Origin of the sequence: Paraburkholderia sp. RL18-085-BIA-A (genome assembly GCF_046027075.1) — a bacterium.
Taxonomy (GTDB): Bacteria; Pseudomonadota; Gammaproteobacteria; order Burkholderiales; family Burkholderiaceae; genus Paraburkholderia.
The window spans coordinates 57,672-107,778 of sequence record NZ_JARESU010000024.1; the positions used below are offsets into that span (position 1 = coordinate 57,672).

Annotated in this window: 47 protein-coding genes, 1 tRNA gene and 1 pseudogene (1 of these 49 running past the window's edge); 18 read left to right on the forward strand and 31 right to left on the reverse strand. The window is 62.8% G+C overall.

Annotation, left to right across the window (positions count from 1 at the left end; genetic code table 11):
• Positions 1–107, forward strand: partial view of a hypothetical protein gene (locus P0D89_RS18410; protein ID WP_408376965.1) — the 3' portion only. It extends 73 nt beyond the left edge of the window; the window shows 107 of its 180 coding nt (coding positions 74–180); its start codon lies beyond the left edge, outside the window; its stop codon occupies positions 105–107.
• 15 nt (positions 108–122) lie between these two features.
• Here the strand turns inward: P0D89_RS18410 and P0D89_RS18415 are convergent, their stop codons facing one another.
• Positions 123–254, reverse strand: a complete 132-nt coding sequence (locus P0D89_RS18415) for a hypothetical protein (RefSeq protein ID WP_408365783.1) — start codon at positions 252–254, stop codon at positions 123–125.
• 125 nt (positions 255–379) lie between these two features.
• Here P0D89_RS18415 and P0D89_RS18420 point away from each other — a divergent pair, with 125 nt between their 5' ends.
• Positions 380–604 (forward strand): hypothetical protein, encoded by a 225-nt coding sequence (locus tag P0D89_RS18420; RefSeq protein WP_408376966.1) that lies wholly within the window; start codon positions 380–382, stop codon positions 602–604.
• Positions 605–951: 347 nt separating this feature from the next.
• On the opposite strand, the gene waaC is transcribed toward P0D89_RS18420, so the two are convergent.
• Positions 952–1,956 carry a lipopolysaccharide heptosyltransferase I gene (gene waaC, locus P0D89_RS18425; protein ID WP_408365785.1) on the reverse strand — a complete coding sequence of 335 codons (1,005 nt, stop codon included), beginning with the start codon at positions 1,954–1,956 and terminating at the stop codon, positions 952–954.
• A 215-nt stretch (positions 1,957–2,171) separates the two neighbouring features.
• On the opposite strand from waaC, the gene P0D89_RS18430 reads away from it, so the two are divergent.
• The gene (locus P0D89_RS18430) at positions 2,172–3,614 is read left to right on the forward strand and encodes a chloride channel protein (RefSeq protein ID WP_408365787.1); all 1,443 of its coding nucleotides are present in this window, start codon (positions 2,172–2,174) and stop codon (positions 3,612–3,614) included.
• A 244-nt stretch (positions 3,615–3,858) separates the two neighbouring features.
• Here P0D89_RS18430 and P0D89_RS18435 read toward each other — a convergent pair whose 3' ends face one another.
• The 11 genes from P0D89_RS18435 to P0D89_RS18485 form a co-directional block, all read right to left on the reverse strand.
• Positions 3,859–4,170, reverse strand: coding sequence for a hypothetical protein (locus P0D89_RS18435; protein ID WP_408365789.1), 312 nt, complete (start codon positions 4,168–4,170; stop codon positions 3,859–3,861).
• Positions 4,171–4,545: 375 nt separating this feature from the next.
• Positions 4,546–4,800: a cell division topological specificity factor MinE gene (gene minE, locus P0D89_RS18440; protein WP_008922443.1), complete on the reverse strand. Its 255-nt coding sequence runs from the start codon at positions 4,798–4,800 to the stop codon at positions 4,546–4,548.
• Positions 4,801–4,814: 14 nt separating this feature from the next.
• Positions 4,815–5,630: a septum site-determining protein MinD gene (minD, locus tag P0D89_RS18445; RefSeq protein WP_408365791.1), complete on the reverse strand. Its 816-nt coding sequence runs from the start codon at positions 5,628–5,630 to the stop codon at positions 4,815–4,817.
• A gap of 104 nt (positions 5,631–5,734) precedes the next feature.
• Positions 5,735–6,568, reverse strand: a complete 834-nt coding sequence (minC, locus tag P0D89_RS18450; RefSeq protein WP_408365793.1) for a septum site-determining protein MinC — start codon at positions 6,566–6,568, stop codon at positions 5,735–5,737.
• A gap of 211 nt (positions 6,569–6,779) precedes the next feature.
• Complete coding sequence (locus P0D89_RS18455; protein ID WP_408365795.1) at positions 6,780–7,313, reverse strand: GNAT family N-acetyltransferase; 534 nt, start codon at positions 7,311–7,313, stop codon at positions 6,780–6,782.
• A gap of 173 nt (positions 7,314–7,486) precedes the next feature.
• Complete coding sequence (map, locus tag P0D89_RS18460; RefSeq protein WP_408365797.1) at positions 7,487–8,272, reverse strand: type I methionyl aminopeptidase; 786 nt, start codon at positions 8,270–8,272, stop codon at positions 7,487–7,489.
• Between the two features lie 495 nt (positions 8,273–8,767).
• Positions 8,768–9,013, reverse strand: coding sequence for a ParB N-terminal domain-containing protein (locus P0D89_RS18465; RefSeq protein WP_408365799.1), 246 nt, complete (start codon positions 9,011–9,013; stop codon positions 8,768–8,770).
• Between the two features lie 440 nt (positions 9,014–9,453).
• Positions 9,454–10,653, reverse strand: coding sequence for an MATE family efflux transporter (locus P0D89_RS18470; protein ID WP_408376968.1), 1,200 nt, complete (start codon positions 10,651–10,653; stop codon positions 9,454–9,456).
• Complete coding sequence (locus P0D89_RS18475; protein ID WP_408365807.1) at positions 10,650–11,282, reverse strand: pyridoxal-phosphate dependent enzyme; 633 nt, start codon at positions 11,280–11,282, stop codon at positions 10,650–10,652. The genes P0D89_RS18470 and P0D89_RS18475 overlap by 4 nt, the downstream gene beginning before the upstream one ends.
• Positions 11,283–11,323: 41 nt before the next feature.
• Positions 11,324–11,791 carry a YybH family protein gene (locus tag P0D89_RS18480; RefSeq protein WP_408365803.1) on the reverse strand — a complete coding sequence of 156 codons (468 nt, stop codon included), beginning with the start codon at positions 11,789–11,791 and terminating at the stop codon, positions 11,324–11,326.
• Positions 11,792–13,240: 1,449 nt separating this feature from the next.
• Entirely contained in the window at positions 13,241–13,732 is a 492-nt protein-coding gene (locus tag P0D89_RS18485; RefSeq protein WP_408365518.1) for an Lrp/AsnC family transcriptional regulator, read from the reverse strand.
• A gap of 103 nt (positions 13,733–13,835) precedes the next feature.
• On the opposite strand from P0D89_RS18485, the gene hppD reads away from it, so the two are divergent.
• Complete coding sequence (hppD, locus tag P0D89_RS18490) at positions 13,836–14,876, forward strand: 4-hydroxyphenylpyruvate dioxygenase (RefSeq protein ID WP_408365516.1); 1,041 nt, start codon at positions 13,836–13,838, stop codon at positions 14,874–14,876.
• A gap of 38 nt (positions 14,877–14,914) precedes the next feature.
• Positions 14,915–15,334 carry a RidA family protein gene (locus tag P0D89_RS18495; protein WP_408365514.1) on the forward strand — a complete coding sequence of 140 codons (420 nt, stop codon included), beginning with the start codon at positions 14,915–14,917 and terminating at the stop codon, positions 15,332–15,334.
• Positions 15,335–15,650: 316 nt separating this feature from the next.
• Here P0D89_RS18495 and P0D89_RS18500 read toward each other — a convergent pair whose 3' ends face one another.
• On the reverse strand, positions 15,651–16,097 hold the full coding sequence (locus tag P0D89_RS18500) for an SDR family NAD(P)-dependent oxidoreductase (protein WP_408365512.1): 447 nt from the start codon (positions 16,095–16,097) through the stop codon (positions 15,651–15,653).
• Between P0D89_RS18500 and P0D89_RS18505 the strand changes: the two are divergent.
• Positions 16,072–16,443: pseudogene (locus tag P0D89_RS18505) on the forward strand (LysR substrate-binding domain-containing protein); the annotation flags it as partial. The gene P0D89_RS18500 and the pseudogene P0D89_RS18505 sit on opposite strands and share 26 nt — an antisense overlap.
• Positions 16,444–16,704: 261 nt before the next feature.
• On the opposite strand, the gene P0D89_RS18510 reads toward P0D89_RS18505, so the two are convergent.
• The 3 genes from P0D89_RS18510 to P0D89_RS18520 form a co-directional block, all read right to left on the reverse strand.
• Positions 16,705–16,794 (reverse strand) — tRNA-Ser (locus tag P0D89_RS18510).
• A 184-nt stretch (positions 16,795–16,978) separates the two neighbouring features.
• On the reverse strand, positions 16,979–18,274 hold the full coding sequence (gene serS, locus P0D89_RS18515) for a serine--tRNA ligase (RefSeq protein ID WP_408365510.1): 1,296 nt from the start codon (positions 18,272–18,274) through the stop codon (positions 16,979–16,981).
• Between the two features lie 162 nt (positions 18,275–18,436).
• Entirely contained in the window at positions 18,437–19,750 is a 1,314-nt protein-coding gene (locus P0D89_RS18520; protein ID WP_408365508.1) for a replication-associated recombination protein A, read from the reverse strand.
• A 335-nt stretch (positions 19,751–20,085) separates the two neighbouring features.
• Between P0D89_RS18520 and cytX the strand changes: the two genes are divergently transcribed.
• Positions 20,086–21,402, forward strand: coding sequence for a putative hydroxymethylpyrimidine transporter CytX (gene cytX, locus P0D89_RS18525; RefSeq protein WP_408365506.1), 1,317 nt, complete (start codon positions 20,086–20,088; stop codon positions 21,400–21,402).
• Positions 21,403–21,518: 116 nt separating this feature from the next.
• Here the strand turns inward: cytX and speB are convergent, their stop codons facing one another.
• Positions 21,519–22,508, reverse strand: a complete 990-nt coding sequence (speB, locus tag P0D89_RS18530; protein WP_408365504.1) for an agmatinase — start codon at positions 22,506–22,508, stop codon at positions 21,519–21,521.
• Between the two features lie 170 nt (positions 22,509–22,678).
• On the opposite strand from speB, the gene P0D89_RS18535 reads away from it, so the two are divergent.
• Positions 22,679–23,596 carry a LysR family transcriptional regulator gene (locus tag P0D89_RS18535; protein WP_408365502.1) on the forward strand — a complete coding sequence of 306 codons (918 nt, stop codon included), beginning with the start codon at positions 22,679–22,681 and terminating at the stop codon, positions 23,594–23,596.
• A gap of 72 nt (positions 23,597–23,668) precedes the next feature.
• Here the strand turns inward: P0D89_RS18535 and lolA are convergent, their stop codons facing one another.
• Positions 23,669–24,403 carry an outer membrane lipoprotein chaperone LolA gene (gene lolA / locus P0D89_RS18540; protein WP_408365500.1) on the reverse strand — a complete coding sequence of 245 codons (735 nt, stop codon included), beginning with the start codon at positions 24,401–24,403 and terminating at the stop codon, positions 23,669–23,671.
• 238 nt (positions 24,404–24,641) lie between these two features.
• Entirely contained in the window at positions 24,642–26,960 is a 2,319-nt protein-coding gene (locus tag P0D89_RS18545) for a DNA translocase FtsK (RefSeq protein ID WP_408365498.1), read from the reverse strand.
• Positions 26,961–27,295: 335 nt separating this feature from the next.
• On the opposite strand from P0D89_RS18545, the gene trxB reads away from it, so the two are divergent.
• From trxB to P0D89_RS18570, 5 genes are all read left to right on the forward strand, one after another.
• A complete protein-coding gene (gene trxB / locus P0D89_RS18550; protein ID WP_408365496.1) occupies positions 27,296–28,297 on the forward strand; it encodes a thioredoxin-disulfide reductase in 1,002 nt (333 codons plus the stop codon).
• 335 nt (positions 28,298–28,632) lie between these two features.
• Complete coding sequence (locus P0D89_RS18555; RefSeq protein ID WP_408365494.1) at positions 28,633–29,391, forward strand: Smr/MutS family protein; 759 nt, start codon at positions 28,633–28,635, stop codon at positions 29,389–29,391.
• 13 nt (positions 29,392–29,404) lie between these two features.
• Positions 29,405–30,025, forward strand: a complete 621-nt coding sequence (locus P0D89_RS18560) for a trimeric intracellular cation channel family protein (RefSeq protein ID WP_408365520.1) — start codon at positions 29,405–29,407, stop codon at positions 30,023–30,025.
• Between the two features lie 146 nt (positions 30,026–30,171).
• Positions 30,172–30,831, forward strand: a complete 660-nt coding sequence (locus P0D89_RS18565; protein WP_408376969.1) for a glutathione S-transferase family protein — start codon at positions 30,172–30,174, stop codon at positions 30,829–30,831.
• A 200-nt stretch (positions 30,832–31,031) separates the two neighbouring features.
• The gene (locus tag P0D89_RS18570) at positions 31,032–31,949 is read left to right on the forward strand and encodes a LysR family transcriptional regulator (protein ID WP_408365490.1); all 918 of its coding nucleotides are present in this window, start codon (positions 31,032–31,034) and stop codon (positions 31,947–31,949) included.
• A gap of 102 nt (positions 31,950–32,051) precedes the next feature.
• Here the strand turns inward: P0D89_RS18570 and P0D89_RS18575 are convergent, their stop codons facing one another.
• The 4 genes from P0D89_RS18575 to P0D89_RS18590 form a co-directional block, all read right to left on the reverse strand.
• The gene (locus P0D89_RS18575; RefSeq protein ID WP_408365488.1) at positions 32,052–33,167 is read right to left on the reverse strand and encodes an ABC transporter ATP-binding protein; all 1,116 of its coding nucleotides are present in this window, start codon (positions 33,165–33,167) and stop codon (positions 32,052–32,054) included.
• Positions 33,168–33,271: 104 nt separating this feature from the next.
• Positions 33,272–34,129 carry a carbohydrate ABC transporter permease gene (locus P0D89_RS18580; RefSeq protein WP_408365486.1) on the reverse strand — a complete coding sequence of 286 codons (858 nt, stop codon included), beginning with the start codon at positions 34,127–34,129 and terminating at the stop codon, positions 33,272–33,274.
• Positions 34,119–35,057: a carbohydrate ABC transporter permease gene (locus P0D89_RS18585; protein WP_408365484.1), complete on the reverse strand. Its 939-nt coding sequence runs from the start codon at positions 35,055–35,057 to the stop codon at positions 34,119–34,121. Before P0D89_RS18585 ends, P0D89_RS18580 begins: the two co-directional genes overlap by 11 nt.
• Before the next feature lie 215 nt (positions 35,058–35,272).
• Positions 35,273–36,520, reverse strand: coding sequence for an ABC transporter substrate-binding protein (locus tag P0D89_RS18590; protein WP_408365482.1), 1,248 nt, complete (start codon positions 36,518–36,520; stop codon positions 35,273–35,275).
• Positions 36,521–37,070: 550 nt separating this feature from the next.
• Here P0D89_RS18590 and zwf point away from each other — a divergent pair.
• The 4 genes from zwf (at position 37,071) to P0D89_RS18610 (ending at position 42,442) form a co-directional block, all read left to right on the forward strand.
• A complete protein-coding gene (gene zwf, locus P0D89_RS18595) occupies positions 37,071–38,534 on the forward strand; it encodes a glucose-6-phosphate dehydrogenase (protein WP_408365480.1) in 1,464 nt (487 codons plus the stop codon).
• Between the two features lie 183 nt (positions 38,535–38,717).
• Positions 38,718–39,455: a 6-phosphogluconolactonase gene (gene pgl / locus P0D89_RS18600; RefSeq protein WP_408365478.1), complete on the forward strand. Its 738-nt coding sequence runs from the start codon at positions 38,718–38,720 to the stop codon at positions 39,453–39,455.
• Complete coding sequence (locus P0D89_RS18605) at positions 39,433–41,349, forward strand: bifunctional transcriptional regulator/glucokinase (protein ID WP_408365476.1); 1,917 nt, start codon at positions 39,433–39,435, stop codon at positions 41,347–41,349. Before pgl ends, P0D89_RS18605 begins: the two co-directional genes overlap by 23 nt.
• 607 nt (positions 41,350–41,956) lie before the next feature.
• Positions 41,957–42,442: a hypothetical protein gene (locus tag P0D89_RS18610; protein WP_408365474.1), complete on the forward strand. Its 486-nt coding sequence runs from the start codon at positions 41,957–41,959 to the stop codon at positions 42,440–42,442.
• 108 nt (positions 42,443–42,550) lie between these two features.
• On the opposite strand, the gene P0D89_RS18615 is transcribed toward P0D89_RS18610, so the two are convergent.
• From P0D89_RS18615 to P0D89_RS18625, 3 genes are read right to left on the reverse strand one after another with little or no spacing between them, the layout of a single operon-like run.
• Positions 42,551–42,940 (reverse strand): hypothetical protein, encoded by a 390-nt coding sequence (locus tag P0D89_RS18615; RefSeq protein WP_408376970.1) that lies wholly within the window; start codon positions 42,938–42,940, stop codon positions 42,551–42,553.
• Positions 42,941–42,942: 2 nt separating this feature from the next.
• On the reverse strand, positions 42,943–43,698 hold the full coding sequence (locus P0D89_RS18620) for a hypothetical protein (RefSeq protein WP_408365470.1): 756 nt from the start codon (positions 43,696–43,698) through the stop codon (positions 42,943–42,945).
• Between the two features lie 2 nt (positions 43,699–43,700).
• A complete protein-coding gene (locus P0D89_RS18625; RefSeq protein WP_408365468.1) occupies positions 43,701–44,201 on the reverse strand; it encodes a hypothetical protein in 501 nt (166 codons plus the stop codon).
• A 267-nt stretch (positions 44,202–44,468) separates the two neighbouring features.
• Here P0D89_RS18625 and P0D89_RS18630 point away from each other — a divergent pair, with 267 nt between their 5' ends.
• Complete coding sequence (locus P0D89_RS18630; protein ID WP_408365466.1) at positions 44,469–45,395, forward strand: bestrophin family protein; 927 nt, start codon at positions 44,469–44,471, stop codon at positions 45,393–45,395.
• A gap of 45 nt (positions 45,396–45,440) precedes the next feature.
• On the opposite strand, the gene P0D89_RS18635 is transcribed toward P0D89_RS18630, so the two are convergent.
• The 4 genes from P0D89_RS18635 to P0D89_RS18650 all read right to left on the reverse strand — a co-directional run bounded on the left by P0D89_RS18635 (position 45,441) and on the right by P0D89_RS18650 (position 50,053).
• Positions 45,441–46,166 carry a lysozyme inhibitor LprI family protein gene (locus tag P0D89_RS18635; protein ID WP_408365464.1) on the reverse strand — a complete coding sequence of 242 codons (726 nt, stop codon included), beginning with the start codon at positions 46,164–46,166 and terminating at the stop codon, positions 45,441–45,443.
• Between the two features lie 2 nt (positions 46,167–46,168).
• On the reverse strand, positions 46,169–48,454 hold the full coding sequence (locus tag P0D89_RS18640; RefSeq protein ID WP_408365462.1) for an Orn/Lys/Arg family decarboxylase: 2,286 nt from the start codon (positions 48,452–48,454) through the stop codon (positions 46,169–46,171).
• A 182-nt stretch (positions 48,455–48,636) separates the two neighbouring features.
• Entirely contained in the window at positions 48,637–49,206 is a 570-nt protein-coding gene (gene dcd / locus P0D89_RS18645; protein ID WP_008924193.1) for a dCTP deaminase, read from the reverse strand.
• A 313-nt stretch (positions 49,207–49,519) separates the two neighbouring features.
• Positions 49,520–50,053 carry a superoxide dismutase family protein gene (locus P0D89_RS18650; RefSeq protein ID WP_408365460.1) on the reverse strand — a complete coding sequence of 178 codons (534 nt, stop codon included), beginning with the start codon at positions 50,051–50,053 and terminating at the stop codon, positions 49,520–49,522.
• Positions 50,054–50,107 lie beyond the last annotated feature (54 nt).

The window sequence follows — 50,107 nt, forward strand, 5'->3', positions numbered from 1 at the left end:
CGTTGCGCTTTCGTCCGGCGAGCTGGAAGGGCATCGTGCTGGAAGCGCTGGCTGCGAACGCGGCTGCCTTTGCCGCGGTAGTCGCGTTCGAGATGCTGGTGGCTTGAACGCCTTCAGCGGTCTTAGCGGTAGTAATAGCCGCCGTGATGATAGTAGCCGCCGCCGTAGTAGCCAGGGGCCGGAGCGACGATGCAGCCGCCGAGTGCGGTTGCGAGGAGCGTGCCGGCGGCGAGAGTCAGAAGCAAGCGTTTCATATTGTTCTCCATCGAGTCAGATTCATTCGAGCCAAACCCCGAATGACCCGATTGAACACGACAAGCCCTCGCACGAACGTTGCCATTTGTAAGGGAAGATCACCAAGGTGTTACATCGCCGGTGCATGAAAACCGCCGAATCAAAAGGCTTTGGGCGATGCGTTCACATCAGCGGAAAACACCGCCTATACTGGTTTGAACGCGCCCATGCGGCGCATGCCTTGCTGGCGCGGTGCATAGGGCTCGGGCGTTGCGTGTGGAGAGCGGGTTCGAGCGGCGGCGAGGCCGCGATCCGACTGAAGACGGAGCGTGAATCGAAAAACGTGCTCAACGAAAAGCGACAGATTTAACAGGCGTGTATTGCGCGCAGCAAACCTCGCGCCGGTGCTTCGCGGGGTTAACGGTGCAGCACTAAACGGCGCGATCAGGCATTTGCGCTTCGCACCTGTGGGATGAAGAACCGTTTAATCCGGCGACAAGAAGCGGCCGCTGGCTTTGACACCGAACGGGCATCCGCTTCAGGCCGCTTCGCCGAGCACCGTTCTTCGCACCAAACGATTTCCTCTCCGCCCGCTGTTCCCCGACACGGGCGATTTCGGAGGCGTTACGTGACAGCGCCCATTTGATCGGGCGATCTGCGCGTCACGCCTCTTTTCTTTTTGAGCAAACGATTGCGCGACAGCGCGAAAACCAGCGCTCAGCCGACGGCCGAGTGCTGCTGGACGGCGGACTCCTGCGGCTCGCTGTGCACGTAGTCGATCGCCGCGAGCGTGGCGCTGACCGGCGGCACCGACCGGCCGTCGCCGACCGAGATCGAACGGTAAGGCGATTCGACGCCGCAATGCGACGGCGACGTCGCCACGAAGATCATCACGGTGCGCTTCTGCAACGCGTGGGCAAGGTGGACGAAGCCGGTATCGGTGCCGACCACCAGCGAGCATGCGTCGATCATCTGTGCGATCTCCGTCACGCTCATCTTCGGCAACACGGTCGAGTTCGGCACCTGCGCGGCGATCTGCTCCGCCTCGGCGCGCTCGCCGGCGGAACCCCACGGCAAGACCACGCGAAAGCCCCGCTCGGCCAGCTCGCGACCCACCGCCACCCAATGAGTCAGCGGCCACTTCTTGTCGTCTTTGGAGGTGGCGTGAAAAAGTGCAGCGACCGGCGCGCTCCCGGCCTCGAACGGCTGGCGCACCGGGTTGGGCAGACGCAGGTTGTAAATGGGCGGCCCTTCGACCTCGTAGCCAAGCGCCTCGCCTGCGCTGATCCGCATGCCATGCCACGCATTGCCTTCTGGACGCGGGCCGAACCGCCCGGTGTACGCGAATGCGGCGCCCCGCTCTCCCAAATCCTTGGACTGATAGCCGATACGCCGCGACGAGCGCGCGAGGAACGCGATGATCGCGCTCTTGTAGACGCCGTGGATGTCGATAATGAAGTCGTAGCGATACGCCCGCAGTTCGGCGATGGACGCCCAGATCGCCTTCAGATCGCCCCAGCGGCGCGCCTTCTTGAAGCGCCGCAGCGGCGCGCACAGCACCCGGTCGACGCTTTCGCTCCAATGCACCAGTTCGGCGAATGCTTCGTCGGCCGCCCAATCCACTTCCACGCCCGGAAACGCGCGCTTGATATCGGCGACGACTGGCAGCGCCTGCACGATGTCGCCGAGCGAAGTGACCTTGACGATAAGGACTCGCTTCATTAAAGACCTGTCAGTTGTTCGAAAATCCCACCATTTTAGCCGACGATTGTAATATTCCTTGTTGGATCGGGCAGCGTCCGCATCGGAATCTCAATACGGCGCATTACATACTGCGTCTAATCTCCTCGGATTCCGCGGCATCTCAGAATGCTTGCACACCCTTTAGCCGGCGCGGTGCGCTTTATACTTCACCCTTTGCGCCAGCACACACGCTTATGTCCCGGCCCTTTTCCCAGCGTTCTTCCACGATCACGCGCCGCGCAAGACGCCTTTGGCGGCAATACGGCATTTTCTGGCTCGGCGCGATCGCGGTCGGCCTGATCGCGGTGCTATATGCGCGCTTGATCGACTGGGGCTACGCCGAGTTCCGCACGCTGCAACACCGGTTCGTATGGGCGCCGTTGCTCGTCACGCCCGCGGTCGCGGCGCTCGCCGTGTGGCTCACGCGCACCTTCTTTCGCGGCGCCGAAGGCAGCGGCATTCCGCAGGTGATCGCCACGCTCCATTCGAAGCCAGGCGAATACGGTGCGCGGCTGCTGTCGTTCCGGATTCTGTTCGGCAAGATCGCGGTTTCGTTTCTGGGGATTCTGGGCGGCTTCACCATCGGCCGCGAAGGACCGACCGTGCAGGTCGGCGCGGCGCTGATGTTCAATCTGCGCAGGCTCTATCCACGCTCGAACGCACTGATCGAACGGCAGCTCGTGCTGGCTGGCGCGGCCGCCGGCTTGTCCGCCGCGTTCAATACGCCGCTCGCCGGGATCGTGTTCGCGATCGAAGAACTGACGCGCAGCTTCGAGGCGCGCGCGAGCGGTGTGGTGATCACCGCGATCATCATCGCGGGCGTGATCGCGCTCGGGCTGAACGGCAACTACACCTACTTTGGCACGATCCAGATCGGTGTGCACTTTCCTGACCTGCTCGCGCTCGCGGTGCTGCTCACGGCAGTCGTCACCGGCATCGCGGGCGGCGTGTTCGGCTGGCTGCTGCTGAATACCGCGCGCTGGATTCCGGCGCCGCTGCGTCAACTGCATGGCGAGCGGCCGGTCGTGTTCGCCGCCTTGTGCGGTTTCACGATCGCGGTGGTCGGTCTGATTTCGGGCGGCACGACGTTCGGCAGCGGTTATGCGGAAGCACGCGGACTGCTCGACGGCCATGAGCAGCTGTCGGTGTTCTATCCGTTCCTGAAGATGATCGCGATGGTCGGTTCATACCTGCCCGGCATTCCGGGCGGCATCTTCGCGCCGTCGCTGTCGATCGGCGCGGGCTTCGGCAATCTGCTGCACATGGTGTTCGATTCGATGCAATTGCCGATGCTGATCGCGCTCGCGATGGTCGGCTATCTGGCAGCCGTCACGCAGTCGCCGATCACGTCGTTCGTGATCGTGATGGAGATGATCAACGGCCATGCGCTGGTGATTTCACTGATGGCCACCGCGTTGATCGCGAGCCGCGTGTCGCGCTTCTTCGCGCCGCCGCTGTACGAGTCGCTGGCGCAGCGCTATATGGCGCCGCTGCCGAAACCAGCGCCCGCGCCGGTGCCCGAAGTGCCTGAAGTCGAGGCGCCTGATGTGTCCGACGTCGCGGCATCGGAAGCGGCGGCGCCGCACCTCGACGGCGCAACGCGCGCTGATGACGACGCCGAAGCGCCGCGTCAGTAGACGACCACGCGCGGCACGTGCACATACATCGGCCGCGCCGGCACGACGACGCAGCCGGCAAGCATGACCGCGAGCGCGGCGAGCAGAAGCAGATTCTTTTTCATCGACGTGTTTCCTGAAATACATCGGTAAGCGCTACGCGGCGCGTACGCGTGAAGTTTGTGCTGGAGAACCGGTAGCGGCGATGGCAACGGCGACGCGCAGCGTCGAGCGCACCTGTCACGCGCCGCTGCCGTCTATCGCGTTACGCCCAGTGGCCCTGTACCCAGTGGTAGTTCGGGCCATGCGAGACCCAGTGACCCGGCATCCAGTGATAGCCGACGCGCTCGGCCTGCCAGTGCCCCGCGGCCCACACGTAGCGGCCGTGATCCCAACGCCAGTGACCGTGATCCCACGCATAGCCGACGCGCGGCGCGGGCACCGCTTCGTCACGCACGGGCGGCGGCGCGGACGGCGCGATCACAACCACTTCTGCGGCCGACGCGGATCCCGCAGCGGCGACGCCGGCTGCGATCAATACGATGTTGGCAAGCAGCAAGCGAAAGTTCTTGTTCATGATGCCCTCTCTGGTTGAACACCGAATACGGCGTTCTCCGTTTAATGCGCGAGGGCTGCTAGCGGCTGACTGCGGGCGTGTTACGGCGCACGCTGAAGTGCAACGGATTATTTCGACGAGAGGCTGGGCAGCGCGCGAAGCCGCGTGAGAGCGCACACGGACGCAACGCGGTGAAACGAGGCCGCGAAACGGTGCGGAGAAAACAACGGGGGGAATGAAACCGCGAAGACACCGCGCACGAGACCACGCGGCAAAGACAATCGCCTCGGCGCTCGCGCACCGCACGGCGTCACGTCATCCGAACGCAACGCCGCGCGGCGCACTGCACATCAACATCAACTGAAACCAACCGCAGAACCGAACAGATCCCGAAGATCAAGCCTGCGGTATTTCGATCTTGACCTCGAGCACTTCGAGATCGTCCTGACGCTCGAGGCTCACGCGTATATCGTCATCGGAAATCTTCACGTACTTCGAAATCACGGCTACTAGTTCGCGTTGCAACGCAGGCAGATAATCGGCGGGCGCGTGGCCGCCGGCGCGCTCGTGCGCGATGATCAACTGCAGGCGTTCCTTCGCTACCGACGCGGACTTCTTCTTCTCGCCCAGCAAAAACGAAAGAATCGACATTACGTGCGCTCCCCTTACTTGGTGCCGAAGAGGCGCTGCAGCAGCCCGGGCTTCTGGTAATCGGTAAAGCGAAGCGACTTCTGCTCGCCGAGGAAACGCGACACGACATCCTTATAGGCTTCCGCCACGTCGGTGCCGTCCAGATGCACGGCGGGCAGACCCTGGTTCGACGCGTGCAGCACCGCTTCCGATTCCGGAATCACGCCGATCAGATCGATGCGCAGAATTTCCTGGATGTCGGTGAGCGACAGCATTTCGCCTTCGCTGACGCGCTTCGGGTTGTAGCGGGTGATCAGCAGGTGTTCCTTGATCGGCTCCTTGCCCTCGATCGCGCGCTTGGTCTTCGACGACAGGATGCCGAGAATGCGGTCCGAGTCGCGCACCGACGACACTTCCGGGTTGGTCACGATCAGCGCTTCGTCGGCGAAGTGCATCGCGAGCAGCGCGCCGGACTCGATGCCGGCCGGCGAATCGCACACGATGTATTCGAAGTCCATTGCGATCAGATCGTTGATGACCTTCTCGACGCCTTCCATCGTGAGCGCGTCCTTATCGCGCGTCTGCGACGCCGGCAGGATGAACAGGTTCTCGCACTTCTTGTCCTTGATCAGCGCCTGGTTCAGATTGGCTTCGCCCTGGATCACGTTGATCAGGTCGTACACCACACGACGCTCGCAGCCCATGATGAGGTCGAGGTTCCGCAGGCCGACGTCGAAGTCGATCACGGCGGTTTTGGTGCCACGCAGTGCGAGGGCCGATGCAAAACTCGCGCTCGTGGTCGTCTTGCCCACGCCACCCTTGCCCGAAGTCACCACAATGATTTTTGCCATTACCCTTACCTTGTGTTCGTCAAATTCATCAATTATGTGCGGCCATATTTGCCGTGAAACTCCGCGCGCCAGATTCGTTCAGCGCAGCTCCCGTTTCCCGTCGATCAAGTGAGCCGCAGCGGTTCGATCATCAGCTTTTCTTCTTCGAGCCAGATCTGCACCGGCTTGCCGAGCACGTCGGACGGCAGCGGGTTCTCGGTCGTTCGATAGATGCCCGCGATCGAGATCAGTTCCGGTTCGAGACACGTGCAGAAAATACGCGCGTCGTGATTGCCCTGCACGCCGGCCAAAGCCCGGCCGCGCAGCGGCGCGTAAATATGGATGTTGCCTTCCGCGATCACTTCCGCGCCGTAGCTCACGAGGCCGAGCACGACAAGATCGCCCTTCGCGTAGATGCGCTGGCCCGAGCGCAGCGGCTTGTCGACCACCATCGTTTGCGACGAGGTTGCGAGCCGCACGGGCTCGGCGGCGGGAGCGGGCTCGACCGCGGCGGCCGTAGCCGCGGCGCCGGCCGCTGCAGGTGTTGCGGCGGCTGCCGTGTCCGCGCTCGGGCCTTTGACGGCTTGTGCGTCCGCTGTCGCATCGGCGCTGTCCTCGTCGGCCGGCTTCGAAGCAGCGCCGCGACGATCGCGCGCCTCGAGCAGCGGCAACGCCGATTCAGCCGCCCACGTCTGCTGTGCGTTGGCGACCACGCCGACCGGCCGCATGCGCACGCTGTCGAGCAGTTGCGCGATGTCGACGAGCGGCACGCGCTCGTTTGCGGCAAGGCGGCGCACGTCGATCGCGACGACGTCGTTAGCGAAGAATTCGGGGGTCGCCTCGAAGCGCCGCGTCAGCTCGGCACGCATGGCGTCGATGTCGGTTGTCTTGACCACGAACAGGAGCGTATCGACAGCGCCACTGCGCAGTTCGAAAAAGGGCGATTTCTTGGGCGACATAGCGTTCGGCAAAAAATTTTGCGTATTTTACAGGCGTCCACGCGCGCGGCGAGCTTTTTTGCCGGAACAGTGAGCCACCTCGATTGCGGCGCGGCCACGCGCGCGCCATTCAGGCCGCGCAGCCGCCGATGATCGCGCTCGATCGCTCGAGCAAGATCGCGGGACAGACGCGCAGGGGAATCGAGCGGCACGCTGTGCGCCGCTCGCGAGATCACTGCTGGGACACCTGGGACGTGCCCGGCACGTGGCGCACCAACAGACTTTCGATCTGCTCGGGCGCACGCGCGACACGGCGATGCTCGCCGGTCTGATTGAAACCGAGCGCCTCGTAAAAGCGCATCGCATTGCGGTTGGCGTCGGCGACCCACGCGTAGATTTCCGTGGCGCCTTCGCCGGCGAGCCAGCTGCTGGCCGTGTCGACCAGCAGTTCGCCGCCGCGCAGATGACGCACGGCCGGCGCCACCCACAACTCGCAGACGAACGCGCGGCGCGCCGCGGTGTCTTCGAAGTGCGCTTCGATCAGTCCGGCGGGATGACCTTCGGTGTACAGGATGAAGGTGCTGACGGAAACCGACACCGCGCGATCCGCGGCGGTGGCGTTGAAACTGGCGACATCCGCCGACAACGCGTCCTCGAGTGTCGCGCCGAAGGCATAGGGCGCCTCCCGCAGCGACGCAGTACGGAGTTCGCGAAAAACGGCGCCCTGATCAGCGGCGATACGGCGAACGGTCAATGACGGACTCATGCAGACGAAAACCCCTTGAAACCCTAAGACGTAGCTTTAACCGAACCGGCGTGCGAGTCAAATCATTATTGACACGATTGCACCGCCGCATGAAATGTGGATATGCGACGCGCGCGACCGGGCGGCATGTCTTCGCCGCGCGGCGAGCTTCGCAAGGCGCGCGCTCGATCCGCTCACGGTGCTTCGTAGCGGCCGGTGCCGTCCGGCCACGGCGTCAGCAGTTCATAGCCGTCGTCGGTCACGGCGATCATGTGCTCCCATTGCGCCGACAGCGAGCGGTCCTTGGTGACCACGGTCCAGCCGTCGCGCTGCACGGTGGTGCCCGCGCGGCCCGCGTTGATCATCGGCTCGATCGTGAAGACCATGCCCGGTTTCAGACGCACGCCCTGCCCCGGCTGGCCGTAGTGCAGCACCTGCGGGTCTTCGTGATAGACCTTGCCGATGCCGTGTCCGCAGTAGTCGCGCACGATCGAAAAGCCATCGCGCTGCGCCACTTTCTGAATCGCGTAGCCGACGTCGCCGAGCGTCGCGCCCGGCTTCACCTGGCGGATGCCCGCGAGCATCGCCTCGTAGGTCGTGTCGATCAGCTGGCGCGCCACTGTGCTCGGCTGGCCCACGCAATACATCCGGCTGGTGTCGCCGAAATAGCCATCCTTGATGATCGCGACGTCGATGTTGATGATGTCGCCGTCCTTCAGGACCTCGTTGCGATTCGGAATGCCGTGGCACACCACCTGGTTGACCGACGTGCAGACCGTCTTGGGAAACCCCAGGTAGCCGACATTGGCCGGAATCGACTTTTGCGTGTTGACGATGTAGTCGTTGCACAGCGCGTCGAGCTCTTCGGTGGAGACGCCCGCCTTGACGTGCTCGACGATCATTGCCAGCACGTCGGCAGCGAGGCGGCCGGAAATGCGCAGCCTGGCGATGTCGTCGGGGGACTTGTAGGTAATGGCCATGAATTCAGTCGATGTGGGTCGGATGGGGTTCGATGTTCAGCGCATGCCGGGCCGCCGCGAGCGGCCGGCACATCATGCTCACACCGGCGATGCCCCGGCCAATTGTACAGAGGATCGTCGCCGGACCCGGGCAAACCGGGTCGAACGGAGTCGCAGCGTGATTTTCTTGAGGCGTTGGGCGGCGGTTGGAAAGTGCGACGCGCTGTCTGTCGGGGCGTGTTGCCGGCGTATGGGGAAACCACTTGTGATGGTTTGCAAGCCGGGGCGCCGCCGATTGCGGATTTGCTTCGTTGGTTTCGTGAAGGCGTTGAGCCCCGCGCTTTTTCTTCCCGGATCGCGCGGCTTTTCTCAGAAGAACGTGAGCCCGTTGAAGTCCGCGATTTGCGTAAAGGCACGCGCGAATGCTGGCTGCTCATGCGTCGGCGCCGTGAGCGCGCGCATCTCGGTTGGCTTCTCAGTCGACCTCTCAGTCGGCCTTCGCCGCAACGAATTGCATCACGTCCGGGCGTCCTTCGTCGAAGCCTGCTTCGCAGTAGGCCAGATACAGCCGCGTTTGGCCGCCGCCAGTCGATGATGCCCATCCATCACTGCGAGACTGTCGCTTTCGAGGACGATCGGAGCGGTCCATCGGCCGCTGCGCGCAATGCTATCGATTACTTCGAGCAAACGTGCCTCGACGTGCTGTTCATTCGGCAAGATCAGATCGGTCGGAATCAGTTGAATCGGCCAGTCGCCTTTCATGGTCGTGTCCATTTTCGATAGGTTGACAATGACGCATCGCGCCTGTGCTTCGCATTCCGCCCGATCGAACCAGCGGAACTCAGATGCCCTGCTGCGCGGCCAGCGCGCACGGATCGACCGCTGGAAACGCGCGCGGCTACAGCGCGTGCGCCGCAACCACGGGAACGACGCATCATTGCGAAGCGCTCGTTGAGGTTGTTGCGCTTGTTGTGCCCGTTGCGCCCGTCGCCGTGGCTGCCACGGACCCACTCCCCACCGCTGCCGCGCCTGAAGTCGCGGCCCACCGCGCCGACAACTCTGCAGGTGTTCGATTGCAGCCAGAACATCGGCGTCGGCATTCTGCGTGGACTCGGCGACGTCAAAAGTTCGTTCCGCATCTCGCTGATCGGCTACTGGCTGATCGGGCTGCCGGTCGCATATCTGGCGGGCATCGTGATGGGCTACGGCATCCACGGCATCTGGGTCGGTCTCGCGATCGGTCTTGCGGCGACCGCGTCGCTGCTGCTGCGCACCTTTGAAACGCGGCTCGGCAGGAGCGCGGCGATCGTCAGCAAACCAGCGGCGAGCTTCAGCACCTCGGCGTTGGTTTCGCTGTGCGCGTCGAGAAACGGCCTGATCACCGCGCCGGGAATCGCGAGATACGGCAGCGCGATAAGCACCATCGCCCCGATGCCGAGCGCGAGGCCGGTATAACCGAGCCGGTGCGCGCCGCGATAGTCGTGCTGCGCGCACGCATGACTGATGCTGATCGAAGACGCATGCGACAACCCGACCGAGATCATGAACACGATGTAGATCACCTGGTTCACGATGGTTTGCGCGGCCAGCGCGCTCGCGCCGAGCGACCCGATGATCAGCGTCAGCACGGTGAAGAACGCAGCTTCGGAGCCGTACGTCGCGGCAATCGGCAGGCCCATTTTCCAAGTGCGCGCGAGTGCCGCGAGATCGGTGCGCCAGATCGCCAGCGACAGGTGTTCGGACAGTTCGCGGCGTCTGGCCACCACACCGAGAAACATCAGGAACGACAGCAGATACACACCGCTCGTTGCGTAAGCGATGCCGGTCAGCCCGAGTCGCGGCAGACCGAAGCGGCCGAACATCAACGCGTAGTCGAGCGCGGCGTTCAGCGCGATCGACACGATGGTGATCGCCAACAACGGCCCGGGCTTGCGCAAGCCGACCGTGTATTGCCGCAGTGCCTGAAACCACAGACACGGCAACATGCCGGGCGCGGCGACCGCGAGATACGACGCGGTCTGCCGCGCAACCGACGGGTCCTGCCCGAGCCACACGAGCGGCTTTTCGATCACCAGCATGAGCAGCGCGAACACCACGGCGGCCAGCGTCGTCAGCGCGAAACTCGCGCGCACCAGCCGGCGAATTTGCGCCGGATCGTTCTGACCGTTGGCGAACGCGACCAGATTGCCGGTCCCGGTGACAAGACCGGTGCCCATCGTACGCAACTGGTTGAATAGCGTCAGAGCGAGACCGCCGGCGGCGATCTCGCGCGCGCCGAGCATGCCCATCATCACGATATCCGTGGTGGTGAGCGCGACCTGCGCGAGCTGCGTGAGGATCAGCGGCGCCGCGAGGGCGCCGATATGCGCGGCATCGAGCCGGAACTGTCGAACGGGCTTCATGCTGCTCCGTGCCACAACGTGTCGAGTTCGGCTGCAATGCTCTCTTCGAGCAGATTGCGTTCGCCCATCCACTCGTCGTTGAAGACGGTGTCGAGATACTTCTCTCCGCCGTCGCAAACGAGGATCACGAGGATGGCATCGGCCGGCAGCGTGTCGAGCATATGCAGCGCGTGATAGATCACGCCGCCCGCCGAGCCGCCGACCAGCAGCGCCTTCCTGCGCGCGACGTAGCGCGCCGTATTGAACGCCGCCGCGTCCGACACCGTGACGCCTTCGTCGAGCAGCGAATAGTCGACCAGCGCACCGATCTCCGCGCCCGGCGGCGTGCCGGTGCCCGACTGGTAATACGCGCCGCCCTCTCCGCCAAACGCGATCGAGCCGATCGGCTCGACACCGATCACGCGCGGCGCGGCCACGCCGCCTTGCGCGCCGAGCGCCTTCAACGCGCGCGCGGTGCCGAACAGCGAGCCGCCGGTGCCGACCGAGCCGACCAGGTAATCGATCTTGCCGCCGAGCGCCGCATGCAACTCGTGCGCGAGTTCGTGGTAGTCGGCGTTCGCCCGAAGCGTTCTGTCGCGCCACCGAGCACTAGTGGTTGGCTGCGGCGTCTCGGCATGTGTTTCGCCCAGCTTGCGGGGTGTCTCAGAAGTGAACTGGACCTAAGTTCGTCTTATTGTTGGGGCGCAGGCGTGTTCGTGGTCCAGATGTCGCGATGCATTTTCCAATGACCATTCGTGCTCTTCCATATAATCACGTAATCTCCGGCGTCCAAGACCTTGCCCCCTTCTCCCGGGACCGTGTACTTGCCCACCTCATAGGCGGTGTCGCCATGCGCCTCTACTTCCACTGAGGTCAGCTTTATCGCTTTGAACCCTGAATCTATCGCCCCTTTCCAATACTCCGTGATCGCCTTCTGTCCGCTGACGACTTGACTGTTCGGCGGGAAAAGTTTCGCAGTTCCGGTATAGAGTGAAGCGATGCCAGCCGCATCGCCACGACTGACAGCCTTTTCCCATCGTTTATTGCTGGCTTCGATTGCCGCGCGTACATCCCCCTGTGCTGACACGGCATTCGCAAAGCCAATGAGCACACTAAAGAGAGCAAAAAGAGAAAATGATCTTTTTAGTACGTGAAACATACCGCCTCCTAAGATTAATCGCGATTCGTGTTAAATCCGCCTGTCGCAGTTCGACCCCACACGGCCACCGGGCCAAGCGCCATCTCGACGGCAGCTTATGAGGTCCCAAGGTCATCCGCGAACTCGCGACTAGTATCCGAGGGTCGTTGCCGACGAATTCGGCAGTTTCGGCGTACGCTTCCCCTACCTTTTCAACAGGTTCCGAAGTTTTCTGCGAGCGTCAAGTTGAAGGGCGGCCAAAGCCGCTTTTTGCGTGCGCTCTTGAGGCCGCGAGAATCGGGCGGATGGCGGCACAAGGCGAAGCTTCGAGTTGATGGCCGCATACGTTGTGGAGCGAGCACACTGAGGCGGCCGACGCAGCCTCGATAGGCACATGTGTCGTCGAACGCCTTTCTACGGGTCAGACTTGCTTCCTGTCTCCACAGGGACCCGCGCTTTTGGGGCCGGCATGGAAGGGGCATTCGTTGCCCCACACTGTTCCAGGGCCGCTATGGCTTTTTTAGCGAGCGCAATCGTCTCGTCGCATGCGGCAGGGTCGGCCAATGACTCGCATCCACCTCCCTTATTAACGCGCGCCAATGCGTTGCGAGCTTTTTCAAGGGCCGCTCCCGCAGAACCATTGTCCGAAATAAGCGCCGCCACATTAAATGCGCTCCCGGCCCGGGTAACAACCCAGTCTGGACAAGCAGGTGTCGCGCGGGCGCCGCTGGTAATGAAGATTAGACAAAGACCGACGACCGGCCAATGGCGGAGCCATAGCTTGGGTGAATGAATCATCAGCACCACCAGGTTGGCTTTTACAAATTATTGAATTCAGAGCGCAAATATATCTATTCAGTTAATCCATTTTAAATAGAGCGTCGCTTTCATTTTCTAAATTTAATCATCGCGATGAAAGCTTAACAATAGACAATAGATAGGTAAATGCAAGAAGCCCAAACGAGATGCGATAGGCAGCAGCCGCCAGGACGGAGCGCAAGTGATCGCGCACAACGATAAGATCGAGTAGTAGAGAACCTATACAAAACCAAGCGTCCAGCACGATCTCGCGGCAACTGCGCCGCGTCGGATGTGAACGAACGCTGGAATGTCCTGCTAACGCAACTGAAGGAAGGCAGGCAGTCGTTACATGGAAGAACGACCGCGCGAACCTTTTTGAGGCAATCTATTTGGAGAGCCAGCAGAACGCAGCCTGAGCGGGCACTCGAGAATGTCCGTTGTGTGTGCGAAGTCAACGTTCGAATGTCTTGGCAACCGCGCCGGCGAACACCCGCAGATGGCGCCGCCGATCCTTGCCGACCGCTGTGCGATGATCAACTGCCCATCGCCCCGAGCGGCATTGGCGACCCTCTCCAGCCGCTCAGGCTAGTGCAACGTCAATGGCCGCTTCCAGGGTTCTGTGGACGTCTCGGTTTTTCGCCGGGCTTCGTCGAGTGGCTGTCAACTGGACTACCGTTTGATCACCCGGTAGTCAGCCTGGAGTACCTCGCTTACGCGTTCGGCCGCTGGCACGGGTATGGAGAGCACAAGGGAAGTAGTGATTGTGCCAAAGCTGCCGATCCTGTCGATGACAGCCTCCAGTTCGACGCTTGACCGGGCCAGCACTTGCAGGATGTAGCTGTCCGACCCGGTTACCCGCAGGACCTCCACGACATTTGGCGTCTCGCGAAATGTCTTTAAAAGGCTCGCGCCCCTCTCGGCTGAAGCGCCGATCCGAATCACGGCATTGATAGGGAAGCCAAGGCGCGTCCAGTCCACTTCCGCGCGATACCCCTTTATGACCCCCCGCTCCTTGAGGCGGCGAACCCGCTCCGCACACGCCGGGGCCGTAAGGCCGACCTCGGCCGCAAGCGACTTGTAGGGCGCCCGGCCGTCACGCAACAGAATCTTGACCAGCTTCAGGTCCGTCGCATCGAGAAAGTTTCGGTCCGTGTTTTCCATGAAAACAAAAGTATAAATACGACGTGACTTTCGATTCTAAACGACCGACACAATCGACATGAAGCAAACTTGAGACATTGCTAACTTTATTGCGGACGGCCTTTTGCGTAACGTTACTACGGCGGGATTCGCCTTCGTCGAGTTTGTGGGCTCGGACCTCGAGGCGCTCGTTTCCCTCTTTGAGAAGTTTGGGTTCAGGGTAGTCGGGCAACGGGAAAAGACTGGGTCCGTTCTTCTGCGTCAGAACGAGGCTGTCTTCATCGTGAATCCGGCAAAGAACCCGTTCCGCGAAGTTCACGGTGCTTCAGCGCGTGCGATCGGAATCAAGGTGGATAGCGCGGCGAATGCGTTGGCGCGGGCCATCGACGGCGGAGCGCGATTGGCGACGTCCGCCGATTTTGGCGAATACGTCGTCAACTCACCCGCCATAGTCAATATCGGCGACAGCTTGGTCTATTTCGTCGATCACGACTTTGTGTCCGAGTTTTCGGTTCCCTATCGGCCGGTCCAATCTCCAGCGGTTGTCGGGGCTGCGATCGAAGCGATCGACCACACTTCGAATATCGTGAGGCCGGAAAACCTCGACCGGTGGGCTCACTTCTACAGGGACGCCTTTGCATTTGTCCAGAAGCAGTATCTGGATGTGAGGGGCAAGCAGACCGGCATGCGGGCCAAGTCAATGGTCAGCCCCTGCGGGAAGGTTTCAATCCCGATTGCCGCCGCCGCGCATGACCAGCCCGGCATGTTGAATCAGAACGACGAGTTCATCCGCAACTACAAGGGAGAGGGGATTCAGCACATCGCTCTTCTGTCCTCAAACATCGAGCTGACGATTGAGGCTTTGCAAGCCGCGGGAATCGAGTTTATAGATGCACCCCCGAAGGCCTATTACCGGAACCTCGACGCTCGCGTCCCTGGCCACGGTCAGGATCTGGACAGCATCGAACGCCGGGGGATCCTTCTGGACGGCAAGGGTGATGGAAGGATCTTGCTGCAACGGTTCACGCGTCGCCAGATCGGTCCAATCTTCTTCGAGATTATCGAGCGACGTGGCGAGGACGGCTTCGGCGAGGGCAATTTCAAGGCGCTCTTCGAGTCGCAGGAGCAGGACCAGGTTCGTCGCGGATCACTCAACGCCTTGTAGGTCAGCCAATACTCTTGTTCTTTTCCAAGGTACTCATCATGCAGCCTTCCAGGACCACTACCGTCCTTTTGAATCCCCATCCGGCTCTCGGCAGCACCGACGTTTTCAAGACGTTCAACTACGCACCCGCGGTTGCGGCAGGTGGTCTGCTGTTCGTTGCCGGCCAGATTGGGATCCGGGTTGACGGGACCGTTCCCGCAAGCGTCGAAGAACAGATCGATCTGGCGTTTCAGCGACTTGGCGCGATCCTGCAAGCAGCTGGGCTGGGCTTCGATGATCTCGTCGACTTCGTCAGCTATCACGTAGACATTGACAAGCAGCTTGCGGCGTTTCGGGAAATCAAGAACCGCTACATCAAGGAAAACGCTCCGGCATGGACTATTCTCGGGGTGGCTGCATTGGCCAGGCCGACCCTCTTCGTCGAGATCAAGGCTGTTGCCGCGATGCGCAGCGTGTGAGCGAGCGAGAAAAGCGCACCAGTTGATGATACGACCGCAACTTCCGCGATGGCGTCGGATCTCTTTGCCACAATTCCCGATGTATCGTCGGTCTACCGAAGGGTTGCTTGCCCAGGGCAGAGCAGACGCCCGAACGCCCGGGAGCGGGTACAGACGAACGTCGTTTCCTGGCCGCCCTCTGCCTGTCGGCGATCGGTAGCACGCGATCCGGACCAGCCATTTGTTCTCATACAAAGCGGACGCTGACTCCAAGGCGCGATGAATGCTCGGCTCGAACGAAAAGACAGGCACCCTCTGCGCGATCCCTGATGGGCACCTACGGCGCTTCGTCAAATGCAGTACTTCGTGTCAGCGTCTCCCACGCGTCAATATCCTTGGCCATGGCAGCAAGCTGTTTGCGCGCAAGGTCGAGCGCGTCGGCGCCCAGCAGTAGATGCATTGGTGGCTGCTTCGCCTTTAATGCTTCAATGATTGCAAGCGCGCCTTTCGCCGGATCGTTCTGTTGCTTTCCGTGCGAGTCGAGCAGGGCATCGCGTTGCTTGCCCAATGTCTCGGCAAACTCAGGAAGGCGAATTCTGGATTGCCGCATCGAACGGCCGCGAAAATCGGTCCTGAACGCGCCGGGTTCGACTACCGTCACGCCGATGCCGAACGGTGCCATCTCTTTCGCTAGGGTCTCGGAAAGCCCTTCAAGGGCGTACTTGCTCGCATGGTAGTAGCCGACCGCCTCGCCGGAATATTTGTCGCGGCATCGTGCTCCCAATACGCCGGACGATCTTCAGCGTCACCGATGCATCAATTACCGGATGGAAACGGCAGGCAGCCTTTATTCGTGGGAATTTGAAAACGGCCGTCGAAAATTAAAGGTGGCGCTGTCGGGACCACTGACATTCAATGAGCCGGATCTGATGCTCCAGGCCGCGATCGATGGTCTTGGCGTCGCGTACGTGCTGGAGCATGAGGCAGCGCTCCATATCGGTAAAGGGCGTCTGGTCCAGGTGTTGGAAGACTGGTGTCCCCCGTTCGCGGGGTTCTTCCTCTACTACCCGTCGCGCAAACAGGTTTCCCCTGTGTTGGCAGCGTTGTTGAAGCGCCTACGGGCACAGTGAAACTCGCGAAACGCTTTTGCGACCTGACAGGATTTTCGTTTATGGAGTTTTGATTGAACATGAGTCGAAACGCGTCTGCCGCTTCGCTGAGCGTGAACCACTGCTTGAACGAGCTCAACAACCTCAATGAGGCCATCGCGCTCCCTGCATGCGCTCCCGATGAATAACAGGGCGGCGCTAGCCCGATGATGGGCTTATTTGATGGGCCAGAAAAACAAAACCCCGCAAGTCCTTGGACTTACGGGGTTTCGTACAATATTCTGGCGGAAAGGGTGAGATTCGAACTCACGGTACCCCTAAAGGTACACTGGATTTCGAGTCCAGCGCATTCGACCACTCTGCCACCTTTCCGTGTTTCTGAACTCGCAGCGGTTAAGCTGCTTCGCCAGAACCAAGCGGGTCGTTGCTTGGGAGAGAAAGATTATAGAACAGCCAAATCCGATTTCCAAGTCCCCCATTAAAAAATTTTCAAAGCGACCTGACAACCTGCGGCGGCGCCCGGCCGCATCGACCCGACGACCAACCGGGCGAGCGCTTAGCCCGCCTTCGCTTCCAGCCGTTCCACCCCGCCGAGGTAAGGCCGCAGCGCCGCCGGCACCGTCACCGAACCATCGGCATTCTGGAAGTTTTCCAGCACAGCCACGAGCGTGCGACCAACCGCCAGACCCGAACCGTTCAGCGTGTGCACCAGTTCCGGCTTGCCCTGCGCATTGCGATAGCGCGCCTGCATCCGGCGCGCCTGGAACGACTCGGTGTTCGAGCAACTCGAAATCTCGCGATACGTGTTCTGCGCCGGCACCCACACTTCCAGGTCATAGGTCTTCGCAGCCGAGAAGCCCATGTCGCCCGTGCACAACGTAATCACGCGATACGGCAACTCCAGCTTCTGCAAGATCGCCTCGGCGTGGCCGACCATCTGCTCCAGCGCGTCATACGACGCTTCCGGCGCGACGATCTGCACCATCTCGACCTTGTCGAACTGATGCTGGCGGATCAGACCGCGCGTGTCGCGCCCATACGAGCCCGCTTCCGAGCGGAAGCACGGCGAATGCGCGGTCAGCTTGATCGGCAGTGCGTCGGCTTCGACGATGCTGTCGCGCACCGTGTTGGTCAGCGAAATCTCCGACGTGGAGATCAGATACTGCGTGACCGTGTTCTCGTCACCGCCCTTCTCGACGCGGAACATGTCGTCGGCGAATTTCGGCAGTTGGCCGGTGCCGTACAGAATCTCCGGATTCACGATGTATGGCGTGTAGACCTCGGTATAGCCGTGCTGCTGCGTATGCGTGTCGATCATGAACTGTGCGAGCGCGCGATGCAGCCGCGCGATCTGTCCGCGCAGCAGCGTGAAGCGCGCGCCCGAGAGCTTGGCGCCGGTTTCGAAGTCGAGCCCGAGCGGCGCGCCGACATCGACGTGATCCTTCACCTCGAAGTCGAACTGGCGCGGCGTGCCCCAGCGGCGCACTTCGACATTGCCGGCTTCGTCGTCGCCGACCGGCACGCTTTCATGCGCGAGGTTCGGCACGCCGAGCAGCAGATCCGACAGACGCTTCTGGATATCGTCGAGCTTCGCCGCCGACGCCTTCATCTCGTCGCCGATGCCGCCGACTTCGGCCATCACCGCCGAGGTGTCCTCGCCCCGCCCTTTCATCGCGCCGATCTGCTTCGACAGGCTGTTGCGGCGCGCCTGCATTTCTTCGGTACGGGTTTGGGTGTCGCGGCGTTCCGCTTCGAGCGCGGTGAACGCCGCCGCGTCGAAGGTATAGCCGCGGTCGGCGAGGCGCCTGGCGACGCCGTCGAGGTCTTTGCGCAGCAGCTGAATGTCGAGCATGGGATGGGACGGGTATTCGTTGTATGAAGGGGGGATTTTAGCGCACCGGCGCGCGCGGCCGGTGCGTTAGATGGTCGACGCGTGGCGGATGGCCGGCACTGCGCCGAATACAAAGCAAGGCAAAGCAAGCGCGACTCAACTCAACGCAGCCGGCAGACAAGCTCAGTTCTTCTTCCGCTTGTTCTCGCTGCGCCATTGCGCATCCAGCTCGGCCAGACGCGCCATCTTGTCGCCGATCTTGCCCTCGAGACCGCGCGGCGTCGGCTCGTACCAGTGCGGATCCCGCATGTTGTCCGGCAGATAGGTCTCGCCGGCCGCATAGGCATCGGGCTCGTCGTGCGCGTAGCGGTACTCGTGGCCGTAGCCGAGTTCCTTCATCAGCCTGGTCGGCGCGTTGCGCAGATGCACCGGCACGCCGCGCGACTGGTCCTTGCTGACGAAGCGGCGAGCTTCGTTATATGCGTTGTACCCGGCGTTCGACTTCGGCGCGACCGCCAGATAGAGGATCGCCTGCGCCAGCGCCAGTTCGCCTTCGGGGGTGCCCAGGCGCTCGTAGGTTTCGGCGGCGTCGAGCGCGATGCGCGCGGCGCGCGGGTCGGCGAGGCCGATGTCCTCCCACGCCATCCGCACGATGCGGCGCGCCAGATAACGCGGGTCCGCGCCACCGTCGAGCATCCGGCAGAACCAGTAAAGCGCGCCGTCCGGGCTGCTGCCGCGCACCGATTTATGCAGCGCGCTGATCTGGTCGTAGAATGCGTCGCCGCCTTTGTCGAAGCGGCGCAGATTTTCCGCGAGCGCGCTGCCGAGCAACGCGCCGTCGATCTCCGTGGTCTTTTGCTGCGCGGCCGCGCGCGCGACGATTTCGAGGTTGTTCAGCAGCTTGCGGCCGTCGCCGTCGGCGGAACCGATCAGCGCGTCGCGCGCCTGGTCGGTGAACGTGAGGCCGCCCAGTTCCTGCTGCGCGCGTTCGAGCAGTTCGCGCTGCTCGTCATCGGTCAGGCTTTTCAGCACGTAGACCGCGGCGCGCGAGAGCAAGGCGCTGTTCACCTCGAACGACGGATTCTCGGTCGTCGCGCCGACGAACACGAACAGCCCCGACTCGACGTGCGGCAAGAACGCGTCCTGCTGGCTCTTGTTGAAGCGATGCACTTCGTCGACGAACACCAGCGTCTGATGGCCGTTCGCGCGATGAATCTGCGCGGTCTCGACAGCTTCGCGGATATCCTTCACGCCCGAGAGCACCGCCGACAACGCGATGAACTCGGCGTGAAACGCGTCGGCCATGAGCCGCGCGAGCGTGGTTTTGCCGACGCCGGGCGGGCCCCAGAGGATCATCGAATGGGCTTCGCCGGATTCGAACGCGACCCGCAGCGGCTTGTTCGGGCCGAGCAGATGCGTCTGGCCGATCACTTCGTCGATATTGCGGGGCCGCAGGCGTTCGGCGAGCGGAACATTGGCACGGGTTTCTTCAAACATGACGTTTTGGGGATAATCTCGGCTTTCCGGACGCGGTCTCGTATGGTCCATGTGATCCGCTTGGTCCGTATGAAGGCGGCGTGCAGCCGGATGAGCGCAAAGCCGGCCCGCGAAGGTGCGGGCAACGTCCTGCATTATGACAGTGACGGCGTTCGGACGATGGCCCTGTCTTGCGGTGAACGACCTGGCCGGCATCGCCCCGGAAAAAATTTAGCAATCAACGACGCAGCCGCGCAGGCAAAGGTCAATAACAACCGCCAGCCCGGCTGCGCCAGCAACCTAGCACCCAGACCGTCACGCGGCCTGGCAAGCAACGCCAACAGGGACAAGACCAGATGGCACAAGATCCACTCGCCGGCAACGCCGGTTCCACCTACGCGCCGCTCACGCCGGTGCCCGACGCGCGCCGAGCGTTCCGCACCGGCGACGCGTTCGCGCTCTGGTTCTCGCTCGGCATCGGCCTGCTGGTCGCGCAGGCCGGCGCGCTGCTGGTGCCGGGGCTATCGCTGCCGCACGCGCTGCTGGCGATCGTGATCGGCAGTGTGATCGGCGTGGTGCTGCTGGCGCTGGCCGGCGTGATCGGCACGGACACGGGGCTCGCGGCGATGTCGTCGCTGCGTCCGACGCTCGGCGTGCGCGGCGCGTCGGTGCCGGCGGTGCTGAACGCGGTGCAACTGGTCGGCTGGGGTTCGTTCGAAGTGATCGTGATGCGCGATTCCGCCGACGCCCTCGCCAAACAGGCGTTCGACCTCTCGATGCCGCTGATCTGGACCGTCGTGTTCGGCCTGCTCGCGACGCTGCTCGCGATCAGCGGCCCGCTGTCGTTCGTGCGGCGCTTTCTGCGCACGTGGGGCATCTGGCTGCTGCTTGCGGGCGCGGCGTGGCTCACGTGGAATCTGCTCGCCCGGCACAACCTGGTGGAACTGATGCAACGTCCGGGCACGGGCGAGATGTCGTTCGGCGGCGCGATCGACCTGGTGGTGGCGATGCCGCTGTCGTGGCTGCCACTGATCGCCGACTACACCCGCTTCGGCCGCCGCCCCGGCGAGACGTTCCGCGGCACGCTGCTCGGCTATGGCATCGCGAACATCTGGTTCTATGCGCTCGGCGCGGTGTATGGCCTCGCGGCCGGCGGCGGCGATGCGCTGCTGACCGGCGCGCTGGCCCAGGCCGGCGGCGGGCTCGCGCTGCTGCTGATCCTGATCGACGAAATCGACAACGCGTTCGCCGACATCCACTCGGCCGCCGTCTCGACCGGCACCTTCTGGACGCGCGGCAGCGTGCCGTTGTTGTCGGCGGCGTTCGGCGCGCTATGTACGCTAATCGCGCTGCTCGTGCCGATGGCGAAGTATCAGAACTTCCTGTTGCTGATCGGCTCGGTGTTCGCGCCGCTGTTCGGGGTGGTGCTGATGGATCACTTCATCGTGCGCAAGCGCCGCATCGAAGCCGCCGCGCTCGCGAACGTGCGTGGCCGTTATGGCTTCTCCGGCGGCTGGCATCTGAGCGCGTTCATCGCGTGGGCGATCGGCATCGCCGCGTATCAGGTGATCAATCAATGGCTGCCGAATCTCGGCGCCACGTTGCCGTCGCTGGTGATCGGCGCGGCGTGCTACTTCGTGTTCGTGTCGGCGCGCAAGACTGCGTACGCTTGACGCCTTCGGGCTCGCTGTTCGCGCGAGTCGGTTGAAGAAGAAAAGCCTGCATTTGCAGGCCTTTTCTTTTGCGCGCGACACTTCAAAGATCTCCACGCCACGCCACGCGAATCACTTCACCGCGCCGCCGCCCGATACTCGACGCCCGGCAGCACGCACAGCAACTCGTACGCGAGATTCGCGCCGAGCAGCGCGGTCGTGCCGAACGGATCGTACGGCGGCGCCACCTCGACCAGATCGCAGCCGACAATGTTCAACCCGCGCGCGCCGCGAATGATCTCCAGCGCCTGCGGCACCGTCAGCCCCGCAATCTCCGGCGTGCCCGTGCCCGGCGCGAAGGCCGGATCGATCCCGTCGATGTCGAACGTGATGTACACCGGGCCGTCGTCCATCCGCTCGCGCACGCGCGCCATCAGCGGCGCGAGCGACTGGTTCCAGCACGCCTCGGCCTGCACGACCTCGAAGCCCTGATCGCGGCACCAGTCGAAGTCTTCCGCCGCGTAGCCCGTGCCGCGCAGACCGATCTGCACGACCCGCTCGCAATCGAGCAGGCCCTCTTCGACCGCGCGGCGAAACGGCGTGCCGTGCGCGATCTTCTCGCCCATCATCGTGTCGTTGACATCGGCGTGCGCGTCGACGTGAATCAGGCCGACCTTGCCGTGCTTGCGATGAATCGCGCGCAGGATCGGCAGCGCGATGGTGTGATCGCCGCCCAGCGTGATCGGCTTGCAGCCGTGCTGGAGGATTTCGTCATACGCGGTTTCGATGCGCGCGATCGAGTCGTGCAGGTTGTACGGATTGATCGCGACGTCGCCGAGATCGGCCACGCGCAGCGAATCGAACGGCGCCGCGCGGGTCGCCATGTTGTACGGACGCAGCAGCACCGATTCGCTGCGGATCTGGCGCGGCCCGAAGCGCGCGCCGGTGCGGTTCGACGTGCCGAGATCGAACGGCACGCCGACGAAGCACGCGTCGAACCCTGCGGCCGAGCCGACGTTCGGCAGCCGCATCATCGTCGCAATGCCGCCGCAGCGTGGCATCGCGTTGCCGGACAAGGGCTGCGGCCGTTCGCCGGCGTCGGGGGAAATGAAGGATGAGGTATTCATCGTGGCTCGGCAATGAAAAAAGGGCGGCACGAGAAAACGTGCGGACCGGCCTGAAGTCGGCGCAAAGCCGCCTCTTGCCGGGATGAATTCCGATTCTTGAGCAGTTCCTCCGAACTTGAAATAGCGCCGCGCCGAACTTCACATCGATTTCGATCGATGTATGCTGACGCATGTTCTCCCAACTCACCGACCTCGATCTGCGGCTGATCCGCGTGTTCCTCGCCATCGTCGACGCGGGCGGCGTGTCGCCTGCCCAGGCGACACTCAACGTCGGCCAGTCGACCATCAGCACGCAGCTCGCCACGCTCGAAACCCGACTGGGCTACCGGCTATGCGAGCGCGGCCGCAGCGGCTTCAGCCTGACCGCGCGCGGCGAGCAGTTCATCGAGGCCGCCCGCGCGCTGCTGTCGGCGGTGGACACCTTCGGCATGCAGGTGCGCAACGTGGGCCGCAAGCTGGTCGGCACGCTCGACATCGGCATGATCGGGCACACGCCGGTATCGGCCAGCGCGCGCATCAGCGATGCGATCAGCCGCTTTCGCGCACGGGATCAGTCGGTGCGTTTCTCGATCCTGGTCCGCTCGCCGGGCGAGCTGGAAGAGTTGCTGCTCAACGGGCGCATTCAGATCGGCATCGGCTATTTCTGGCACCGCGTGCCGTCGCTCGACTACACCGAGGTGTTCGCCGAGGACCAGTTCGCCTATTGCGCGAAGGGCCACCCGCTGTTCGCGCAGACGGGCGACGTGTCGGCTGAAGAGGCCGCGCAGCATGAATGGGCGTGGCGCAGTTATCCGCTACCGGAAGCCGAGAGTTCGACTACGCCGCAGAACGTCACCGCCGTGGCGGACAACATGGAAGCGGTCGCGATGCTGGTGCTGTCCGGGCATCACCTCGGCTATTTGCCGGGGCATTTCGCGGCGCCGTTCGTCGAGCAAGGGCTGCTTGCCGCGTTGAATCCGGCGCGGATGCGCTACCGCGTCGCTTTTCATATGGTCGCGCGGGCGCGGCAGCATCGAACGGAGATCGTCGAGGCGTTTATCGACGATATGAAGGCCGCGCATTCGGCGCAGGTTCTCGCCCAGCAATAAAAAAGCCGCGCTCGAAGCGCGGCGGCTTGAAGCGCGGCTTTGTTTGCCTGCGAAACAACTCCCGCAGAGCGCTTATCCGTTGATCACATCTGCGCCCTTCGGCACCGTGAACTTGAACGCATCGGCCGGCAGCGGCGGATTCTTCTGAATGTTCGAAAAAGTCAGCAGCGTCACGTTGCCGAACACGTCGTGCAACTCCATCGCTTCGAGATTGCCGTCCTTGAAGCCGATGCCGACGCGTTGAAACTGCGTGTCCTTCGCCTTCGGCGTCAATTCGAGCCAATCGATGCCGGCCTTCACGCCCGCATCACGCAGCGTGAAATTCTTGTCCAGATCGTTGCTGCCGAACAGGATCGCCGCCGGGCTCGCGCCGAGCGCGCCGCCGAGCGCGCGCACCGTCACCTGGTTCAGATCCTTGTCGTACACGTAGAGCTTGTCACCGTCGGCCTGCAACAGTTGCGCATAGGGCTTCTCGTACTGCCAGATGAACTTGCCGGGACGCGCGAACGTGAACGTGCCGCTCGACGTGCCGGTCTTGCCCGCGCCGCCGGTGGAAAGCGCGCCGCTCGCGCCCTGCGCCTTGCTCGGCGCGCGCACTTCCTGCTGCACGAAGTTGCCGCGCGCCGAGTGGACTTGCGCGACGAACGCCTTCAGTTGCTCGGTGCCGCTCGCGAATGCCTGCGACGCGACGAGCACCGACGCGCCGATCGCGACGCCGGCGACGCTGCGCACGATCGTCCGCGCGAGTTGGCCGAAGCGGCTGGATTGAGCGCTCTGTCGAGCGTGCTGCTGCGCGAATCGCTGCATATGGATTTCTCCCTTGATTGAATTCGTTGAACGCCCGCGATGGGCAGTGACGAGGGGCGATGGCCGTTTGGCTTTGGTGGCGTGTTTCTGGCGCGCGGTCCCGGGGACTTGCCCCCGGGGCCGTATCCGACAGGATAGGGAGCCGCCCTTAAACGAGCCTTATGAGTTCTGTAAAGCCTCGCGTGTCCGCTAAGCTCACTGCGCCAGCGGCCTCACACACAGAGCGAGGCCGCCCGCCTTATTCCGCTTCCCGCGCCGGCGCGAGAATCTCGCGATTGCCGTTCGACGACATCGCCGATACCACGCCCGAGTTCTCCATCTGCTCGAGCAAACGCGCCGCCCGGTTATAGCCGATGCGCAAATGCCGCTGCACCAGCGAGATCGACGCGCGGCGGTTCTTCAGCACCACGTCGACCGCCTGGTCGTACAGCGGGTCCGACTCGCCGTCGGTCGAGCCGGCTCCGGCCGCGCCTTCCTCGCCGCCCTCGCCGGTCACGCCGGTCACGCCGCCTTCGAGAATGCCCTCGATGTAGTTCGGCTCGCCCTGCTCCTTGAGTTTGTCGACGACGCGATGCACCTCTTCATCCGACACGAACGCGCCGTGCACCCGCACCGGCAAGCCGCTGCCCGGCGGCAGATACAGCATGTCGCCCATGCCGAGCAGCGATTCCGCGCCCTGCTGGTCGAGAATGGTGCGCGAGTCGATCTTCGACGACACCTGGAAGGCCATCCGCGTCGGCACGTTGGCCTTGATCAGGCCGGTGATCACGTCGACTGACGGACGCTGCGTGGCGAGAATCAGATGGATGCCGGCCGCGCGCGCCTTCTGCGCGATCCGCGCGATCAGCTCCTCGACCTTCTTGCCGACCACCATCATCAGGTCGGCCAGTTCGTCGATCACGACGACGATGTTCGGCAGGCGCGCAAGCGGCTCCGGATCGTCCGGCGTGAGGCTGAACGGATTCGGCAGCTTCTCTTCGCGCTTGGCCGCGTCGTCGATCTTGTGGTTGTAGCCGGCGAGGTTACGCACGCCGAGCTTGCTCATCAGCTTGTAGCGCCGCTCCATTTCGGCGACCGCCCAGTTCAGCGCGTGACCGGCCTGGCGCATGTCCGTCACCACCGGACACAGCAGATGCGGAATGCCTTCGTAGACGCTCATTTCGAGCATCTTCGGATCGATCAGGATCATGCGGACCTGGTCGGCGCTCGCCTTGTAGAGCAGCGACAGGATCATCGCGTTGATGCCCACCGACTTGCCCGAACCGGTGGTGCCGGCCACCAGCAGGTGCGGCATCTTCGCGAGATCGGCGCACACCGGCTTGCCGCCGATGTCCTTGCCGAGCCCCATGGTCAGCGGCGACGCGGCGTCCGCATAGACCGTCGAGCCGAGAATCTCCGACAGGGCCACGGTCTGGCGACGCTGATTCGGCAACTCCAGCGCCATGTAATTTTTGCCCGGAATCGTTTCGACCACGCGGATGGATACGAGCGACAGCGAACGCGCGAGGTCCTTCGCCAGACTGACGATCTGGCTACCCTTCACGCCGGTGGCCGGCTCGATTTCATAACGCGTGACGACCGGTCCCGGATAGGCGGCGACCACACTCACCTCGACACCGAAGTCCTTGAGCTTTTTCTCGATCAGACGCGACGTGAATTCCAGCGTGTCCGCGGAGATGGTTTCCTGCACGGCGGGCGCGGGGTCGAGCAGCGAGATGGCCGGCAGCGTGGAGTCGCCGGGCAGATCGGTGAAGAGCGGCACTTGCCGTTCTTTTTCGACGCGCTCCGATTTGGCCGGCGTGATGAGCGGCGGCACGATCGTGACCGGTTCGTGTTCCTCGATCCGCACGCGGCCCTTCTCGACCTTGCCTTCGCGCTTCACCGCGGCCGCTTCGCCGAGCTTGCGGTCGCGGCCGGCCTCGCGGCGAAGCTTCGCGAAGGTCACGGCGGAGATGATCGACTCGCCGACCTTCTCCGACACCGACAGCCACGAAAAGCGGAAGTACAGCGACAAGCCGATGGCGAGCGCGATCAGCAAAGCGAGCGTGCCGCCGGTGAACCCCAGCGCATGCGACACCCCGCGCGCGACGGCCTCGCCGACCACGCCGCCCATGGTGCCCGGCAACTGCACCTTCAGCGACCACATGCGCAACGCCTCGATGCCGCTGCACGCGAGCAGCACCAGCACGAACGCAAACGCGTCCGCCAGCCAGCTCACGCCGCGCGGCTCGGATTCCTGGTCGTCTTCGTGACGGGTGATACGCCGGTAGTTGGCGGAAATGTGACGCCCCAGCAGGACGATCCACCAGTAAGCGGACAGGCCGAACAGCAGCAGCATGATGTCCGAGGTCCGCGCGCCGACGCGGCCCGCCCAGTTGGCGATATGGTCGGTCTGCGCGGAATGGGTCCAGCTCGGATCGTGCCTGCTGTAGCTGACGAGCGCCATCAGCAGGAACACGCCGAGCGCCACCTGCAGGATCCAGCGGATTTCGGTGAAAAGGCGCGACATGCGGTGCGGCAATGCCTGCGCGCTCGCGGAATAGGGAGCTTTTGCCATTGATCCTGTTGCGTGGGTAGCCGATTGCCGGCCGCAAACGCGGCCAGAGCCTCACCCAGCATGGCTTCGGCTCCGATCCCGGCGACCGGAAACTTCGATCCGGCCTATTGTAAACGCAGTGCCCCGCGCAAGGCTGTAAATGACGGTAACGAGGCAGATTGGCCACGGTGCCACACCGCACGGACACGCGGCCATGCTATCGCGGCGATCGGAAAGCTTCATGGAGCAGCCTCGCGCCCCGCCCTTTATAATGCCGCACTGGCACCCATCTACAGTTTCAGCTCAAGTCGCACGGCCTCGCATGGGCGAGCCCGGCGCCGTATAAGGATTCAATCATGCCCGCAACTTCAACGAAACACGCCAAGGTTCTGATTCTCGGTTCCGGTCCCGCCGGCTATACGGCGGCGGTCTACGCGGCGCGCGCCAACCTCGCGCCCGTGCTGGTCACGGGCCTAGCCCAGGGCGGCCAGCTAATGACCACGACCGACGTCGAAAACTGGCCCGCCGACGCCAACGGCGTGCAAGGCCCGGAACTGATGACGCGCTTCCTGGAGCACGCCGAGCGCTTCAACACCGAAATCATTTTCGACCACATCCATACCGCCAAGCTGGACGAGAGGCCGATTCGCCTGATCGGCGATTCGGGCGAATATACCTGTGACTCGCTGATCATCTCGACCGGCGCGTCCGCGCAGTACCTCGGCCTGCCCTCCGAAGAGGCGTTCATGGGCAAAGGCGTGTCGGCCTGCGCGACCTGCGACGGCTTCTTCTACAAGCAGCAGCACGTTGCCGTGATCGGCGGCGGCAATACCGCGGTCGAGGAAGCGCTATACCTCGCCGGCATCGCGAAGAAAGTGACCGTGATCCACCGCCGCGACAAGTTCCGCGCCGAGCCGATCCTGATCGACCGTCTGCTGGCGAAGGAAAAGGAAGGCGTCGTTGAAATCAAGTGGAACCACACGCTCGACGAAGTGACCGGCGATCAAACTGGCGTAACCGGTCTGCGCGTCAAGCACACGCAAACCGGCGAAACCACCGACATCGCGCTGCAGGGTCTGTTCGTCGCGATCGGCCACAAGCCGAACACGGACATCTTCGAGGGTCAGCTGGAGATGAAGAACGGCTACATCATCACCAAGGGCGGCCTGAACGGCCTCGCGACCGCCACCAGCGTGCCGGGCGTGTTCGCCGCGGGCGACGTGCAGGACCACGTGTATCGTCAAGCAATCACCAGCGCGGGCACGGGCTGTATGGCGGCACTGGACGCGCAGCGCTATCTGGAAACCATCAACGAGATGGCCGGCGAGCATGCGATGAGCCAGGAAGCCGAGCGTTGATCGGCGCCACGGAACGGCGACGGTAAAATGGCGGCTGGGCGTGACCCGGCCGCTTGTTTGAGAGAAGGCCGCGGCTGAAAAGCCGGCGGCCTTTTTTGCGTGCGGGCGGGTGGGGTTTGTGGCGGGTTGGCCTTGCGGGTTGGCCTTGCGGGTTGGCCTTGGGCTGCAGTGATTCGGGCTGCCCTCGCTCGCCCCGCACGCCTGCCGCCCATTTGCAACGCGTGTGCCGCGCGGACCCGCTGTCGAGCGTTTCGTCACAACGCCACAGCACCCGTTCCAACGCCCGTAAAAAACCGTCGCGCGACCGACCTACATTTTCTGCGTGTATTACCGATATGCCGAAGAATCATCCCCATCCTAGCGAACCGAAGCGCGCGCGAAGCGTCGCGAAGCCCGCGCCTGAACCGGCCGTGCCCGCCGCCCAACCAAAGCTCGATCGAGCGGCGGGACTGGCTGGCCTCGGCGCGCTGCGCGACGCCTTGGAGGTCGATACGCAACGGCGCGAGCGCGAACGCACGGCCGCAGCGGCGGCGCAGCGCGAAGCAGCGGTGGACGCCGACCTGTTTCGCCGCGAGATCGGCGCGGTCGCGCCGCTCGTGACGCCGCCACGCGCGACGCTGCCGCGCAATCCCCCGCCGCCGCTGCCGGTGCAGACCCTGCTCGACGAAGAAGCCGTCCTGCACGAAGCGATCTCCGACGAGTTCGATCCCGAAGTGCTGCTCGAAACCGACGAAACGCTGTCCTACTGCCGCCCCGGCGTGAGCCTGGAAGTCGTACGAAAACTGCGGCGCGGCGACTGGATCGTGCAGGCGCAAATCGACCTGCATGGAATGCGGCGCGAAGAAGCGCGCGAGGCGCTCGCCGAATTCATCCGCGAATCGGTGAAACGCGGCTTGCGCTGCTTGCGCGTGATCCACGGCAAGGGTTTGGGATCGATCGGCAAGGAGCCGGTGTTGAAGGGCAAAGTGCGCGCGTGGCTGGTGCAGAAGTCCGAGGTGATCGCGTTCTGTCAGGCGCGGCCGCACGACGGCGGCGCCGGCGCGGTGGTCGTGCTGCTGCAGCCGGGCGCGTTGCCGGCCCACACCAAGCCCTGACGGAGCCGCAGTGATCCATCCAAGGCTGACACTGGCGCTGACCATCATGGAAGCGCTGGCGATTTTTGCGTACGCCATTTCCGGGTTCATCGAAGCCAGAAGCCGTCGGCTCGACGCGGTGGGCACCTTCCTCGTGGCGATCGCCACGGCCTTCGGCGGCGGCACGTTGCGCGACGTGCTGCTGGAGCGGCGGCCGTTCTACTGGGTCGAGCATCAAGACTATCTGATCGTGATCTTCGTGATGTCGCTGTTCGCGCCGACGCTGCTGAAGATGACCTCGCGCCTGCTCTCCGAGCGCGTGCTGCTAGTCGCGGACGCCGTGGGGCTGGGCCTTTTCAGCATCGCGGGCACGTCGATCGCGCACGACGCGCAGATGCCGTGGTTCACGTCGGTGATGATGGGCGTGCTGACGGGCGTGTTCGGCGGCGTGATCCGCGACGTGCTGTGCAACGAAGTGCCGCTAATCCTGCGCGATTCGCGGCCTTACGCGACCTGCGCGTTCGTGGGCTGCTGGCTGTACGTGCTGCTGGACTATGTGAACTTCGACACGGTGTATAGCGTGCTGATCGCGACCGCGTTTATCCTGCTGGCACGGCTGGCGACCTACCGGTTCGACGTCCGCTTGCCGCATTGAGCACGGCTGGATAGCCGGCGGCCCTCGCCTTAAGGCACCCTCGTTCATGACTGTCGATTTTCGCGCTTGCCGTTCGTCGTGACATACACGGCCCTTGCGGCCGTCGTTGCGCCACGGCGCACCCGCAACCGCCCAAGGTGACCGCGATGACCCTGAAACTCTATGCCCACCCGTTCTCCTCGTACTGCCAGAAGGCCCTGACGGCGCTCTACGAAAACGGCACGCCATTCGAGCTGCGCCTTTTGTCGCAAGACCACCCGCAAGTGCTGGCCGAATTCGCCGCGCTGTGGCCGATCAAGCGCTTTCCGGTGCTGGTCGACAGCAGCCGGACCGTGGTCGAGGCGACCATCATCATCGAATATCTCGGCCTGTATCATCCGGGGCCGAGGCCGCTGCTGCCCGCCGACCCGCGCGCCGCGCTCGAAGTGCGCAGCATGGATCGCTTCTTCGACAACTACATCTCGACGCCGCAACAAAAGATCGTCTACGACAGCCTGCGCCCCGAGGCGGAGCGCGACCCGCGCGCGGTGGCCGACGCCCGCGCGATGCTCGACACTGCGTACGGCTGGCTGGACAACGTGATGGCCGAGCGCGAATGGGCCGCCGGCGACACCTTCAGCCTCGCCGACTGCGGCGCCGGCCCGTTCCTGTTCTACGCCGACTGGACACATCCGATCGACCCCGCCTTCGCGCACGTGCGGGCCTATCGCCAGCGGCTGCTGGCGAGGCCGTCGTTTGCGCGAGCGGTCGACGAAGCGCGGCCGTATCGTCCGTTGTTTCCGCTCGGCGCGCCCGACCGGGATTGAGCGGCGCGAAACACAGCCTGCAACGGCCACCACACGCAGCGGCCCAGTGCGCGACCCGGCGCCGGCGCGCCCAATCACGCACCGGCCGCGCTCCGCGCCAGGTTCCGGGCGCAGAGCCCCGTCCTCTTCAGGACAACAATATTTCCACCCTGTAAACTCTCCTCGAAGGCCACCTCCGCCCATCACTCACAAGGCACAACATGGACCGTTTCGAAGCGATGGAGATATTTACGCGTGTCGTCGAGGCGAACAGCTTCACCAAAGTATCCGAATCGCTCGACTTGCCCCGCGCCAAAGTCAGCCGCACGATCCAGGCGCTGGAGGAACACGTCGGCGTCCGGCTGCTGAACCGTTCGACGCGTCAGGTGAGCGTCACTGAAGACGGCGCGTCGTTCTACGAACGCTGCGTGCGCATCCTCGCCGAAGTCGCCGACGCCGAATCGTCACTGTCGAACAAGCGCGAAAATCCGGCCGGCACGATCCGCGTCGATACGTCGGGCACGCTCGCCCGTGCGCTGCTGTTGCCCGCCCTCGACGATTTTTACCGGCAATACCCGCAGATTGACGTGCGGCTCGGGCTCGCGGATCGCAACATCGATCTGATCCAGGATGCGGTGGATTGCGTGATCCGCATGGGCACGCCGGAAGAGTCGAGTCTGGTCGCGCGGCGCATCGGCGAGGCGCGCATCGTCACGTGCGCGTCGCCCGCGTATCTGCAGAAATACGGCACGCCGACCACGCTCGAAGAACTCGCCGAACATCGCGCCGTCAACTACGTGTCCGCGCGCACCGGCCGCACCTTCCCGTTCGAATACCAGGTGGACGGCGAGATCGCGAAGGTTGCAATGAAAAGCGTGCTCGCGGTAAACGACGGCTCGGTGTACATCGGCGCGGGCGCGCTCGGCCACGGCATCATCCAGCCGTCGCGCTTTATGGTTTCTGAACTGATCGAGCAAGGCGCGCTGACGGAAATCCTCACGAACTATACGAGCCCCGGCACGCCGCTTTCGGTCCTTTACGCGCACCGCCGCAATCTGAGTTCGCGGTTGCGCGCGTTCATTGAATGGGTGACCGCGCTGGCGCGCAACAACCCGGACTTGCGCATCCCGGACGCGTAAGGCCCGCACCAACCCCACCAACGCCATCAAAACAAAGCCCCATGCGTCGCGAGACGCATGGGGCTTTTCTCAAACATCGAACAGCCAGGCGAATCCGTTCGCTCAGGCAATCCGCTCTTCGTTGGCCGGATCGAATAGCACCGCCTTCGACGTATCGAACAACAGCGTCGTGCTCGACAGCGGTTGCGGATTCGACGCCGGGTGCACGCGGCTCACGATGCGCTTGCCGTTGACCTGCGCGAACACCAGCGTGTCCGGGCCGGTCGGCTCGATCACGTCGACCTTCACTTCGATCGGCTGCAGCTTCGAGTCGTCGCCGTGCGCGCCGCGCGCGTCGGTGATGCGCTCCGGCCGCAGGCCGAGAATTACTTCGCGGCCGACGTGCGACTTCACCTTGCCCGAGTCGAACGGCACCACCAGCACCTTGCGCGAAACGCCCGTGTCCAGTTCGATACCGACTCCCGCGCCCTGCTCCACCAGCTTGCCCTGGATGAAGTTCATCGGCGGCGCGCCGATGAAGCCGGCCACGAACAGATTCGACGGCGAGTCGTAGATTTCCTGCGGCGCGCCGAACTGCTGCACGATGCCGTCTTTCATCACCGCGATGCGGTCGCCGAGCGTCATCGCTTCGATCTGATCGTGCGTCACGTAGACGATCGTCGTGCCGAGGCGCTGATGCAGCAGCTTGATTTCCGAACGCATCTCGATACGCAGCTTCGCGTCCAGGTTCGACAGCGGCTCGTCGAACAGGAACATCACCGGATCGCGCGCGAGGGCGCGGCCCATCGCCACGCGCTGACGCTGGCCGCCGGACAGCTGGCCCGGTTTGCGGTCGAGCAGGTGCGTGATCTGCAGCGTGTTCGATACGCGGTCGACGATCTGCGTCTGCTCCTGCTTCGGCACCTTGCGGATATTCAGGCCGAACGAGATGTTTTCGCGCACGGTCATCGACGGATACAGCGCGTACGACTGGAACACCATTGCGATGTCGCGATCTTTCGGCGACAGGTTGTTGACCGTCTTGCCGTCGATCTGGATCTCGCCCTTGGTCACGGTTTCGAGGCCGGCGATCATGTTGAGCAGCGTCGACTTACCGCAGCCCGAGCCGCCGACCAGAATCAGGAACTGGCCGTCTTCGATGTCGATATTGACACCCTTCAGAACGGGCACCCCGTTCGGGTAAGTCTTGAACACGTCACGGATGGATAGGCTTGCCATGCTGTGAATCCTCTTGTCTCTGGTACTGCTTGAAAACGTCTTGCCGGGTGACAGCGGCGCGGGTTCAGTGGCGCGCCGCCGCGCCCGGATGGTTTAGCCCGGGGTTAGCCCTTGACGGCGCCGGCCGTCAGGCCGCGCACGAAATAGCGTCCGGCGATGATGTAGACCAGCAGCGTCGGCAGCGCGGCGATGATTGCTCCGGCCATATCCACGTTGTATTCCTTCACGCCGGTCGAGGTGTTCACGAGGTTGTTCAGCGCCACCGTGATCGGCATCGAATCGACGCCGGAGAACACAATCCCGAACAGGAAGTCATTCCAGATCTGCGTGAACTGCCAGATCAGGCACACCATGAAAATCGGCAGCGACACCGGCAGCAGGATCTTCGTGAAGATCGTGAAGAAACCCGCGCCGTCGATGCGCGCCGCCTTCACGAGTTCAGCCGGAACGCTCACGTAGAAGTTGCGGAAGAACATCGTGGTGAACGCAATGCCGTAGATCACGTGCACCAGCACCAGACCGGTCGTCGTGTTCGACAGGCCGAGCATGCCTTCGAAGCGCGCCATCGGCAGCAGGATCGCCTGGAACGGAATGAAGCAGCCGACCAGCAGCATCGTGAAGATCGGATCGGCGCCACGGAAACGCCAGTGCGTGAGCACATAACCGTTGAACGCGCCGATGATCGACGAGATCAGCACGGCGGGAATCACCATGCGCACCGAGTTCATGAAGAACGGCTGCATGCCGTCGCAACGCACGCCGGTACAGGCGCCGCTCCATGCCTTGATCCACGGATCGATACTCCAGTGCGTGGGCGGCGTGAGCAGGTTGCCGGTGCGCAACTGATCGACGTCCTTGAAGGACGTGGACAGCATCACGTACAGCGGGAACAGGAAATACAGGGCGAACAGAATCAAGGCCGCATAAATGACGGCGCGGCTGATCGTCATCTTAGGCTGCATTGCGGGTGCTCCTCGATTCCAGATACATCAGCGGCACGAGCACGGCCACAACGGTGGCGAGCATCATCATCGACGATGCCGCGCCGACGCCGAGCTGCCCGCGATTGAACGAAAACGTGTACATGAAGATAGCCGGCAGCGACGACGACGTGCCCGGACCGCCCGCGGTCAAGGCGACGACCAGGTCGAAGGTCTTGATGGTGATGTGGCAAAGAATCAGCAACACGGAGAAGAACACCGGCCGCATGCTCGGAATCACGATCTTGCGGTAGATGGTGGGCAGATTCGCGCCGTCCATCTGCGCGGCCTTGAAGATTTCGGCGTCCACACCGCGCAGGCCCGCGAGGAACAGCGCCATCACGAAGCCGGTGGATTGCCATACCGCCGCGATCACGACGCAGAAAATCGCCTTGTCCGGGTCGCCCAGCCAACTGAACGAAAAGCTCGTCCAGCCCCAGTCGTGGAACACCTTTTCGAGGCCGACGCTCGGCGTCATGATCCATTGCCACGCCGTGCCCGTCACGATGAACGAGAGCGCCATTGGGTAAAGGAACACCGCGCGCAGCGCGCCTTCATTGCGAATCTGCTGATCGAGCAGGATTGCGAGGAACAGTCCGAGGCCGATACAGATAGCGATGAACGGGATGCCGAACCAGCCGAGGTTCGCAGCCGAGGTCCAGAACACGTCGTTGTCGAACAGTTCGCGATAACGGTCGAGGCCGGCGAACTCATAACGAGGCATCAGCCGCGAAGTGGACAGCGACAGAAAGCCGGTAATTGCGATGAAGCCATACACGAAGATCAGGCTGATCACGACGCTGGGTGCGAGCACCAGCTTCGGAATCCAGCGATCGGCAAGGGCCGCCATGGGCGACGTGCGGCGGGTGACGGTAGCCGTTTTCCCGTTTCCGCTGATAGAAGCAGTCACTACTCGACTCCTGCTGAAACTGTACCGCCGGGGTGATCGCGCGAGAACGGCGCGAGGTCCGACGACGGCATAGGTGTGACTCCATGAAACCAGGTGAAGCCGCCTGCAAGCGCCGCACGCAGCGCACGCAATGCGCGAACTGCCATCGGCGACCTGAAGAACACGCCCGGCGCTTCCTCAGGAAGCCACCGGGCGCGCCGCTTCGCTTACTTCACTTACTTGGTCTTCGCTGCCTTCGCGAGCGCGGCAACTGCGCTCTTCGAATCCTGCTGCGAGTTCATGAACTTCGTGACCACGTCGGAGATAGCGCCGGCTGCTGCATCCGGTTGTGCCATGCCGTGTGCCAGCGACGGCACATAACCGCCCGCCTTGATCGCGACCTGTTCATCCGCGTACGACTTCTTCGCGCAATCGTCGAACTTGTCCATCGGCACGCCGAGACGAACCGGGATCGAGCCCTTGTTCAGGCTGAACTGTTCCTGGAACTCCGGCGACATGATCGTCTTCGCGAGCGCGAGCTGGCCCGGCGTTGCAGCCTTCTGGCCCTTCTGCTGGAAGAACACGAACGAGTCGACGTTGAACGTGTAGGCCTTTTCCGTGCCCGGCACAGCGGCGCACACGTAGTCCGAGCCCGACTTCTTGCCGGCGTTGGTGAATTCGCCCTTCGCCCAGTCGCCCATGAACTGCATGCCGGCCTTGCCGTTGATGACCATCGCCGTCGCAAGGTTCCAGTCACGGCCCGTGCGGCCCGCGTCGAAGTAACCCTGGATCTTGCGGACCGTGTCGAACACGCCAACCATCTTGTCCGAAGTCAGCGTCTTTTCGTCGAGGTCGACGATCGCCTTCTTGTAGAAGTCCGCGCCCTGCGACAGCACGACGTCTTCCCACAGCGTCAGGTCTTGCCACGGCTGCCCGCCCATCGCGACCGGCTGGATGCCCGCGGCCTTCATCTTGTCGGCCACCGCGAAGAACTCAGGCCACGTGGTCGGCACCTTGCCGCCTGCCTTTTCGAGCGCCGCCTTGTTGATGTACAGCCAGTTCACGCGGTGCACACCGAACGGTGCGCCCACATAGTGGCCGTCCGCGTGCATGATCTTGTCGATCTCCGGCGGCAGGTTCTTCTTCCAGTCGCCCGCAACTGAGTCGATCGGCACCAGCACCCCTTGCGAAGCCCAATCCTGGATCAGCGGACCCTTGATCTGCGCGGCGCTCGGCGCATTGCCCGAGATCACCTGCGTCTTCAGAGCCGTCATGGCTGCCGCGCCGGCGCCACCCGCAACCGCGAAGTCCTTCCACGTGTAACCCTGCTTCGTCATGTCGTCCTTGAGGACGCCGACGGCTTTCGATTCGCCGCCCGAAGTCCACCAGTGCAACACTTCGACCGACTCGGCAGCCTGCACCGCCGAGACGCCACACATCAGACCCGCAGCGCACAAAGCGCCCATGATCGCGCGAAATTTCATTGCTTATCTCCTCCAGACACCTGAACAAAAAAACAAATGGCCCCTGATGTCGCCAGGGTGCTGTGGTTGGTTCAAACAGGCAAAACACTGGGCGATCGAGCACGGTCGGGCGCATGCGCGAGGCATGTGCCGGCGAACCGGTGTCCGGCCGCTAGAAGCTCAAGAGATGAGTGGTTTGGGATGCAACTGTTTGTCTCCTCTTTTGATTTTTGCCTGCCCGCGTCGCGCGGCAGACTCGAGGTGCCTTGCATGTGAACCTGGACAACCGCGCTGCGAGCCGTTACCACCCCGGCTTTCCGTAAGGCCACCGGGGCCTGCTGGCAGATGCCGGCACGCAATGTCCTTTAACATGCAGGGACGCCTGCCGATTCGGGAAAACGCGCATTTTGCCGAACAGCGCACGCTTTTTTCATCGAATTAGCGCTACCTCTTGATTTGGATTGTAGTTAAACTACAATTCAGTGTCAAAAAATATTTTATCGGACTACGGTCGCCTTTTTCCGAACAGTGCGCGGTCAGCGCGGCGACCCCAGGACATCGACGGATACTCATGCAAACCGATTCAAGCTTCATCTTCGTTCTCTTCGGCGGCACCGGCGATCTGTCGATGCGTAAGATCCTGCCCGCACTGTTTGAAGCGCACCGTGCAGGCGGCATGCTCGCCGACAGCGGCAAGATCGTCGCGGTGGCGCGGCATGCGGCGGATCGCGGCGAGTACCTGCAGTGGGTGAACGAGCACGTCAAACCGCACGTGTCGAAGAACGGCGTGGACGAAGCGGCGTGGACGAGCTTCCTCGCGCGCATCGAGTTCGTGAAGATCGATCTCGGCAATCCGGAAGACTTCGTCCAGTTGCGCGACGCCGTGCGCGATCTGCCCGGCATCCGCGTGTTCTATCTGGCCACGGGCCCGTCGCTGTTCGTGCCGATCTGCCATGCGCTGGCGTCGGTGGGGCTCAACGAAAACGCGCGCATCGTGCTCGAAAAGCCGCTCGGCTACGACCTGAAGTCGTCGAATGCGATCAACGACGCGGTCGGCGAAATCTTCGCGGAAGAACAGATCTACCGGATCGACCACTACCTCGGTAAAGAGCCGGTGCAGAACCTGCTCGCGCTGCGCTTCGGCAATGCGCTGTTCGAGCCGCTGTGGCGCCGCGAGTGGGTCGAGAGCATTCAGATCACGATTGCCGAGGAACTCGGCGTCGAAGCGCGCGGCGACTTCTACGACAACACCGGCGCACTGCGCGACATGGTGCAAAACCATTTGCTGCAGTTGCTGTCGATCGTCGCGATGGAGCCGCCCCACTCGATGGATTCGGACTCGGTGCGCGACGAAAAGCTGCGCGTGCTGCGCGCGCTGAAGCCAATCGATCCGAACGAGATCGGCAAGGTCGCGGTGCGCGGCCAGTATCATGCCGGCGGGATTCGCGGCAGCGCGGTGCCGGGCTACGCGACCGAAGCCGGCGTGAAGCCGGACAGCACGACCGAAACCTTTGTCGCGCTGAAGGTCGAGATCGAGAACTGGCGCTGGGCCGGCGTGCCGTTTTTCCTGCGCACCGGCAAGCGGCTCGCGGATCGCGTCGCCGAAATCGTGGTGAATTTCCGTCCAGTGCCGCATTCGGCGCTGGGCGTGTCCGCGTTGCGCGCGGGCGCGAACCGTCTGGTGATCCGCCTGCAGCCGAACGAAAGCATTCGCCTCTACTGTCTCGCGAAGCAGCCCGGCGAAGGCATGAACCTCGCGAGCGTGCACCTCGACCTCGCGTTCGACCAGTTCTTCCGCGAAGGACAGATGGAGGCGTATCAACGCCTGCTGCTCGACGTGATCAACGGCCGCCTCGCGCTGTTCGTGAGGCGCGACGAGCAGGAAGCCGCATGGCGTTGGGTCGAACCGATCCTGAACGAATGGATGGCCTCGCACAAACCGCCCAAGCCGTATGCGGCGGGCACGTGGGGACCGGCCGCGGCGAGCGCGATGCTGGCGCAGCACGGCACCTGCTGGCTCGAAGAAGAGAATTGACGGACGGTGCCGCGCGATGTTCGATCGAATATAGCGCGGCACCGGAGTAAGACCCACCGACGAACTGAACGGAATGGCGCCGGTATCGCCCAGGCGCCTGCAAGCCATCCCACCTTGCAGACGCAGCGCGAGAGCAGTACGGCAGATTCCGCAGATCCTACAAAAAAGCAGCACGGAGGAGAAGTGATCGAGCTTCACGCTTTCGACGATCAACGCGCCCAATCCGACGCGTTGGCGAAAGCGGTTGGCGACGCGTTACATGCGTCGCTCGCCGCACAGGCGGCCGCGTCCGTTGCCGGCACGCCCGTTGCCGGCACGCCCACCACTGGCGCGCGCCCCGCAATGCTTGCAGTGTCCGGCGGCAGCAGTCCGCGTCCGTTCCTGCAAACGTTGTCCACGCAATCCTTCGACTGGGCGCGCATCGCCGTGACGCTGGTCGACGACCGCTGGGTGTCCGAGACGGACAGCGCAAGCAATTCGCAACTGGTGCACGCGACGCTGTTGCAAAACGCCGCGAAGGACGCGGCCTTCTGGCCGCTCGTCGACACCGCGCAGGATCTGCACGCGCACGTCGCCGCGCTGAACGCCGACGCGCGCTTTGCCGCCGTGCCCGACGTCGCGATTCTCGGCATGGGCGAGGACGGCCACACCGCATCGATCTTCGCGGACTCGCCCGAATGGGATCACGCGATCACCACCACCGAACGCTTCGTTGCCGTGCATCCCGGCAGCGCGCCGCATGCGCGCGTGAGCTGGTCGCTTTCCGCGCTGAAGGAAGTGAAGCACCTGTTTTTGCTGATCGCAGGACCGCGCAAGATGGACGTGCTCAATGCAGCCGCCGCTTCGCTACAAAAAAATGCCATCTCACAGTTGGCAAACGACAAGGGAGTGAGACTCGATGTCTACTGGTGTGCAAACTAAGGCTGTTCCGGGCGCGGGCCAGCACGCCGACGGACCGAGGCTCCTGGCCGACATCGGCGGCACCAACGCGCGTTTCGCGCTGGAGACGGGCCCGGGCGAAATCAGCTCGGTGCAGATCTATCCGTGCGCGGACTATCCGGGCGTCGCCGACGTCATCAAGAAGTATCTGAAGGACACCAAGATCGGCCGCGTGAATCATGCGGCGATCGCGATTGCGAACCCGGTCGATGGCGACCAGGTGAGCATGACGAATCACGACTGGACCTTTTCGATCGAAGCGACGCGCCGCGCGCTCGGCTTCGACACCTTGCTGGTGGTGAACGACTTCACCGCGCTGGCGATGGCGTTGCCCGGCCTCACCGACGCGCAGCGCGTGCAGGTGGGCGGCGGCACGCGCCGTCCGAACAGCGTGATCGGCCTGCTCGGTCCGGGCACCGGCATGGGCGTGTCCGGCCTGATTCCCGCCGACGACCGCTGGATCGCGCTCGGCAGCGAAGGCGGCCACGCCACCTTCGCGCCCGCCGACGAACGCGAAGACATCGTGCTGCAATACGCGCGCAAGAAGTGGTCGCACGTATCCTTCGAACGCGTGGCCGCGGGCCCCGGCATCGAAGTGATTTACCGCGCGCTCGCGGGCCGCGACAAGAAGCGCGTGGCGGCCAACCTCGACACGATCGAGATCGTCAAACGCGCGCTGGACGGCGAGCCGCTCGCGGCCGAATCCGTCGACGTGTTCTGCGGCATCCTCGGCACCTTCGCGGGCAATATCGCGGTGACGCTCGGCGCGCTGGGCGGCATCTACATCGGCGGCGGCGTGGTGCCGCGTCTCGGCGAGTTCTTCGCGCGCTCGTCGTTTCGCCAGCGCTTCGAGGCGAAGGGCCGCTTCGAGGCCTATCTGCAAAACGTGCCGACCTATGTGATCACCGCCGAATATCCGGCCTTCCTCGGCGTCTCGGCAATTCTCGCCGAGCAGTTGTCGAATCGCGCGGGCGGCAGTTCGTCGGCGGTGTTCGAGCGGATTCGCCAGATGCGCGATGCGCTGACGCCGGCCGAGCGCCGCGTCGCCGATCTCGCGCTGAATCATCCGCGCTCGATCATCAACGACCCGATTGTCGATATCGCGCGCAAGGCCGACGTGAGTCAGCCCACCGTGATCCGCTTCTGCCGTTCGCTCGGCTGCCAGGGTCTGTCGGATTTCAAGCTGAAGCTCGCAACGGGTTTGACCGGCACGATCCCGGTGAGCCATAGCCAGGTGCACCTCGGCGATACCGCGACGGACTTCGGCGCGAAGGTGCTGGACAACACCGTGTCGGCGATTCTGCAGTTGCGCGAGCATCTGAACTTCGATCAGGTCGAGCGGGCGATCGATCTGTTGAACGGCGCGCGGCGCATCGAGTTCTACGGGCTCGGCAATTCGAACATCGTCGCGCAGGACGCGCACTACAAGTTCTTCCGTTTCGGCATTCCGACCATCGCCTATGGCGATCTGTACATGCAGGCGGCGTCGGCTGCGTTGCTCGGCAAGGGCGACGTGATCGTGGCCGTCTCCAAGTCGGGCCGCGCGCCCGAACTGCTGCGCGTGCTGGACGTCGCGATGCAGGCCGGCGCGAAGGTAATCGCGATTACGTCGAGCAATACGCCGCTCGCCAAGCGCGCCACCGTCGCGCTCGAAACAGATCACATCGAGATTCGCGAGTCGCAGCTGTCGATGATCTCGCGCATCCTGCATCTGGTGATGATCGACATTCTCGCGGTCGGCGTCGCGATCCGTCGCGCCGTGCCGAGCGCGGATGTGGCCGAGACGGTCGCCAAGGCGCGCGAGGGTGCCGACGACGACGCCAGCGCCGTGCTGGACTGGTTGAGTCACGGCGCGGCTTCATCGGCTAGAGATTAACGTTTGAGGTTTTGGGTTGCGCCGCAGGGTCGGCCGTTTGCTTGCGGCGTTGGCCTTTCCTTGATTTCTTTGTGGTCTATTGGCGTTGCCCGTGCGAGGCAATGCTCTCAAGCCCCATTCGATCAAGCGAGTCTGTACGCGAGATGGAAATGGGGCTTCACTTGTCTGGGCGGTCTCGGATATGAGCGTGAGGGCTGTATCCGGCATCGGGTCTAGTGGATCACCGCAAGTACCTGGGTGAGCTTCTCCACAAAGCTCAGCACGTTCAAGAGACTCAGGGAGCGGTGCAGGTGCCGGCGAGCTTGTTGTCGGTTCCCTCATGTGGCAGGTTGAGCAGCTTGGGCGCGATGAGTTCCCGCTAAAGCCTGACGCAACTGAATCCGTGCGCCGCTATGCTTGCGGACAATCAAGTTGGTGACCGAACGTGAACCCGCCTGTGAATATGATCTGAGCCTCCGGTACGCAGTACACCACAGCGGCCGCGGACAGACGTTCCGCATGTACAGGCTCGTGAGGCTGAAGTAATGGCGGCCTGCATGACATTAGAGCAGCCTGTGCTATTACGAGATGCCGCAACGGTTATATTCGATGCTTTCCCAGCACATCTATGCTGACCGTCACGGTTAGCGACGAACTGCCCATGACCTACCGCGCCATTACAGTCACGTTTGAAAACATTGGCGGGGTTGTGATCCAGAAAGATAAAGGCAGGGCAAGAACATCGTTTAACGTCACCGTGGCGGGTAAACGTCAGTATGCGGTGCAGATGCGCGGCGAACCAAGGCTTGAAAACGGCATGGTCGTGACTGCGGTATTGCGTGACACCGATAACTGGCAAACGCTGGCGGGCTGGCTCAACCACGCGACGGGTGAGATTTGCGGTGTTGATTCGCCCGTGAAATCGTTTTGGTCCTTCATGGTGATTGCCCTGATATCAGCAATGTTCTCCCTCAAATGGCTATGTACGGTCCCCAACGGGAAACATGGTGTCATTGGCACGACCGTCTGGATACTTGCGGTCCTTGCGATGAATGTGTGGTCGCTGTTCTCCTGGCGAAAATCTGCGACCGTCTACCGGCTGCTAAAACCCTGAGTTTCCAGACATCCTCACACTACTCACGCCTCGACATTGAAAGTAGCGAATGCGCTTAAACAAACGACCGCGCGAAGCGTGGCGTCTGCCTTCCATGCACGTCAAGCTCTACAGATAGCCGCCGACTGAAGCGGAGTCAATCCATTCTCTTGCGGCTTTGCGCCTCAACATCAACACTGCGCCAAAGCGCAGCCACACGCAAAGCGCAATCAACGCGTTCGCCCACAGTCCTAATGCGTATAGATACGGGCCGCCGAATATGGTCCACACAAGGCTGAATGCGGCTATCCACTTAAAGAGTTCGTAAGCCCATCTCTTGCGCTTCATGCCATAGGCGAGTGCAAGTAGATTGGCCGCAAGGCTCGCCACCACAGCCAGCCCGCCAGCCCACGAAAGACGATATGAACGGAGTATGGCGACTTCGACCACGGTCTCGCACAGAAAAGCGAGAAAGAACCCGATAAGCGAAACCCGGATGAGTCGTGGAGTCGGTGTCATAGCTACCTGAAGCGAGAACCCATGCAGTACATCATGCCGCTTTCGATATCACTCCAGCCCTCCTGTTGCTGTAGGTAGCTGCAGTAGTTCTGCTTGTAGGAAGATTCGTCGATCGGCGTGAAGCTACCTGGAATTGGACTTCCCGAAATTCTCAACATCGTGCCCGTTGTCTGGTCATCAGTCATACAGACGAAGAGTCCATTTGCCGACATCAATTCATCGTACGAGTATAGATTCCATCCCTGGCCCGGAATAGTACTTCCCCAATAGAGCGACGAACTCGCTACTGATGCAGGACTGGAAAGTTGAAGGGTGTTGGACAGTAGATTCCCCATCCATGCTTTTGCGGAACTCATGTACGGCTGAAAGTTCGTTTGAAGGTCCGCAGCCAAAGCGACCGCCCCAATAGCCGCTGCGGCGCCCGGCCCAATCTCTGCCCATACGAGCAGTGTGATGGCGACCGTTCCGGCCGCACTGACAAGGGTCAGCACATCGCCGGGCTGCACCTTTTTGTTCGGGTCTTGCCAGTCCGTCACAATGCGCATTAACGCGGACGTCGCGGCCAATCCGTTTGTCATGATGCGGATCGGCTGCAACATGGGGGCAACGTTCGATACGGTAGCGATGAGAGAGGAGCCGTTCTGGAAAAGGGAAAGCGCGTCGTTTGGACTTTTTGCCGCAGACTGGATTGCCTGATAGGTACTCATCGAATTTGATCCCGATTCGATGATGTGAAACACCATTTCCACTTTTGCCATTTTTATTCTGCCTTCGATTCTGTATTCCACGGAGCAATGGAGTTCACGATCGAACTCACTGACGGCGCAACTGTCGGGCTGGAGTCGATTACGTAGCGGTAATAAAGCTGTGTGTTCTTTGTTTTTGGCGCGTACACAGGCTGAGCAATAAATGACTTCGATTGCGTGAGGGTCACCGGGATAGCATCAATGACTTGTGAAAAACTTCTGTCCGTCGCTATCTGAAGATTCGCATAGATGTCATGAGTTGGGCCATCAACGTTGATAATGCGCACCCAGAACAACCATGCCCCATCGTCACGCTTCAACGCAGTTGCGCCGTTTGTCAGCGCATAGCCACGGCGCGAGCCAGCAGGATGCTGAGGGGTTCTCGGAGCTGCGCTTACGATTTGAGAGGTGATGCCAACGAGAGAAAACGCGCTGGTTCGCAAAAATGCTCGTCTGGTATTCATCGTTTTTTGAGTGAGTCGCTTTTGCCGTTTGTAAATGTAACGTTCCTGCACTTACGAACTTATCGCCCTCACGCCCCTTCAAATATCAGAGAACTCCGAAAACCAAAAAAAGCGCAATTGCTAGTGCTGCATGGTTGCAGCCGGTGCACCTGACACTGAAGTGGCCTTACCACGTGCAAACGCGGCGATCGCGCTCCGTATTCACGAGCAAATCAAGGAAGGCCAACACCGAAGAAGCACCCCCAACCGTCCGCCAAAAACCCAAAAAAGCGATAATAGAAAACCCCAAAAGCCCCGCAGGCAAAAAAGCACACACCAATGATCATCCGCCCCCACCTCCATTGGTTCCGCATGCTGCTAGCTTGGCGAGGCTCCGTCCTCCCGCAACTGCTTCCGCGCCTATCCCTGATCTTCTGCATCTCGATCGTCGCGCTGGCGGCCCACGACCATCTGCTGCCGATCCCGCTCAACCTCAACACCACCGCGCCCTTTTCGCTGATCGGCATCGCGCTGGCGGTGTTTCTCGGCTTCAGGAACAACGCCAGCTACGACCGCTGGTGGGAAGCGCGCAAGCTGTGGGGCCAGCTGCTGAACGAGTCGCGCTCGCTCACTCGCCAGGCGCTCACGTTACCGACACGACCGCTGCCGAAAGAACAGATCGGCGAATTTCTCGCCGCGCTCGGTGCCCTTGCGCACGCGCTACGGCATCAGTTGCGCAAAAGCGACCCGCGTGAAGACCTCGCCGCGCGTCTGCCCGCGGCGCTTTTCGAGCGCGTCATCGCATCGCGCTACAAGCCGGCAACCTTGCTGCTCTATCTCGGCGAATGGGTGCAACGCCAGGCGCAGGCAGGCGCGATCGATCCAATGGCGGTGATCGCCTTCGACCGGAATCTGAATGGACTGTCGGACGTGATCGGCGGATGCGAGCGCATCGTCTCGACGCCGCTGCCGTTCGCGTACTCGGTGATGATTCACCGCACGGTGTATTTCTTCTGCGCGTCGCTACCGTTCGGACTGGTGGACAGCATCGGCGTCTTCACACCGGTGTTCGCGGTGTTCGTCGCGTACACGTTCATGGCGCACGAAGCCATTGCCTCGCAACTCGAAGAGCCCTTCGGCACCGACGAAAACGATCTCGCGCTCAACACGATGTCGACGATGATCGAGGATGCGATGCGCGATTTGCGCGGCGAACCGGCGCTCACGCTGCCGCAGCCGCAAACGGAAAACTATCTGTTCGACTGAGCGCGCCGTTGCGGCTGCTCGTCGCTCGTCGCGCCTGACGAGCGTTCAGTCGTTGCCGGCCGTTTCCGATAAACGCTTGAGCGTCGCCACGCGCGCACCGATGATATCGATGCGGCCGCGCTCGTCTACCACCGGTGTGGCGGCGGCGAGATATGCGCTCCAGGCGCGTTGTGCGCGCACCAGAGTCGTACGCGAGTGCGACGGCATCTTCGACTGCAAGCGGTGGTAGTAGCGATTCAGATCGAACATCGCGTGTTCGCATTGCGCGTCGGCGCTGCATGCGCGCGGACGGCGCGGCGGCGGACTGCCTGCATCGGCCACTGCGCTGCGCAACACGAGCGCGCGGTCGCGCACCGGTTGCAATTGCATGTCGGCTTCGGCCAGCACATACATCGAGCCGCGCGTCGTCGCGAACACCGCGGCCAGCAACTGCTTCTCGGCCTCGCGCGACGCGAGCCAGCTGGCCTGGCTCTTTTCCCACAGCTTGCGCCGCGCCAGCGGCAGCTTCGACTGAAGCTGCTGCCACGCGCTGTCCAAGGCGGCCTTCCAGCCGATCCGCGCGTTGTCCATGCACTGCACCTGGCCCGTCGTGGTCGACATGTCGCTGCGCGCGAGACACGCGCGCATCGCCGCGTCGATCGGATCGGCGGCGGCGACTTCGGCGTGCGCCGCCGGCGACAGCCCACCGCACAGCGCCGCCGACGCCACGGCCAGGCCGCCCAACGTGCGCCGCCAGCTGCCGGCGCCCGTCGATGGCTTCAGCCAACGCATCGTCAACCGCGAACGCAATCGACGAAGTACTCGATGCGCCCGTTGATCATTTCCCCGACAAGCCCGTGGATGTCCGTGTGGAAACCCGGGAACCGCTCGTTGAATTCGCGCGCGAAACGCAGATAGTTGACGATGGTCTTGTTGAAGCGCTCGCCCGGAATCAGCAACGGAATGCCCGGCGGATACGGCGTCAACAGGATCGACGTGACGCGGCCTTCGAGTTCGTCGATCGGTACCCGATCGATCTCGCGATGCGCGAGCTTGGCGAACGCGTCGGACGGCTTCATCGCCGGCTCCATGCTCGACAGGTACATCTCGGTCGTCAGGCGCGCGATGTCGTTCGCGCGGTAGACGCTGTGAATCTGCTGGCACAGATCGCGCAGGCCGACCCGCTCGTACATCGGATGATGCGCGACGAACTCGGGCAGCACGCGCCACAGCGGCTGGTTGTTGTCGTAGTCGTCCTTGAACTGCTGGAGTTCGGTGACCATCGAGTTCCAGCGGCCCTTCGTGATGCCGATCGTGAACATGATGAAGAACGAATACAGCCCCGTCTTCTCGACGATGATGCCGTGCTCGGCCAGGTACTTCGTGACGATTGCGGCTGGAATGCCGGTCTCGCCGAAACCGCCGTCCATGTCCAGACCCGGCGTGACGATGGTCGCCTTGATCGGGTCGAGCATGTTGAAGCCCTCGGCGAGCGCACCGAAACCGTGCCACGGATCGTTCGGGCGCAGCATCCAGTCTTCGCGCGAGCCGATGCCTTCTTCGGCGAACTGGTCCGGGCCCCACACCTTGAAGAACCAGTCGTCGCCGTATTCGGCGTCGACCTTGGTCATCGCGCGGCGGAAGTCGAGCGCTTCGGCGATCGACTCTTCGACCAGTGCCGTGCCGCCCGGCGCTTCCATCATCGCCGCGGCCACGTCGCACGACGCGATGATCGCGTACTGCGGACTCGTGGACGTGTGCATCAGATAGGCTTCATTGAAGCGATGCTTGTCGAAGCGGCTGTTCTTCGAATCTTGCACGACGATCTGCGAGGCCTGCGAAATGCCGGCCAGCAACTTGTGCGTGGAGTGCGTGGCGAACACCAGCGCGCCGATACGCGGACGGCCCGCGCCGATCGCGTGCATGTCCTGATAGAACTCGTGGAACTCGGCGTGCGGCAGCCAGGCTTCGTCGAAGTGCAGCGTGTCGAGCCATTCGCCCAACATTTCCTTGATCATCTCGACGTTGTAGATCACGCCGTCGTACGTGCTTTGCGTGATCGTCAGAATGCGCGGCTTGAGGTTCGGGTTCTTCGCGAGCGCTTCGCGCGCGAACGGATTCGCCTCGATCTTCTTGCGGATGTTTTCCGGCTCGAACTCGCTGCGAGGAATCGGGCCAATGATGCCGAAGTTGTTGCGCGTCGGCGTGAGGAACACGGGAATCGCGCCGGTCATCGTGATCGCGTGGAGGATCGACTTGTGGCAGTTGCGGTCCACCAGCACGATGTCGCCCGGTGCAACCGTGCCGTGCCAGACGATCTTGTTCGAAGTCGACGTGCCGTTGGTCACGAAGAACACGTGGTCGGCGCTGAAGATGCGCGCGGCGTTGCGCTCCGAGGCCGCCACCGGACCCGTGTGGTCGAGCAGCTGGCCGAGTTCGTCGACCGCGTTGCAGACGTCGGCGCGCAGCATGTTCTCGCCGAAGAATTGATGGAACATCTGGCCGAGCGGGCTCTTCAGAAACGCGACGCCGCCCGAGTGGCCCGGGCAGTGCCACGAGTACGAGCCTTCCTCCGCGTACTGCACCAGTTCCTTGAAGAACGGCGGCGCGAGCGAATCCAGATAGACCTTGGTCTCGCGGATGATGTGGCGCGCGACGAACTCCGGCGTGTCCTCGAACATGTGGATGAAGCCGTGCAGTTCGCGCAGGATGTCGTTCGGCAGGTGGCGCGAGGTACGCGTTTCGCCGTACAGGAAGATCGGAATGTCGGCGTTGCGGCGGCGCACTTCAGTCACGAACGCGCGCAGCGCGACGATCGCGGCGGCCAGCTCCGGCGTCTCGCCTTCCACGACCACGTTGTCGACGTACGGCAGCAGTTCGTCGTCGTCGATCGACAGGATGAAGCACGAGGCGCGGCTCGACTGCTGCGCGAACGAGGTCAGATCGCCGTAGCTCGTCAACCCGAGCACTTCCGCGCCTTCTTTCTCGATAGCTTCGGCCAAAGCCCGGATGCCGGAACCCGAGATGTTCTCGGAGCGGAAATCTTCGTCGATGATGACGACGGGAAAACGAAACTTCATGAGCGATTCTCCAAAAAGAACGACCGCTGCATTCCGTAAATGGCAGCGGTCACCCTGTGTCGACCGGAGTTAGCGTGTCGACCAGAGTTGGCGCGTTAGCGCTTACTTTGGTCCCATAGCGCTTACTCCGGTCCCCTGCAAGATAGTTGCTGCGTAGCTGGTGGGTCAGTGCGCTGCCGGCGTTACGTCTTGGGCAACGTGACGCCGTGCTGACCTTGATATTTGCCGCCGCGATCTGCGTACGACGTTTCACAAATCTCGTCGCTTTCGAAAAACAGCACTTGGGCGACGCCTTCGTTCGCGTAGATTTTCGCAGGCAAAGGCGTCGTGTTCGAGAATTCGAGCGTGACGTGCCCTTCCCATTCCGGCTCGAACGGCGTCACGTTGACGATGATCCCGCAGCGCGCGTAAGTGGACTTGCCGAGGCACACGGTCAGCACGCTACGCGGAATGCGGAAGTACTCGACCGTGCGCGCGAGCGCGAACGAATTCGGCGGGATGATGCAGACATCGCCCTTGAAGTCGACAAACGACTTCTCGTCGAAGTTCTTCGGATCGACGATGGTCGAGTTGATGTTCGTGAAGATCTTGAATTCGTCGGCGCAGCGGATGTCGTAGCCGTAGCTCGACGTGCCGTAGCTGACAATCTTCCGGCCGTCTTCGGAGACGCGAACCTGATCGGGCGCAAACGGCTCGATCATCTTGTGCGACTCGGCCATGCGCCGGATCCACTTGTCGGATTTGATGGTCATAGGTGAACGCTGCTCGACGTAAATGACAGGTGTGTGACGGATAACAACCCGGCGGTGCCGGGCGACTTGCGAACAATTGGACGCTGGCCTCGCCACGCGTTGCGGGCTTCGCGGCCCGCGCTGCATAACGCTGAAACGCAGCGCTGAAACGGACCGTGCCGCGGCCTCGGGTCTTGCGTTGAACGGCGTCTTGCCGCTGGGCGTCCCAACGGAAGGCGCTTATTTTACGCGATCACGGCAATGCTGCCGCAGGCGCGCTTCGAAGGGCACGCGAGGAACCGGCAAGGTGGACTGGAGAGCCTCTGCACAACGCTCACTGACGGATCACACCGCAAGCGATTGCGGAGCCCGCGCCATGTTGCGGATAGGCATACGGATCGGTCGCGTCGTGATGCAGCACCACGGCGCGCTGCAACACCGAGCGGATCCCGTCGAGCGACACATCCGGCGCAACGATGAAACCGGTGGCCACGCCGTTCGCGTCCGCATGAATGTTGGCGAGATCGCCTTCGACCCGCGCGCCCGCTTTCAGACGCTCGGCTGCCGGCGAGAAGACCTGGCCCGTGCTGGAGCCGTCTGCGGCATTGCAGTCGCCCCGCTCGTGGATTTGCAGCGCGTGGTCGCTATTGGGCGGCATGCCCGCGAGGTTGTAGGTGACCTGCACGCCGTCGGAGCGCTCGATAAACGTCACGAGGCCACGCGCCTGATTGCCCACGGTGGGAAGCAGTTGCGCGTCGGCGCGTTTTTCCTGTGGCCTCAGGAACGCGCTGCAACCGCATAACAGCACGCTGCTGGCAGTCAGGACGATGAACGCATGCACCGCCTGCCCGTCGATTCGTTTTCCCATGCGATCCTCTTGCCGGCCTGGCGCCCGCCCCTGCGGGGGCCCCGGCGCACCCGT

What these genes read in the sequence shown, in the direction of transcription:
- P0D89_RS18415 (WP_408365783.1), bottom strand. Translation starts at nt 254, where the DNA reads ATGAAACGCTTGCTTCTGACTCTCGCCGCCGGCACGCTCCTCGCAACC.
- P0D89_RS18420 (WP_408376966.1), top strand. Translation starts at nt 380, where the DNA reads ATGAAAACCGCCGAATCAAAAGGCTTTGGGCGATGCGTTCACATCAGC.
- waaC (WP_408365785.1), bottom strand. Translation starts at nt 1,956, where the DNA reads ATGAAGCGAGTCCTTATCGTCAAGGTCACTTCGCTCGGCGACATCGTG.
- P0D89_RS18430 (WP_408365787.1), top strand. Translation starts at nt 2,172, where the DNA reads ATGTCCCGGCCCTTTTCCCAGCGTTCTTCCACGATCACGCGCCGCGCA.
- P0D89_RS18435 (WP_408365789.1), bottom strand. Translation starts at nt 4,170, where the DNA reads ATGAACAAGAACTTTCGCTTGCTGCTTGCCAACATCGTATTGATCGCA.
- minE (WP_008922443.1), bottom strand. Translation starts at nt 4,800, where the DNA reads ATGTCGATTCTTTCGTTTTTGCTGGGCGAGAAGAAGAAGTCCGCGTCG.
- minD (WP_408365791.1), bottom strand. Translation starts at nt 5,630, where the DNA reads ATGGCAAAAATCATTGTGGTGACTTCGGGCAAGGGTGGCGTGGGCAAG.
- minC (WP_408365793.1), bottom strand. Translation starts at nt 6,568, where the DNA reads ATGTCGCCCAAGAAATCGCCCTTTTTCGAACTGCGCAGTGGCGCTGTC.
- P0D89_RS18455 (WP_408365795.1), bottom strand. Translation starts at nt 7,313, where the DNA reads ATGAGTCCGTCATTGACCGTTCGCCGTATCGCCGCTGATCAGGGCGCC.
- map (WP_408365797.1), bottom strand. Translation starts at nt 8,272, where the DNA reads ATGGCCATTACCTACAAGTCCCCCGACGACATCGCCAGGCTGCGCATT.
- P0D89_RS18465 (WP_408365799.1), bottom strand. Translation starts at nt 9,013, where the DNA reads ATGAAAGGCGACTGGCCGATTCAACTGATTCCGACCGATCTGATCTTG.
- P0D89_RS18470 (WP_408376968.1), bottom strand. Translation starts at nt 10,653, where the DNA reads ATGAAGCCCGTTCGACAGTTCCGGCTCGATGCCGCGCATATCGGCGCC.
- P0D89_RS18480 (WP_408365803.1), bottom strand. Translation starts at nt 11,791, where the DNA reads ATGTTTCACGTACTAAAAAGATCATTTTCTCTTTTTGCTCTCTTTAGT.
- P0D89_RS18485 (WP_408365518.1), bottom strand. Translation starts at nt 13,732, where the DNA reads ATGGAAAACACGGACCGAAACTTTCTCGATGCGACGGACCTGAAGCTG.
- P0D89_RS18495 (WP_408365514.1), top strand. Translation starts at nt 14,915, where the DNA reads ATGCAGCCTTCCAGGACCACTACCGTCCTTTTGAATCCCCATCCGGCT.
- serS (WP_408365510.1), bottom strand. Translation starts at nt 18,274, where the DNA reads ATGCTCGACATTCAGCTGCTGCGCAAAGACCTCGACGGCGTCGCCAGG.
- P0D89_RS18520 (WP_408365508.1), bottom strand. Translation starts at nt 19,750, where the DNA reads ATGTTTGAAGAAACCCGTGCCAATGTTCCGCTCGCCGAACGCCTGCGG.
- cytX (WP_408365506.1), top strand. Translation starts at nt 20,086, where the DNA reads ATGGCACAAGATCCACTCGCCGGCAACGCCGGTTCCACCTACGCGCCG.
- speB (WP_408365504.1), bottom strand. Translation starts at nt 22,508, where the DNA reads ATGAATACCTCATCCTTCATTTCCCCCGACGCCGGCGAACGGCCGCAG.
- P0D89_RS18535 (WP_408365502.1), top strand. Translation starts at nt 22,679, where the DNA reads ATGTTCTCCCAACTCACCGACCTCGATCTGCGGCTGATCCGCGTGTTC.
- lolA (WP_408365500.1), bottom strand. Translation starts at nt 24,403, where the DNA reads ATGCAGCGATTCGCGCAGCAGCACGCTCGACAGAGCGCTCAATCCAGC.
- P0D89_RS18545 (WP_408365498.1), bottom strand. Translation starts at nt 26,960, where the DNA reads ATGGCAAAAGCTCCCTATTCCGCGAGCGCGCAGGCATTGCCGCACCGC.
- trxB (WP_408365496.1), top strand. Translation starts at nt 27,296, where the DNA reads ATGCCCGCAACTTCAACGAAACACGCCAAGGTTCTGATTCTCGGTTCC.
- P0D89_RS18555 (WP_408365494.1), top strand. Translation starts at nt 28,633, where the DNA reads ATGCCGAAGAATCATCCCCATCCTAGCGAACCGAAGCGCGCGCGAAGC.
- P0D89_RS18565 (WP_408376969.1), top strand. Translation starts at nt 30,172, where the DNA reads ATGACCCTGAAACTCTATGCCCACCCGTTCTCCTCGTACTGCCAGAAG.
- P0D89_RS18570 (WP_408365490.1), top strand. Translation starts at nt 31,032, where the DNA reads ATGGACCGTTTCGAAGCGATGGAGATATTTACGCGTGTCGTCGAGGCG.
- P0D89_RS18575 (WP_408365488.1), bottom strand. Translation starts at nt 33,167, where the DNA reads ATGGCAAGCCTATCCATCCGTGACGTGTTCAAGACTTACCCGAACGGG.
- P0D89_RS18580 (WP_408365486.1), bottom strand. Translation starts at nt 34,129, where the DNA reads ATGCAGCCTAAGATGACGATCAGCCGCGCCGTCATTTATGCGGCCTTG.
- P0D89_RS18590 (WP_408365482.1), bottom strand. Translation starts at nt 36,520, where the DNA reads ATGAAATTTCGCGCGATCATGGGCGCTTTGTGCGCTGCGGGTCTGATG.
- zwf (WP_408365480.1), top strand. Translation starts at nt 37,071, where the DNA reads ATGCAAACCGATTCAAGCTTCATCTTCGTTCTCTTCGGCGGCACCGGC.
- P0D89_RS18605 (WP_408365476.1), top strand. Translation starts at nt 39,433, where the DNA reads ATGTCTACTGGTGTGCAAACTAAGGCTGTTCCGGGCGCGGGCCAGCAC.
- P0D89_RS18610 (WP_408365474.1), top strand. Translation starts at nt 41,957, where the DNA reads ATGCTGACCGTCACGGTTAGCGACGAACTGCCCATGACCTACCGCGCC.
- P0D89_RS18615 (WP_408376970.1), bottom strand. Translation starts at nt 42,940, where the DNA reads ATGACACCGACTCCACGACTCATCCGGGTTTCGCTTATCGGGTTCTTT.
- P0D89_RS18620 (WP_408365470.1), bottom strand. Translation starts at nt 43,698, where the DNA reads ATGGCAAAAGTGGAAATGGTGTTTCACATCATCGAATCGGGATCAAAT.
- P0D89_RS18630 (WP_408365466.1), top strand. Translation starts at nt 44,469, where the DNA reads ATGATCATCCGCCCCCACCTCCATTGGTTCCGCATGCTGCTAGCTTGG.
- P0D89_RS18635 (WP_408365464.1), bottom strand. Translation starts at nt 46,166, where the DNA reads ATGCGTTGGCTGAAGCCATCGACGGGCGCCGGCAGCTGGCGGCGCACG.
- P0D89_RS18640 (WP_408365462.1), bottom strand. Translation starts at nt 48,454, where the DNA reads ATGAAGTTTCGTTTTCCCGTCGTCATCATCGACGAAGATTTCCGCTCC.
- dcd (WP_008924193.1), bottom strand. Translation starts at nt 49,206, where the DNA reads ATGACCATCAAATCCGACAAGTGGATCCGGCGCATGGCCGAGTCGCAC.
- P0D89_RS18650 (WP_408365460.1), bottom strand. Translation starts at nt 50,053, where the DNA reads ATGGGAAAACGAATCGACGGGCAGGCGGTGCATGCGTTCATCGTCCTG.